At 70.7% G+C, this 57,339-nt stretch carries 49 protein-coding genes and 1 tRNA gene (1 of these 50 only partly in view); 27 read left to right on the plus strand and 23 right to left on the minus strand.

Going from position 1 to position 57,339, the window contains the following annotated elements:
- The first annotated feature begins 368 nt into the window (after window positions 1-368).
- From NQU54_RS36925 to NQU54_RS36945, 5 genes are all read left to right on the plus strand, one after another.
- Window positions 369-749 carry a chorismate mutase gene (locus tag NQU54_RS36925; RefSeq protein ID WP_257634819.1) on the plus strand — a complete coding sequence of 127 codons (381 nt, stop codon included), beginning with the start codon at window positions 369-371 and terminating at the stop codon, window positions 747-749.
- A 100-nt stretch (window positions 750-849) separates the two neighbouring features.
- Entirely contained in the window at window positions 850-3,441 is a 2,592-nt protein-coding gene (gene pepN, locus NQU54_RS36930; RefSeq protein ID WP_257634820.1) for an aminopeptidase N, read from the plus strand.
- A 176-nt stretch (window positions 3,442-3,617) separates the two neighbouring features.
- Window positions 3,618-3,851 (plus strand): hypothetical protein, encoded by a 234-nt coding sequence (locus NQU54_RS36935; RefSeq protein ID WP_257634821.1) that lies wholly within the window; start codon window positions 3,618-3,620, stop codon window positions 3,849-3,851.
- 202 nt (window positions 3,852-4,053) lie between these two features.
- Window positions 4,054-5,619, plus strand: a complete 1,566-nt coding sequence (locus NQU54_RS36940) for a pyridoxal phosphate-dependent decarboxylase family protein (protein ID WP_257634822.1) — start codon at window positions 4,054-4,056, stop codon at window positions 5,617-5,619.
- Window positions 5,616-7,166 carry a lysine N(6)-hydroxylase/L-ornithine N(5)-oxygenase family protein gene (locus NQU54_RS36945; protein ID WP_257634823.1) on the plus strand — a complete coding sequence of 517 codons (1,551 nt, stop codon included), beginning with the start codon at window positions 5,616-5,618 and terminating at the stop codon, window positions 7,164-7,166. The genes NQU54_RS36940 and NQU54_RS36945 overlap by 4 nt, the downstream gene beginning before the upstream one ends.
- Window positions 7,167-7,180: 14 nt before the next feature.
- Here the strand turns inward: NQU54_RS36945 and NQU54_RS36950 are convergent, their stop codons facing one another.
- Window positions 7,181-8,986: a bifunctional metallophosphatase/5'-nucleotidase gene (locus tag NQU54_RS36950; RefSeq protein WP_257634824.1), complete on the minus strand. Its 1,806-nt coding sequence runs from the start codon at window positions 8,984-8,986 to the stop codon at window positions 7,181-7,183.
- 143 nt (window positions 8,987-9,129) lie between these two features.
- On the opposite strand from NQU54_RS36950, the gene NQU54_RS36955 reads away from it, so the two are divergent.
- The 3 genes from NQU54_RS36955 (at window position 9,130) to pyk (ending at window position 12,018) form a co-directional block, all read left to right on the plus strand.
- Complete coding sequence (locus tag NQU54_RS36955; protein WP_257634825.1) at window positions 9,130-9,585, plus strand: NUDIX hydrolase; 456 nt, start codon at window positions 9,130-9,132, stop codon at window positions 9,583-9,585.
- A gap of 84 nt (window positions 9,586-9,669) precedes the next feature.
- A complete protein-coding gene (locus NQU54_RS36960) occupies window positions 9,670-10,428 on the plus strand; it encodes an SIMPL domain-containing protein (protein ID WP_257634826.1) in 759 nt (252 codons plus the stop codon).
- Between the two features lie 159 nt (window positions 10,429-10,587).
- Entirely contained in the window at window positions 10,588-12,018 is a 1,431-nt protein-coding gene (gene pyk / locus NQU54_RS36965; RefSeq protein WP_069870043.1) for a pyruvate kinase, read from the plus strand.
- Window positions 12,019-12,052: 34 nt separating this feature from the next.
- Here pyk and NQU54_RS36970 read toward each other — a convergent pair whose 3' ends face one another.
- Window positions 12,053-12,841 carry a sigma-70 region 4 domain-containing protein gene (locus NQU54_RS36970; RefSeq protein ID WP_257634827.1) on the minus strand — a complete coding sequence of 263 codons (789 nt, stop codon included), beginning with the start codon at window positions 12,839-12,841 and terminating at the stop codon, window positions 12,053-12,055.
- 85 nt (window positions 12,842-12,926) lie between these two features.
- Window positions 12,927-13,009 (minus strand) — tRNA-Leu (locus NQU54_RS36975).
- Window positions 13,010-13,100: 91 nt separating this feature from the next.
- Here NQU54_RS36975 and NQU54_RS36980 point away from each other — a divergent pair.
- Entirely contained in the window at window positions 13,101-13,739 is a 639-nt protein-coding gene (locus tag NQU54_RS36980) for an ANTAR domain-containing response regulator (protein WP_257634828.1), read from the plus strand.
- A gap of 98 nt (window positions 13,740-13,837) precedes the next feature.
- Here the strand turns inward: NQU54_RS36980 and NQU54_RS36985 are convergent, their stop codons facing one another.
- From NQU54_RS36985 to NQU54_RS37020, 8 genes are all read right to left on the minus strand, one after another.
- Window positions 13,838-14,554, minus strand: coding sequence for an ABC transporter ATP-binding protein (locus NQU54_RS36985; RefSeq protein ID WP_257634829.1), 717 nt, complete (start codon window positions 14,552-14,554; stop codon window positions 13,838-13,840).
- Window positions 14,551-15,456 (minus strand): ABC transporter ATP-binding protein, encoded by a 906-nt coding sequence (locus NQU54_RS36990; protein WP_102934287.1) that lies wholly within the window; start codon window positions 15,454-15,456, stop codon window positions 14,551-14,553. Before NQU54_RS36990 ends, NQU54_RS36985 begins: the two co-directional genes overlap by 4 nt.
- On the minus strand, window positions 15,453-17,207 hold the full coding sequence (locus NQU54_RS36995) for a branched-chain amino acid ABC transporter permease (RefSeq protein ID WP_257634830.1): 1,755 nt from the start codon (window positions 17,205-17,207) through the stop codon (window positions 15,453-15,455). The genes NQU54_RS36990 and NQU54_RS36995 overlap by 4 nt, the downstream gene beginning before the upstream one ends.
- Window positions 17,208-17,219: 12 nt before the next feature.
- On the minus strand, window positions 17,220-18,152 hold the full coding sequence (locus NQU54_RS37000; protein ID WP_069870033.1) for a branched-chain amino acid ABC transporter permease: 933 nt from the start codon (window positions 18,150-18,152) through the stop codon (window positions 17,220-17,222).
- 101 nt (window positions 18,153-18,253) lie between these two features.
- Window positions 18,254-19,486: a branched-chain amino acid ABC transporter substrate-binding protein gene (locus NQU54_RS37005; RefSeq protein ID WP_069870031.1), complete on the minus strand. Its 1,233-nt coding sequence runs from the start codon at window positions 19,484-19,486 to the stop codon at window positions 18,254-18,256.
- Between the two features lie 497 nt (window positions 19,487-19,983).
- Complete coding sequence (locus tag NQU54_RS37010; RefSeq protein WP_257634831.1) at window positions 19,984-20,241, minus strand: hypothetical protein; 258 nt, start codon at window positions 20,239-20,241, stop codon at window positions 19,984-19,986.
- 255 nt (window positions 20,242-20,496) lie between these two features.
- Window positions 20,497-21,012: a hotdog fold thioesterase gene (locus tag NQU54_RS37015; protein WP_257634832.1), complete on the minus strand. Its 516-nt coding sequence runs from the start codon at window positions 21,010-21,012 to the stop codon at window positions 20,497-20,499.
- A 63-nt stretch (window positions 21,013-21,075) separates the two neighbouring features.
- The gene (locus tag NQU54_RS37020; protein WP_257634833.1) at window positions 21,076-23,382 is read right to left on the minus strand and encodes an FdhF/YdeP family oxidoreductase; all 2,307 of its coding nucleotides are present in this window, start codon (window positions 23,380-23,382) and stop codon (window positions 21,076-21,078) included.
- 276 nt (window positions 23,383-23,658) lie between these two features.
- Between NQU54_RS37020 and polA the strand changes: the two genes are divergently transcribed.
- The 7 genes from polA (at window position 23,659) to NQU54_RS37055 (ending at window position 30,904) form a co-directional block, all read left to right on the plus strand.
- Window positions 23,659-26,394, plus strand: coding sequence for a DNA polymerase I (gene polA / locus NQU54_RS37025; protein WP_257634834.1), 2,736 nt, complete (start codon window positions 23,659-23,661; stop codon window positions 26,392-26,394).
- Between the two features lie 113 nt (window positions 26,395-26,507).
- Window positions 26,508-28,265: a lytic transglycosylase domain-containing protein gene (locus NQU54_RS37030; RefSeq protein ID WP_257634835.1), complete on the plus strand. Its 1,758-nt coding sequence runs from the start codon at window positions 26,508-26,510 to the stop codon at window positions 28,263-28,265.
- Between the two features lie 175 nt (window positions 28,266-28,440).
- Window positions 28,441-28,575 (plus strand): SPW_0924 family protein, encoded by a 135-nt coding sequence (locus NQU54_RS37035; protein ID WP_107429800.1) that lies wholly within the window; start codon window positions 28,441-28,443, stop codon window positions 28,573-28,575.
- 16 nt (window positions 28,576-28,591) lie between these two features.
- Complete coding sequence (pgfA, locus tag NQU54_RS37040; protein WP_257634836.1) at window positions 28,592-29,593, plus strand: cell envelope lipid trafficking protein PgfA; 1,002 nt, start codon at window positions 28,592-28,594, stop codon at window positions 29,591-29,593.
- Window positions 29,594-29,595: 2 nt separating this feature from the next.
- A complete protein-coding gene (locus NQU54_RS37045) occupies window positions 29,596-30,216 on the plus strand; it encodes a hypothetical protein (RefSeq protein WP_257634837.1) in 621 nt (206 codons plus the stop codon).
- A gap of 95 nt (window positions 30,217-30,311) precedes the next feature.
- A complete protein-coding gene (locus NQU54_RS37050; RefSeq protein ID WP_069870015.1) occupies window positions 30,312-30,530 on the plus strand; it encodes a hypothetical protein in 219 nt (72 codons plus the stop codon).
- The gene (locus NQU54_RS37055; RefSeq protein WP_069870013.1) at window positions 30,527-30,904 is read left to right on the plus strand and encodes a hypothetical protein; all 378 of its coding nucleotides are present in this window, start codon (window positions 30,527-30,529) and stop codon (window positions 30,902-30,904) included. Before NQU54_RS37050 ends, NQU54_RS37055 begins: the two co-directional genes overlap by 4 nt.
- A 768-nt stretch (window positions 30,905-31,672) precedes the next feature.
- Here NQU54_RS37055 and NQU54_RS37060 read toward each other — a convergent pair.
- Window positions 31,673-34,930, minus strand: a complete 3,258-nt coding sequence (locus NQU54_RS37060) for an ATP-dependent helicase C-terminal domain-containing protein (RefSeq protein WP_257634838.1) — start codon at window positions 34,928-34,930, stop codon at window positions 31,673-31,675.
- Window positions 34,931-35,031: 101 nt separating this feature from the next.
- On the minus strand, window positions 35,032-35,955 hold the full coding sequence (locus NQU54_RS37065) for a class I SAM-dependent methyltransferase (protein ID WP_257634839.1): 924 nt from the start codon (window positions 35,953-35,955) through the stop codon (window positions 35,032-35,034).
- A 368-nt stretch (window positions 35,956-36,323) separates the two neighbouring features.
- Between NQU54_RS37065 and rpsA the strand changes: the two genes are divergently transcribed.
- Window positions 36,324-37,826, plus strand: coding sequence for a 30S ribosomal protein S1 (gene rpsA, locus NQU54_RS37070; RefSeq protein ID WP_093702973.1), 1,503 nt, complete (start codon window positions 36,324-36,326; stop codon window positions 37,824-37,826).
- 69 nt (window positions 37,827-37,895) lie between these two features.
- On the opposite strand, the gene NQU54_RS37075 is transcribed toward rpsA, so the two are convergent.
- Window positions 37,896-38,360: a right-handed parallel beta-helix repeat-containing protein gene (locus NQU54_RS37075; RefSeq protein ID WP_257634840.1), complete on the minus strand. Its 465-nt coding sequence runs from the start codon at window positions 38,358-38,360 to the stop codon at window positions 37,896-37,898.
- A gap of 287 nt (window positions 38,361-38,647) precedes the next feature.
- Between NQU54_RS37075 and NQU54_RS37080 the strand changes: the two genes are divergently transcribed.
- From NQU54_RS37080 to NQU54_RS37090, 3 genes are all read left to right on the plus strand, one after another.
- The gene (locus tag NQU54_RS37080) at window positions 38,648-39,592 is read left to right on the plus strand and encodes a PAC2 family protein (protein ID WP_257634841.1); all 945 of its coding nucleotides are present in this window, start codon (window positions 38,648-38,650) and stop codon (window positions 39,590-39,592) included.
- Between the two features lie 38 nt (window positions 39,593-39,630).
- Window positions 39,631-40,239, plus strand: coding sequence for a dephospho-CoA kinase (gene coaE / locus NQU54_RS37085; protein ID WP_257634842.1), 609 nt, complete (start codon window positions 39,631-39,633; stop codon window positions 40,237-40,239).
- A gap of 310 nt (window positions 40,240-40,549) precedes the next feature.
- Complete coding sequence (locus NQU54_RS37090) at window positions 40,550-40,918, plus strand: tetratricopeptide repeat protein (protein WP_069870003.1); 369 nt, start codon at window positions 40,550-40,552, stop codon at window positions 40,916-40,918.
- A 112-nt stretch (window positions 40,919-41,030) separates the two neighbouring features.
- Here the strand turns inward: NQU54_RS37090 and NQU54_RS37095 are convergent, their stop codons facing one another.
- Entirely contained in the window at window positions 41,031-41,336 is a 306-nt protein-coding gene (locus tag NQU54_RS37095) for a DUF6343 family protein (protein WP_257634843.1), read from the minus strand.
- Window positions 41,337-41,479: 143 nt separating this feature from the next.
- Here NQU54_RS37095 and NQU54_RS37100 point away from each other — a divergent pair, with 143 nt between their 5' ends.
- Entirely contained in the window at window positions 41,480-42,694 is a 1,215-nt protein-coding gene (locus tag NQU54_RS37100) for an ADP-ribosylglycohydrolase family protein (RefSeq protein WP_257634844.1), read from the plus strand.
- Window positions 42,695-42,739: 45 nt separating this feature from the next.
- Here NQU54_RS37100 and NQU54_RS37105 read toward each other — a convergent pair whose 3' ends face one another.
- Window positions 42,740-43,963: an FUSC family protein gene (locus NQU54_RS37105; protein ID WP_257634845.1), complete on the minus strand. Its 1,224-nt coding sequence runs from the start codon at window positions 43,961-43,963 to the stop codon at window positions 42,740-42,742.
- 70 nt (window positions 43,964-44,033) lie between these two features.
- Between NQU54_RS37105 and NQU54_RS37110 the strand changes: the two genes are divergently transcribed.
- Window positions 44,034-44,504, plus strand: coding sequence for a type II toxin-antitoxin system PemK/MazF family toxin (locus tag NQU54_RS37110; RefSeq protein WP_257634846.1), 471 nt, complete (start codon window positions 44,034-44,036; stop codon window positions 44,502-44,504).
- Window positions 44,505-44,597: 93 nt separating this feature from the next.
- Here NQU54_RS37110 and NQU54_RS37115 read toward each other — a convergent pair whose 3' ends face one another.
- A complete protein-coding gene (locus NQU54_RS37115) occupies window positions 44,598-45,140 on the minus strand; it encodes a DUF1697 domain-containing protein (protein WP_257634847.1) in 543 nt (180 codons plus the stop codon).
- A 79-nt stretch (window positions 45,141-45,219) separates the two neighbouring features.
- Between NQU54_RS37115 and NQU54_RS37120 the strand changes: the two genes are divergently transcribed.
- The gene (locus NQU54_RS37120) at window positions 45,220-45,867 is read left to right on the plus strand and encodes a nucleoside/nucleotide kinase family protein (RefSeq protein WP_257634848.1); all 648 of its coding nucleotides are present in this window, start codon (window positions 45,220-45,222) and stop codon (window positions 45,865-45,867) included.
- Between the two features lie 71 nt (window positions 45,868-45,938).
- Here the strand turns inward: NQU54_RS37120 and NQU54_RS37125 are convergent, their stop codons facing one another.
- The 4 genes from NQU54_RS37125 to NQU54_RS37140 all read right to left on the minus strand — a co-directional run bounded on the left by NQU54_RS37125 (window position 45,939) and on the right by NQU54_RS37140 (window position 49,290).
- Complete coding sequence (locus NQU54_RS37125; protein WP_069869992.1) at window positions 45,939-46,601, minus strand: DUF4360 domain-containing protein; 663 nt, start codon at window positions 46,599-46,601, stop codon at window positions 45,939-45,941.
- A gap of 38 nt (window positions 46,602-46,639) precedes the next feature.
- Window positions 46,640-47,293: a DUF4360 domain-containing protein gene (locus NQU54_RS37130; protein WP_257634849.1), complete on the minus strand. Its 654-nt coding sequence runs from the start codon at window positions 47,291-47,293 to the stop codon at window positions 46,640-46,642.
- A 325-nt stretch (window positions 47,294-47,618) separates the two neighbouring features.
- Window positions 47,619-48,320 (minus strand): methylated-DNA--[protein]-cysteine S-methyltransferase, encoded by a 702-nt coding sequence (locus NQU54_RS37135; protein WP_257634850.1) that lies wholly within the window; start codon window positions 48,318-48,320, stop codon window positions 47,619-47,621.
- Window positions 48,321-48,399: 79 nt separating this feature from the next.
- Window positions 48,400-49,290: a glycerophosphodiester phosphodiesterase gene (locus NQU54_RS37140; protein WP_257634851.1), complete on the minus strand. Its 891-nt coding sequence runs from the start codon at window positions 49,288-49,290 to the stop codon at window positions 48,400-48,402.
- Between the two features lie 227 nt (window positions 49,291-49,517).
- Here NQU54_RS37140 and uvrB point away from each other — a divergent pair, with 227 nt between their 5' ends.
- The 4 genes from uvrB (at window position 49,518) to NQU54_RS37160 (ending at window position 55,736) form a co-directional block, all read left to right on the plus strand.
- Entirely contained in the window at window positions 49,518-51,656 is a 2,139-nt protein-coding gene (gene uvrB, locus NQU54_RS37145) for an excinuclease ABC subunit UvrB (RefSeq protein ID WP_257634852.1), read from the plus strand.
- Between the two features lie 217 nt (window positions 51,657-51,873).
- On the plus strand, window positions 51,874-52,452 hold the full coding sequence (locus NQU54_RS37150) for a TerD family protein (RefSeq protein ID WP_069869984.1): 579 nt from the start codon (window positions 51,874-51,876) through the stop codon (window positions 52,450-52,452).
- Window positions 52,453-52,571: 119 nt separating this feature from the next.
- On the plus strand, window positions 52,572-54,509 hold the full coding sequence (locus NQU54_RS37155) for a TerD family protein (RefSeq protein WP_257634853.1): 1,938 nt from the start codon (window positions 52,572-52,574) through the stop codon (window positions 54,507-54,509).
- A gap of 222 nt (window positions 54,510-54,731) precedes the next feature.
- Entirely contained in the window at window positions 54,732-55,736 is a 1,005-nt protein-coding gene (locus NQU54_RS37160; RefSeq protein WP_102934261.1) for a TerC family protein, read from the plus strand.
- 87 nt (window positions 55,737-55,823) lie between these two features.
- Here NQU54_RS37160 and NQU54_RS37165 read toward each other — a convergent pair whose 3' ends face one another.
- Entirely contained in the window at window positions 55,824-57,134 is a 1,311-nt protein-coding gene (locus NQU54_RS37165) for an MFS transporter (protein WP_174886028.1), read from the minus strand.
- Between the two features lie 198 nt (window positions 57,135-57,332).
- On the minus strand, window positions 57,333-57,339 hold the end of the coding sequence (locus tag NQU54_RS37170) for an MBL fold metallo-hydrolase (RefSeq protein ID WP_257634854.1). The gene runs 650 nt beyond the window's last position; the window shows 7 of its 657 coding nt (coding positions 651-657); its start codon lies off the right edge, out of view; it ends in the stop codon at window positions 57,333-57,335.

Below are 57,339 nucleotides of genomic sequence, written 5' to 3' on the forward strand. Positions count from 1 at the left end.
CACGCGGCGGAGCCCCGCACGCGGCGGAGCCCCGCACGCGGCGGAGCCCCGCATGCCGCGGAGCCGCATATCGATGCCGTCGGAAGAACCGGGCCGGAAGCCGGAGGCAAAGCCCGGTCTGAAGCCGCGCTGAAGGCCGGGCCGGAAACCCCGAAAAGCCGGACCGGAAGTGGAACCTCCCCCCGCCCAGGCGACTCCTCATCGGTGGAGGCGCCGTACCGGGACAGGCCCTCATGACCGCCCCGCCCCCTTCCGGCCCCTCGAGGGCCGGATCCGAAACCCCCCACAGGGGTCGGGGCGGTCCGGGGCCCGGGGCCGAAGCGCCCCGGAGGGGAGCCGAGCGCCGGGGAAAAGTACTCTCGGGAGACATGACGCACAGCACGAGTGACCACACCGCCGGGCAGCCGGTGACGCCGGGAGAGACCGAGGCCATCGACCCGGCCGTCCTCGACGAGCTGACCCGGTTGCGCGACAGCATCGACAACATCGACGCGGCCGTGGTCCATATGCTTGCCGAGCGCTTCAAATGCACCCAGCAGGTCGGCCACCTCAAGGCCGCCCACCGGCTCCCCCCGGCCGACCCGGCCCGGGAGGCGCGCCAGATCACCCGGCTGCGGCAGCTCGCCGAGAGCGCCAAGCTGGACCCCGGCTTCGCCGAGAAGCTGCTCAACTTCATCATCGCCGAGGTCATCCGGCACCACGAGACCATCGCCCGCTCCGGCAAGGGCTCCGAGGGCGCACTCCGGTAGTGCGCCCGACGACTCCGGTAGTGCGCCCGGGCGGCCGTCCGCGCCGGGGAACCACTTCCCACGCGTGTGCGGCCCACCGCACGTAGGGCAGCATGTCCCCATGTCCGTACTGACGCGCGAGGAAGCGCAGATCCGAGCCCGCCTGATCGAGGTCCACCGCTACACCATCGACCTCGACCTCACCCGCGGGGAGGAGCTCTTCGGCTCCACCACGACCATCCGCTTCAGCGCGCGCCAGGCGGGCGCGGACACCTTCGCCGAGCTCATGCCGGCCGCACTCCACCGCGCCGTACTCGACGGCCGTGAGCTCGACCTCACCGGCGAGACCGCCGAGGCGCTCGCGGGCGGCCGGCTGCCGCTCACCGGCCTCGACGAGGGCGAGCACGAGCTGCGCGTCGAGACGGACATGCGCTACTCCCACACCGGTGAGGGCATGCACCGCTTCACCGACCCCGCCGACGGCGAGACGTACCTCTACACCATGTGCTGCATGTCGGACGCGAACGACGTCTTCGCCGCGTTCGACCAGCCCGACCTCAAGGCCGTCTTCGACGTCCGCGTCACCGCCCCGCCCGAGTGGACCGTCCTCGGCAACGGCGTCGCCACCCGCGTCGGCGCCCCCGCCGAGGGCCGCTGGCAGCTCGCGCCCACCCCGCCCATCAGCACCTATCTGATGGCCCTGGCCGCCGGCCCGTACCACTCGGTGCGCACCGAGCACGCCGGACTCCCCTTCGGGCTGCATGTCCGCCGCTCGCTCGCGCCCCACCTGGAGGCCGACGCCGACGAGCTCTTCGAGATCACCCGGCGCTGTTTCGACCGCTACCACGAGATCTTCGAGGAGCCCTACCCCTTCGACTCCTACGACCAGGCGTTCGTCCCCGAGTTCAACTCGGGTGCCATGGAGAACCCGGGCCTGGTCACCTTCCGTGATGAATTCGTCTTCCGCTCCGCCGTCACCGACGCCGAGCGCCAGACCCGCGCCATGGTCATCGCGCATGAGATGGCCCATATGTGGTTCGGCGACCTCGTCACCATGAAGTGGTGGGACGACATCTGGCTGAACGAGTCCTTCGCCGAGTACATGGGCTACCAGATCCTCACCGAGACCACCCGCTACACCGACACCTGGGCCGACTTCGGCGTCCGCCGCAAGAACTGGGGCTACGACGCCGACCAGCGCCCCTCCACCCACCCGGTCGCCCCCGCGCCCGAGCTGGTCCCCGACACCGCCGCCGCCCGCCTCAACTTCGACGGCATCTCCTACGCCAAGGGCGCCTCCGCGCTGCGCCAGCTCGTCACCTGGCTCGGTGAGAAGACCTTCCTCGACGGCATCAACGACCACTTCACCCGGCACCGCTTCGGCAACGCCACCCTCGCCGACTTCATCGACTCCCTCGCCCGCTCCTCCGGCCGCGACGTCCACGCCTGGGCCGACCGCTGGCTGCGCACCACCGGCGTCGACACCCTCGCCCCCGTCGTCACCGCCAACGGCGACCGCTGGAGCGTCGAGATCCGCCACCAGGGCGGCGGCCCGGACGGGGACGCTCCCACCCGGCGCCCGCACCGCATCGCCATCGGCCTCTACGACCACGCGCCCGCCGCCCCGCACCAGCTGGTCCTGCGCGAACGCGTCGAGGCCGAGCTCGACGGCGCCGAACCCGGCCTCAGCCTCTCCTTCACCGGGCCCCGCCCCGATCTGCTGCTGCTCAACGACGGCGACCTCACCTACACCAAGATCCGGCTCGACCCCGGCTCCTGGAAGGCCGTCCACCGCGCCCTGTCCGGCCTCCCCGACGCCGTCGGCCGCGCCGTGGTCTGGAACGCCGCCCGCGACATGGTGCGCGACGGCGACCTCCCGCCCACCGACTACCTCGACGCCGCCCGCGCCCATCTGCCGCACGAGACCGACATAGCGATCGTCCAGGGCGTCCTCGCCTTCGCCCGCACCCAGATCGCCGACCACTACCTCCCCGCGGAGCGCCGCCCCGCCGCCCTGGCCACCATCAGCGCCACCTGCCGCGATCTGCTGCGCCGCACCGAGGACGGCTCCGGGGACGGGCTGCGGCTCGCCGCCGTACGCACCTTCATCGGCAGCGCCACCGCGCCCGCCGAGCTCAGCGACTGGCTCGACGGCGACACCGTCCCCGGCGGCCCCGCCCTCGACCCCGAACTGCGCTGGCAGATCCTCGGCCGCCTCGCCGTCCTCGGCGCCGTCGGCCCCGCCGACATCGACGCCGAACTCGCCCGCGACTCCAGCGCCACCGGCCAGGAGGGCGCCGCCCGCTGCCGGGCCGCCCTGCCGGACGCCGCCGCCAAGGAGGCCGCCTGGCGGACCCTCTTCGAGGCCGAGGAGGACGGCCGGGAGGGCGAGGAGCAGCCGGGCGAGCTCTCCAACTACCTGGTCACCGCGACCGTCGCCGGGTTCTGGCAGCCCGAGCACCACGACGTCCTCGCCGACTATGTGCCGCGCTACTTCCCGGCCGCCGTCGCGCTGGGCGCCCGTCGAGGCCCCGCCATCGCCGACACCGTCGCCCGCTTCGGCTTCCCGAGCACCGTGGACGCCGAAACCCTGCGCCTGGGCGAGGAGTGCCTCGCCTCCCCCGACGCCGTACCCTCCCTCCGCCGCCGACTCGCCGACCAGATCGACGACCTGCGGCGCGCCCTGCGCGTACGGGAGAAGCAGGGGGAGTAGCCACCCCGGGCGTGGGGTGGCGGGGCGCCTGCTCGCCCCGCCACCCCGCCGTCGTCCGGGCCGCCCACCGACGCGACCCGGACGACACCGGGGCAACGGCGGCCCGGGTCGGGTCGGCAGGCTACGTCACGGAATGGCCAGGACGAGTGGTCGGCTCGTGCCGCAGACTGATGGGCATGGAACGAGGAACGCGCCGGTGGACACTGACGGTTGACGGGGAGGGGTTCGACGTCCATGAGCGCCCCGGCGAACCCGGGACGTACGACTTCACCTGGCTCACCGGGCCCGATCCCGGATACGGCTTCACCACCGGTGTGCACGGAGCCGACTCCTTGAGCACGCGGGAACTGGAGGCGGCCGCACGGGACTTCCTCGGCCAGGTGGACCCCGAGACGGGGCACATCGAGTAACCGATCGGGCCGGACGAGGCGGCGAGCGAGGGGCGGCCCGACCCCGCGGATCAATCCGCGCGGCCGGGCTGTACCACGTATGGGTGCACTTCCCGCCGACCCCGGATCCGACGGTTGGCGCGCGAAGTAATTTAGGCAGCCCTGACCGCCGCCCGACCGCTTCCACCTGCCCGACTCCCAGACACCCCCTAGGGGCACACCCATGCCCGTGCCCGCATCCGGAACCGCCCGCCTCCTCGCCGGGGGCCATGGCGGACCGGGGGCGCTCCGCCCGATGGTCGACACCGTCCTCGACGCCCTCGCTCACGGCGCCGCCGACCGCGGTGGGCCGCTCCCGTCCGGGGGGCCGGCCGCGGTGGCCCGGCGGATACGCGATGCGGCCCGGCCGCTCATCCCCGACGAGGGGGAGGGGCCCGACCACGCGCTGCGCACCCTCGTCCGTGCCCTCGCCTACGGCGCCGCCGACCCCGCCGACCCCCGCTGCACCGCCCATCTGCACTGTCCGCCGCTCGCCGTCGCCACCGCCGCCGACCTCGCGGTCTCCGCCCTCAACCCCTCACTCGACTCCTGGGACCAGGCCCCGGCCGCCTGTGCGCTGGAGGCGCTCACCTGCCGCGCCCTGGCCGAGCTCGTCCACCCCCACGGCCCCGCCCCCGACGCCCTCGTCACCACCGGCGGCACCGAATCGAACCATCTCGCCCTGCTCTTCGCCCGGGAACAGGCCCGCGCCCGCGATACCGCCCGCCCTCACGACACGGCCCGCCCTCACGACACCGCCCCCACCCACGACACCGTCCCCGCCCGTGAAACGGCCCATGCTCCGGACGCCGCCCCGGCCGCCCGTGGGACGGCCCCCGGCGTACGCGGGGCCGGGCCGCGGCGTATGGGCGGGCCGGGGCCGCTGCGCGTGGTGTGTGGCGGCAACGCCCACCACAGCATCCACCGCGCCGCCTGGCTCCTCGGGCTCCCCGCGCCGCACACCCTCCCCACCCCCACCGGCGTCCTCGACCCGGCCGCGCTCCACACCGCCCTCGACCGGCTGCCGGACGCCCCCACCCTCGTCGTCGCCACCGCCGGTACCACCGACACCGGAGCCATCGACCCGCTCCCCGAGATTGCCGATGTATGCGACCACCACGCCGCCACCCTCCACATCGACGCCGCCTACGGCGCGCCTCTGCTCTTCAGCGACACCCTCCACAAGCGGCTCCACGGACTCGACCGCGCCCATACCGTCGCCCTCGATCTGCACAAGCTCGGCTGGCAGCCGGTCGCCGCGGGCCTCCTCGCCGTCCCCGACGGCGCCGCGCTCGCCCCTCTGGCCCACCGGGCCGACTACCTCAACGCCGACGACGACACCGAAGCGGGCCTGCCCGATCTGCTCGGCCGCTCCCTGCGCACCTCCCGTCGCCCCGACATCTTCAAGATCGCCGTGACCCTGCGGGCGCTCGGCCGACGCGGCCTCGGCGACCTCGTCGACCATGTCTGCGCGGCCGCCCAGCACCTCGCCGATCTCATCGAGACCCGCCCCGGGCTCCAGCTCTACGCCCGCCCCACCCTCAGCACCGTCCTCTTCCGCCCCACCGGGGCAGGGCCCGCCGCCGTGGCCGCGCTGCGCCGCCGCCTGCTCCACCACGGCGCGGCCGTCCTCGGCCGTGCCACCACCCCCGAGGGGCTGTGGCTGAAGGCCACCGTTCTCAACCCGCATATCCAGCCCGGCGATCTGCGCGGGCTGCTCGAACTCGTGGAAGGCAACACCACCCCATGAGCACCGCACAACCCCCCAGCCCCGCCGCCGATCCCGCTCTCGACGCGGGGTCCGCCCCCGACGCGGAGCCCACCGCCGCCGGGCCCGCCACCGCCGCCGACCGGCCCGCGGACCTGGCCGGTATCGGCGTCGGCCCGTTCAACCTCTCCCTCGCCGCCCTCGCCCACGGCGTCCCCGCCCTGCGCACCGCCTTCTACGAACAGCGACCCGCCTTCCACTGGCACCCCGGCCTCCTCATCGACGGCGCGACCGTCCAAGTCCCCTTCCTCGCCGATCTGGTGACCCTCGCCGACCCCGGCAGCCCCTGGACCTTCCTCCAGTACCTCAAGGCCCATGAGCGGCTCTTCCCCTTCTACGTCGCCGAGCGCTTCCATATCGAGCGCGCCGAGTACGACGCCTACTGCCGCTGGGTCAGCCAGCAGCTCCCCGGGCTCCACTTCGACCACCGCGTCGACGCCGTGCGCTGGGACCACGAATACGAGCTGTTCGAAATCGACTTCACCCGGCTCGGCCCGGCCGGGGCCGCCGATGCCCACCCCCACGCGCCCGCCACCGCCGGGACCGACGAGGAGGGCCGGACCCTCGGCCGCGCCTACGCCCGCAACCTCGTCCTCGGCGTCGGCACCGAACCGTATGTCCCCGAGCCTCTGCGCCCCTTGGCCGACGCCCCCAACGTCCCCGTCCTCCACTCCTCCGACTATCTCGAACACCGCGAGCGGCTCCTGGCCACCGGCCATGTCACCGTCATCGGCTCCGGCCAGTCCGGCGCCGAGGTCTTCCTGGACCTGCTGCGCAATCGCCCCCTCGGCGCCGAAGGGCTCCACTGGCTGGCCCGCACCCCCGCCTTCGCGCCCATGGAGTACGGCAAGCTGGGCCTGGAGCAGTTCAGCCCCGACTACACCCGCTACTTCCACACCCTGTCCGAGCCCGTCCGCGATCAGCTGCTGCCCCGCCAGTGGCAGCTCTACAAGGGCATCGCCCACGAGACCCTCGACGCCATCCACCACGAGCTCTACCGCCGCGCCCTCCACTCCGACGGCTGGCCCGGCGCCGTTCTCACCCCCGGTGTCAGCGTCCGGACCGCCGGCCGTATCGCCGCCGCCCGCCTCGAACTCCACCTGGAACACATCGAGCAGGGCACCCGGGCCCGGCACACCACCGAGGCCGTCGTCCTCGCCACCGGCTACCGCGAGCGCCGTGTCGACACCCTCCTCGCCGCCCTCGACCCCTACATCCGCCGGGACGCCTCCGAGCGCCCCCGCGTCGACGCCGACCACCGCCTGGTCCTCGACCCCATGATCAAGGGCGCGGTGTACGTCCAGAACGCCGAGCGCCACACCCATGGCGTCGGCGCCCCCGACCTCGGCCTCGCCGCCTGGCGCTCCGCCACCATCCTCAACTCGCTGCTCGCGGAGCCCGCTTACCCGCTGCCGTCCCGCACCGCGTTCACCGCCTTCGGCCTCCAGCCGTCGGGGCGGTGCGGGAGCGTCATCGGCAGCCCGCACCTCCCCGACCAGCGCACCCCCCTCAACGCCGGAAGGAACTAGAATAACTGGAATAATTAGGACAACTGGAACACCGGAGCGCCGTCGCGGGTCAGCTTCCAGTCCACCGTCCCGAACCGCGACACATCGATCGTCCCCTTCGCCTGCACCCAGGCGATGATCGTGTTCCGGATCTCCTCCGAATTGGCCCACACCTGCTTCGCGGTGGCCACATGCGGGAAGTTGCCGCCCCCGCTCGCCCGGTAGTTGTTGACCGCCAGCACGAACTGCGCCTTCTCGTCGATCGGCTTGCCGTCGAAGCTCAGCCCCACGATCCGCGACCCCGGCGCCTTCGCGATGTCGATCTCGTAGGTGAGGCCGCCGACCGCGTCGTAGTTGTAGTCCGGGGTGCCCGAGGCGTTCGTCAGCTTGGCCGGGTCCACATCGCCGCCCGCCGGGGTCTGGACGTAGTAGCGGGCCGAGAACTCCAGATAGTCCTTGAGCTGGGCGCCGGTCAGCACCCGCGCCTCCAGGGTGTTCTCGAACGGATACAACCCCGCCACCTGCCGGATCGTGACCTCCCCGGCCGGGATCGCCGCCGTACGGGAGAAGCAGGACGCCTGCGAGAGCACCGGCAGCGCCGCGTACTCCGTCCCCGCCAGCGCCGCCTTCACCGTCTCCGACTGCACATGGTTGATGAAGTCGACGATCGGCGCGTCCTTGTAGGGCGCCTCGGTCGCCGCCATCGCCTCCGAGCAGGTGCCGATCACCTGGTTCACATAGCCGACGACCTTCTCGTGCTCATCGCCGAGCAGCCGCACGATCCGCGGGTCCTCCTCGGCCGTGCTGGAGTTCAGCACCTTCGCCGACACCGACGCCACCTGCCAGCGGCCCCGCTCCCACTCCAGCTCGAAGTCGAAGAGGGTGAGCCGCTGACCCCACTTGAGCGGCTCGGACAGCACGACCTCGCGTCCGGTCTCCTTGTTGACCACCCGCGACTCGGGTATCTCCAGATGCGCGTGGCCCACCAGGATCGCGTCGATCCCCGCCACCTGCTCGGCCACCAGCGCCGCCGCGTTCTCCACATGGGGCACCTGGTCGCCGTAGCTGGAGGTGCCGCTGGTCCCCGAATGCGCCGAGACGATCACCACGTCCGCGCCCATCGACCGCAGCCGCGGCACCCACTTCGCGGCCTGCTCCTCCAGGCCCGGGAAGGTCATCTTCCCCTGCACATTGACCTTGTCCCAGATCGCGATGCCCGGATTGGTCAGCCCCAGCACCGCCACCTTCACATCCCGTCCGAACGGGGTGCGCAGCCGGGTCATCCAGTACGGCGGGAAGGCGGGCCGCAGCGTCCTGGCGTCCAGCGCGTTCGCCCCCAGCAGCGGGAATTCGCACTGCTCCTCGAACTTCCGCAGCACCGGGATGCCGTAGTTGAACTCGTGGTTGCCCAGCGCCGCAGCGTCATAGCCGATCGCGTTCATGGCCTGCGCCATCGGGTGCACCGGGCCGTTCGCCCCGGTGATCGGGTCCACCCTGGCGTAGTAGTACGACAGCTGGGTGCCCTGGATGGTGTCACCCGCGTCGATCAGCAGCGTATTGCGGCGCCCCTTCTCCTTCCGGACCTGGTCGACCAGTGTGGAGATCTTCGCCAGGCCCACATCGTTGTGCGCCGAGTCGTCGAACTCGGCGTCGGTGAAGTAGTCCCAGTTGAAGACGTTGCCGTGCAGATCGGTGGTGCCCATCACGGTGAAGGCGTACCGCCGCGGGGGGCGCTCATGGCCCCTCGCCTCGGCCGGGACGGTGGCCGCGGCGGCGGCGAGGGCGGCCCCCGCGCTGGTCGCCGCGGTGCGGCCGAGGAACTTCCGACGGTTGAGCGGCATGGCTGATCTCCCCTGAGATACCTGCGAAATGGGCACAACGCGCGTAGATTCTGGCCCAGCCGTACCGCTCCGCACCACCCCCGGCAGGTTGCGATCGGGTTGCCGGCCGGCTCCACCCGCCGCCTGCCCGGCATCCTTGAGGGATGGTCAAACGACATCTGCGCGTTGGCGCGTACGCCGTCTGCGTCGAGGACGGAAAGATCCTCCTCGCCCGCTGGGCCGGGGGCGAGGGCAAGCAGTGGACGCTGCCCGGCGGCGGCCTCCAGCACGGCGAGGACCCGTACGACGCGGCGGTGCGCGAGGTCGAGGAGGAGACCGGCTACACCGTCGAGATCGAACAGCTGCTCGGCATCGACACCCTCCACCAGCGCCACCCGCGATGGCTGACCCACGACGCGGACTTCCACGGGGTGCGGATCGTCTACGCCGCCCGGGTCACCGGCGGCGAACTGCGACATGAGGTGAACGGCTCCACCGACCTGGCCGCCTGGATCGAGCTGGACCGGATGGCCGACCTCGACCGCTCACGGCTCGTGGACACCGCGCTCGCCCTCGACGCCGAGCGCCCGCCCCACGGCCGGGTCATCCCACCCCGCTGAGGGCCGGGTCATCCCACCCCGCCGAGGGGCCGGGCGCCGTACGCTCCGAACACCACCCCTCGTACATCCGGACCAGGAGCCGCCATGGACCAGCCCGCCGAGTCCGCCCAGCCCGCCGAGTCCGCCCAGCCCGGCCCGCCGCCGTGGCCCGGCGCCGCCTCCGTGCCCTACGGCACCCCCGACACCCCGCGCGTCGCCGTCCGGGGCGAGGCGGTCCTGGAGGTCGACCCCGAGATCGCCCGGCTCACCATCACCGTCAGCGCCCGCGGCGTCGACCGGCGCGCCGCGCTCGACGACCTCACCCGCCGTAACAACCAGGTCCTCGCGCTGGTGAAGCCCTACGGCGAAGCGGTCGAGAAGCTGGAGACCGGCGCCTTCTCGGTCACCCCCGAGATCAGCCCCAAGGGCCGCCACGAGCGCGTACGGGCCTACCACGGCCGGGTGCACCTCACCGCGACCCTCGGCGACTTCACCGCCCTGGGCGAGCTCACCAGCTGCCTGGCCGACCTCGACCTCACCCGTGTCGACGGCCCCTGGTGGGGGCTGCGCCCCGACTCGCCCGCCTACGGCAGGGCCCGGCAGCAGGCGGTGCGCGAGGCGGTGCAGCGGGCCCGGGAGTACGCCGGGGCGCTCGGCGCCCGGCTGGTGGCGCTCACCGAGCTCGCCGATCTCGAGGCCGAGCAGGGCCCGCTCCAGCCCGTGGCCGTCGCCGCCCCGCGCACCCGGTCCGGTTACGGCGGTCCCGCCGAACGGGAGCCCGCCGCGCTCGACCTCGAACCGCAGCGCCAGACGGTGTACGCGCATGTCAACGCGCGCTTCACCATGACCCCTCCCGAGCTCTGAAAACGCCCTCCGTTCGAGCCCTGAAGCCACCCTCCGGAACGCTCATCGGAGCACCCCTGCGCACGTTTCATTAGTTGTCAATAACTTGCCATCCAAAGGCCATGGAGGAGTGTGAAGTTCTCGGTTCTTTACTCACCGGTAAGTCATAGGCTCGACACCATGCGCCGAGCAAAAATCGTCTGTACTTTGGGACCCGCCACCGACTCGTACGAGCAGATCAAGGCACTCATCGAGGCCGGAATGGATGTGGCCCGCTTCAACCTCAGCCACGGCACCTATGCCGAGCACGAGGAGCGTTATCGGCGAGTGCGCAAAGCCTCGCTGGAAACCGGCCGCAGCGTCGGCATCCTCGCCGACCTTCAAGGCCCGAAGATTCGGCTCGGCCGTTTCCGTGAAGGTCCCGTGCTCCTTGAACGCGGGGACGAGTTCATCATCACCGTCGAGCCCATCGAGGGCGACCGGTTCCGCTGTGGCACCACCTACGAGGGGCTGGCCGGCGACGTCAGCAAGGGTGAGCGGATCCTCGTCGACGACGGCCGGGTCACCCTCGAGGTCGTCGACATCGACGGTCCCCGGGTGCACACCATCGCCATCGAGGGCGGGATGATCTCCGACCACAAGGGGCTCAACCTCCCCGGTGTGGCCGTCTCCGTCCCCGCGATGTCCAAGAAGGACATCGAGGACCTGCGCTGGGCGCTGCGCATCGGCGCCGATGTCATCGCCCTCTCCTTCGTCCGCAACGGCAACGACATCGTGGATGTCCACCGGGTGATGGACGAGGAGGACCGCCGGCTCCCCGTCATCGCCAAGATCGAGAAGCCGCAGGCGGTGGAGAACCTCGAAGGGATCGTCGACGCCTTCGACGGCATCATGGTCGCCCGCGGCGACCTCGGCGTGGAGATGCCGCTGGAGCAGGTGCCGATCGTCCAGAAGCGCGCGATCAAGCTGGCCAAGCGGAACGCCAAGCCGGTGATCGTCGCGACCCAGATGCTCGACTCGATGATCGAGAACTCCCGCCCCACCCGGGCGGAGGCGTCCGACGTCGCCAACGCGGTCATCGACGGCACGGACGCGGTGATGCTCTCGGGCGAGACCAGTGTCGGCAAGTACCCGATCGTGACGGTCAAGACGATGGGCCGCATCGTCGCCGCCGCCGAGGAGGACATCCTCGCCAAGGGCCTGCCCCCGCTGACCGAGCGCAGCAAGCCCCGCACCCAGGGCGGCGCGGTGGCCCGCGCGGCGGCCGAGATGGGCGACTTCCTCGGCGCGAAGTTCCTCGTCGCCTTCACCCAGTCCGGCGACACCGTGCGCCGCCTCTCCCGCTACCGCTCCCCGATCCCGCTCCTGGCCTTCACCCCGGAGCCGGGCACCCGCTCCCAGCTCAATCTGACCTGGGGCGTGGAGACCTTCCTCGGCCCGATGGTCGACTCCACGGACGAGATGGTGGCCCAGGTGGACGAGGAACTGCTGCGCCTCGGCCGCTGCCGCAAGGGTGACCTGGTCATCATCACCGCGGGCTCCCCGCCCGGTGTCTCCGGCTCCACCAACCTGGTCCGCGTCCACCACATCGGCGCGGACGATCTGAGGTAGCCGAGCCTCGCTCCTCGGGGCCGAAGTACTGGGCTCAGTACTTCGGCCCGACGTGCTTGTCCATGAGGGCGACGGAGGCGCGGCGGGCGACCGAGATGTTGAACGGATCGCTGCCTCGGGCGAGGGTCGTCCACTCGACGCCGACCTTGGTGAGGGTGTCGGAGCAGAGCTTGCGGATGTCGTCGGACTTGTTGGTGAAGAAGTACCTGGGGTACTCGTAGCGCTTGCGCTCACCCGCGACGAGGCGGGTGGTCCAGTTGGTGATGCGGCAGCCGTCAGAGTGGAAGAGCCCACGGATGAACTTCCACGGGTGTGCGTCCACGATCGACTGTTGCCAGGGCTCCAGCGCTATGAGGCGGTCATGCTTTTTGCCCGGTCCATGCTGCGGGAACACGCACCACAGGTGTTTGGAGTAGACCTTCACACTGCGGCAGCCTGGTCTGCGTGCCTGGCAGACTGAGTTGTCAGGGAAGACCCTACGCATCGCTGCTTTGCACTCATCTATGAGCCCTGGCCATGATTCGCTACACGCGATCATGAGGCTTGGTGCGCGATGCTGGGAGTACTGGATGATGTGGCCATCCCCGAGATATAAGCCGAGTAGATACGCGTAGGCCGCGTGATCGAGTTCCCGGCCGTCGCAGCGCGGACATGGCCGGTGGGTTTTGCCGGGGAGCGTGCCGTGTCGCGCACGATTGAGATGGAGCCAGTGGCCGATCGTCCCTACTGGTACGCCGAGTTCTCGGGCAACGTCCGCGTTCCTGACCCCCGACCGCAGTAGCATGATTGCCTTCTGCTGGACTTCAGTGCCATGCGTATGCATGGCATAACTCTGTGCTACAGCATCCGGTCAGGGAGTCGAATGCCCAAGGTCCACGCGAAGATGGAAGTCCGCTTAGTGTGATTTGTGCCGGGTGCGGGATTCGAACCCGCATGTCCTTTCGGACAGATGTGTTTGAGACATCCGCGTAAGCCATTCCGCCAACCCGGCGAGGTTGCTGATCAGCAGTGTACCGGGTGACCGCCGGGCGTTGCAGCTAGGTAGGCTCAGTGTGCAGCACCTGCCAGGAACGAGGAGCCCCGTGAGCGCCACCGAGCCCGTCGACGAGCAGTCGCACATTCCGCCGCACACCACTCGCGTCGTCATCGCCGAGGACGAGGCGCTCATCCGCCTCGACCTGAAGGAGATGCTCGAAGAGGAGGGGTACTCCGTCGTCGGCGAGGCGGGCGATGGTGAGACGGCTGTCGCGCTCGCCCAGGAGCACCGCCCCGACCTCGTCATCCTCGATGTGAAGATGCCGGTTCTCGACGGCATCTCCGCCGCCGAGCGGATCGCGGCCGACCGTATCGCCCCCGTTCTGATGCTGACCGCCTTCTCCCAGCGTGAGCTGGTCGAGCGGGCCCGGGACGCCGGGGCGATGGCGTATCTGGTGAAGCCGTTCAGCAAGAGCGATGTGGTCCCGGCCATCGAGATGGCCGTCTCCCGCTTCACCGAGCTGAAAACCCTGGAGCTGGAGGTCGCCGACCTCTCCCAGCGGCTGGAGACCCGCAAGCTGGTCGACCGGGCCAAGAGCATTCTCCAGACGCAGTACGGGCTGACCGAGCCCGCCGCGTTCCGCTGGATCCAGAAGACCTCGATGGACCGCCGGCTGTCGATGCAGCAGGTGGCCGAGGCCGTCATCGAGGACGCGACGGAGAAGAAGGCCGCCAAGGAGCAGTAGGAAGAGGTAACGGAACGAAGGGGCCCGTACCGCCGAGACGGCGGTACGGGCCCCTTCCGTTCGCGTAAGCCATTGGCCAAGCCGTCGGTTCCCGGCCCTCAGTCCTCGCCGAGGTACGCCTTCCGCACCGACTCGTCGTGCAGCAGCGCCTCGCCCGTCCCGGACAGCACGATATTGCCGATCTCCATCACATGGCCCTGGTCGGCCAGCGACAGGGCCGCCTGGGCGTTCTGCTCGACCAGCAGGATCGTCGTGCCTTCGGCCTTGAGCTCGGCGATGGTGTGCATGATCTTCTGCATCATGATCGGCGAGAGGCCCATCGAGGGCTCGTCGAGCATCAGCAGCTTGGGACGGGACATCAGCGCCCGCCCCATCGCGAGCATCTGCTGCTCACCGCCGGAGAGGGTGCCGGCCGCCTGGTTGCGGCGTTCGCCGAGGATGGGGAAGAGGTCGTACGCCTTGCGGATATCGGCGGCTATGCCGTCCGCGTCCTTTCGGAGAAACGCTCCGAGCTGGAGGTTCTCGGCGATCGACAGCCGCGGGAAGATATGCCGCCCCTCGGGCGAGTGGGCCAGGCCCAGGGCGACGATCTTGTGCGCGGGGACGCCCGTCAGCGGTTTGCCGTCGAAGCGGATCTCCCCGCCGAGCGGCTGGAGCAGACCGGACAGGGTGCGCAGTGTGGTGGTCTTGCCCGCGCCGTTGGTACCGATGAGGGTGACTACCTGGCCGGCCTCGACGCTGAACGAGATTCCCTTGACGGCCTCGATCTTGCCGTAGGCGACCCGGAGGTCCTCGACCTCGAGCAGTGCGGTCACTGTCCGTCCTCCGTACGTGCTGTGGTGCCCCGCTGGGCTTCGTCCGGCGTCGCCCCCGTCGTGGCCCCGGCCTCCGCGGCCTCGACCTCGGCGGCCTCCTCCGCGCCCGGCGCGCCCTCGAAGGGGGTGCCGAGGTAGGCGGCGACGACGCGTTCATCGCTCTGGACGACGTCCGAGGTGCCCTCGATGAGCTTCTCGCCCTGGACGAGCACGGCGACCCGGTCGCAGAGGTTGAAGATGAAGCGCATGTCGTGCTCGATGACGAGCACGGCGGTGCCCAGGTCCCGGATGGCGAAGACCAGTTCCTCGGTGGCGCGGGTCTCCTGGGGGTTCATTCCGGCGGTGGGCTCGTCGAGCAGCAGCAGCCCGGGGTCGCTGGCGAGGGCGCGTGCGATCTCCAGCTTGCGCTGTTCGCCGTAGGGGAGGTTGCGGGAGAGGTGGTCGGCCTTGTCGGCGAGGCCGATGAACTCCAGGAGCTCCATGGCGCGGGTCTTGGAGGCGGCCTCGGCGCGCTTGAAGCCGGGACCGCGCAGGAGGGCCGACCACAGGCCCTCCTTGGTGCGGGTGTGGCGGCCGACGAGGACGTTCTCCAGGACCGTCATATTGGCGAAGAGCCGGATGTTCTGGAAGGTGCGGGCGATGCCGGCCTGGGTGACGAGGTGGGGCTTGGGCGGCAGCACGGTGCCCCGGTAGGCGACGCTGCCCTCGGTGGGCACGTAGAGACCGGTGAGGCAGTTGAAGAAGGTGGTCTTGCCCGCGCCGTTGGGCCCGATGAGGCCGACGATCTCGCCGGGGTGGACTTCGAGATTGACGGAGCGTACGGCCGTGAGACCGCCGAAGCGCATGGTGACGCCGGTGGCGGTGAGCACGGGGGAGGTCGTGGTGGTGGTCATCTCTGTCATGCCTCCGCCTTGGTGACGCCGACGGCACCGTCCTTGAGTCCGGTCGCGCCGGGGACGTCGAGCTGACCGGTCTCGTGGTACTCGAGCTGCTGCCGCCGGTTGGGGACGATTCCCTCGGGGCGGAAGCGCATCAGCAGGATGAGCGCGATACCGAAGGCGAGGAGCTGGTAGTCCTGGAGGAATTCCAGTTTCTTGGGGATCAGGTAGAGCAGGGTGGCGCCGAGCAGCGGGCCGCCGATGGTGCCCATGCCGCCGAGGATGACGGCGGCGACCAGGAAGGTGGAGTTGGGCGGTACGGGGCCGGCGAAGACGTACTGCTCGGGCACGACGGTGGACTGGAAGTGGGCCCATACGGCGCCGGCGACTCCGGCGAGGGTGGCGCCGAGCGCGAAGGCGATGAGCTTGACCCGGAATCCGTTGATGCCCATGGCGGTGGCGGCGGTCTCGTCCTCGCGGATGGCGACCCAGGCGCGGCCGATACGGGAGTTGCCCGCACGGCTGAAGATCAGCACGACGAGGATGGTGACCAGCAGCATCAGCAGGTAGTAGTTGCCGTTGGAGTCGAGGCTGAGCCCGGCGAAGCTGTGGTCGTCGTTGAAGTTGAACCCGAAGATCTCCAGCGGGGGGATGTTCGGGATGCCGTCGGGGCCGTTGGTGACCGACGGACCGGAGGTGCCGTCGAGGTTCAGCATGGCGAGGCGGAAGATCTCCCCGAACCCGAGGGTGACGATGGCGAGATAGTCGCCGCGCAGCCGCAGGGTGGGGGCGCCGATGACCACGCCGAAGATCAGGGAGACCACACCGCCGGTGATCACGGCGGCCCAGAAGGGGAACCTGACGTCGAGGGTCGAGGCGGTGGAACCGGAGACCAGGGCGGCGGTGTAGGCGCCGACGCCGAGGAAGGCGACATAACCGAGGTCGAGCAGGCCCGCGAGGCCGACAACGATGTTCAGGCCGAGGGCGACGGTCGCGAAGATCGCGATGTTGACGCCGAGTTCGGTGAAGCTGGACTTGTCCTGGAAGAACGGGAAGACGATCGCGGTGATCAGCGCCGCGACCAGGGTGGTGGAGCGGTAGGCGCTGGTGAGCTCGCTGATCCGGCTGACCAGCCCGGCCTTGACGAGCGCCACGGCGGCGAACCCGACGGCGATGAGATAGCCGATGAACGGCTCGGGGTGGTCGGCGTCGGTCTGGATGCCGTAGTTGACCACGTAGAGGCCGAGGGCGAAGACCGCCGCGATGATCAGGATCTCGGCCCAGGAGGGCAGCTCCTTGGGACGGCGCAGCTGTCGGCTGTCGTCCGGGAGCAGAAAGGTGGTGGCCACCGGGACGGCGGTCACCACGGCGGCGATCCAGCCGCCGGGTTCGAGGTTCACCAGGCCGTCCAGGTCCACGGCGATGGAGATGACGGTGAACCAGGTGACGGCGAAGGTGCCGAGGGCCAGCATCCGCAGGGCCTGGGTGGAGCCGCTGGGGGTCAGCCAGCGCAGGCCCTTCAGGTCCAGGGCGGCCAGCGCGAAGACGCCGGTGGCGATTCCGAGGACGAGGGTGAGGAGCTGGAGTCCGCCGGGGTAGCCGTAGACGGTCAGATCGCCGGGGAATTCCGCGGTCCAGGTCCAGGCGAGGAAGGTGGAGGCGACCGCGGCGGCGCCGCCGGCCGCGGTGAGGACGCGGAGCAGAGTGGTGCGCGGGGCGGTGGCGCCGCCCTGGGCCTCGCTCACGGCGGTGGGCTGGGTCTTGTCGGTGGTCATCGGTTCACTCCCTCAGGCCCGGTCCGCTACGCGTTCGCCGAGCAGACCCTGTGGCCTGACCAGCAGGACGACGATGAGCAGGGTAAAGGCCCATACGTCCTTCCAGGCGCCGCCGCCGAGCTGGTCCATCCCGGGGATGTCCTGGATGTACTTGATGGCCAGGGCCTCGACGATGCCGAGGACGACGCCGCCGAGCATGGCGCCGTAGATGTTGCCGATACCGCCGAGCACGGCGGCGGTGAACGCCTTCAGACCGGCGATGAAGCCCATCTCGAAGTTGATCTGGCCGTACTTGAGCCCGTGGGAGAGGGCGGCGACGGCGGCGAACGCACCGCCGATGGCGAAGGCCATCACGATGATGCGGTCGGTGTTGATGCCCATGAGCTTGGCGGTGTCGGGGTCCTGGGCGGTGGCCTGCATGGCACGGCCGGCACGGCTCTTGGAGACGAACAGCCCGAGGGCGAGCATGCACAGCGGGGCGGCTATGAGCAGGAAGGCATCGCCGCGCTGGATCTGGAGATTGCTGAAGATCTCGAACGAGGAGCCTTCGAACTGCGGGAAGCTGCGGGGCTTCTTGGCGTCGGGGTAGAAGGCCCAGACCGCCTGCTGGAGCGCGATGGACAGACCGATCGCGGTGATCAGGGGCGCCAGCCGGGGGCCGCCGCGCAGGGGCCGGTAGGCGAAGCGTTCCGCCGCGGTGGCGATGGCGACCGAGGCGATCACGCCGCCGATGAGCATCAGGGGCAGTGCGAGGGAGAGCGCGGTGCCGCTTGGCAGCCAGATGTAGATGGTGAGGGCCCCGAAGCCCCCGATCATGAAGATCTCGCCATGGGCGAAGTTGATGAGCTGGACGATGCCGTAGACCATGGTGTACCCGATGGCGATCAAGCCGTAGAGGGCGCCAAGGGTCAGGCCGTTGACCAGCGTTTGCGGCAGTTCGTGCACCGCAGGGCCTCCGATGAGCGTGTCGGATATGACGCCGCGCGAGGGCGATGGTGTACGCCCTCGCGCGGATTCGTTTCGTGGGTATGGATCGCTGCCGGGGGTCAGTCCTTGAAGGTTTCGCTCTTCACGGACTTCCAGGCGCCCTTGGTGACCTTGTAGACGGTCAGCTGCTTGTTGGTGGTGTCGCCGTACTGGTCGAAGGAGACCTTGCCGGTGACGCCGTCGAAGGAGACCTTGCCGAGCGCCTCGGTGACCTTGGCGCGGGCGTCGTCCGGGAGCTTGCCGTCGTTGTCCTCGACGACGGCCTTGACGGCCTGGATGATGGCCCAGCCGGCGTCGTAGGAGTAGCCGCCGTAGGCCGCGTACGGGTCCTTGTAGTGCTGGTCACCGTAGTTCTTCACGAACGTCTTGGCGGAGTCGAGCTGCTCCACCGGGTAGCCGACGGAGGTGGCGAGGTCGCCGTCGTTGCTGGTGCCCGACGCCTTGATGAAGGCGGGGTCGTAGATGCCGTCGCCGCCCATGATCGGGACCTGTGCGCCGGCCTGCTTGACCTGGTCGGAGAGCAGCCCGCCCTCGGGGTACTGACCGCCGAAGTAGACCGAGTCGGCGCCGGAGGACTTGACCTTGTTGGAGATGCCGGAGAAGTCGGTCTCCTTGACGGTCAGGTGGTCCCGGCCGACGACCTTGCCGCCCAGGCGCTTGAACTCCTGGGCGAAGATGGTGGCGAGGCCGTTGCCGTACGCCTGCTTGTCGTCGATGACGAAGACCTTCCGCTTCTTCGCGTCTTTGTAGTAGTACTGCGCGGCGAAGCGGCCCTGGATGATGTCCGTGGTCGCGGTGCGGAAGTAGGTCTTGAAGGGGCGCGACTTCTTGCCCGAGGCCCAGTCGTCGCCCTGGCTGAGGGCCGGGTTGGTATTGGCGGGGGAGACCTGGGCGAGGTCGGCTCTGTCGAAGACGCCCTGCATGGACTGGGCGACGCCCGAGTTCAGCGGCCCGACCGCCCCGAGGATCTCCTCGTCGTCGACCATCGAGGTCGCGTTCTGCTTGCCGGAGGAGGGCACCGCCTGGTCGTCGAAGGACTTGACCTTGAAGGTGACCCCGTCGACCTCGTTGTTCTTGTTGGCTATCTTCGCCGCGAGGTCGACGGAGTTCTTGATGCCCTGGCCGAGAGCGGACAGCGAGCCGGTGAGCGGAGCGTCGACACCGATGACCACGGTCGTCTTGCTGTCCTTGCCGCCACTGTCGTCTTTGTTGTCCCTCGACCCGCAGGCGCTGAGGGTGAGGGCTCCCGCAGTGATCGCGGTCGTCATGATGAGCAAGGAACGGTGTCGCACGAGGAATCCTTTCGCTGGCCCGGCACCCGGCGTTGAAGGGGTGCCGTGTCCTCGCCGGATGAACCTGGATTGCCGTGCGGGTGCGGCGTACACCCCACGGGGCCGTGACTGGCTGTGACTATAAGCGCGGGGTGCGACCGGGGGCAGAGGTCTAGACGATGATGTGACTGTCTTGTTATGACGCGCGTCACCCCGGCATGTCCGTGTAGCGGAATGTAAGGGACGAATAGGGTGGATACGGGCCAATCGTTAAGTCCGGATCCTGAGAAGGTGCAGTTCCGCTAAGGAGTGCGGGGGAGCGGTGAAAGATGCGCGGGGTGCCCTGCGTGGATGAGCACGGAGGGATCAAATTCGGGGATGCCGCAGGTGCCGAAAACGCAATCTCATATTGCGTCAGTGTTACGGAGTGTTACAGCCGCCCATGCCCGTTCGGGCATCGGCCCGGGCCCTGGGCGGGCGTCACGGGCGGGGTTACGCCCGGTGCGGCTCGGGTCGGCTCAGGTCGGCGGGCGCCAGTTCTCGGAGCTGTGCGTGGCGCCGTTCGCGGCCGCGCAGCGGCGCTCGGTCAGGCGCTTGATCAGCGCTTTGGCGGCGGGGGTGCCATGCCGCCTCCGCTCGGCGCGCGCGGCCTGGACGATCTCGTCGTAGATCTCGTACTGCTCGTTGGAGAGCCCCTTCTGCTCCCAGTCGAGCCCGGCCCAGTGGCTGCCCGCGAGGTCCTGTTCGGCCCAGTAGGAGATGAGGTCGGCACACATCCGCACGGGTGAAGGCGTTCGTGGCGCAGGGCTGTTGGGGCGGCGGTGGGGCGCGGAGCCGTCGCTGGAACGGCCGGGCCCGCCGGAGTCATGGGGTCCGCCGGAACCGGAGCCGCCGCATCCGGTCAGTGTCACGGCGAGTACGAGAGCGCATCCATAGGCGGCGGGCCATGAACCCGCCCGGGTCGTTGCCCCCATGGGCGGTCACGGTAGACCCGGCCCACCGGGGGGACAACGGCTCGGTGGCGCCGTGAGTCAGCCCTCGTGGCGCTCCTTGGCCTCGGTGACCTCGGCGACCGTCTTGGCCCGGCCGTCGCCGTCGATCTCGCGCAGCAGGCAGGTGAGGCGGGCGGTGCACACTCGCCGGTCCTGCTCATCGCTGATGACGATCTCGTAGGTGGCGGTGGAGCGGCCCCGGTGGACGGGGGTGGCGACGCCGGTGACCGCACCCGAGCGGACGCCCCGGTGGTGGGTGCAGTTGAGGTCGACGCCGACCGCGATCCGTCCGCTGCCGCCGTGGAGCATCGAGCCCACCGAACCCAGGGTCTCGGCCAGCACGGCGGAGGCTCCGCCGTGCAGCAGCCCGTACGGCTGGGTGTTGCCCTCCACGGGCATGGTGCCCACGACGCGCTCGGCAGAGGCTTCGAGGATCCGCACGCCCATACGGGTGCCGAGGTGCCCGGCGGAGAACAGCGCGGGAAGATCCACGCCGAGCGCCGCGTACTCGTCGAGTACCTCTTGCGGGAACTTCACGCTGGTCTGCTCGCCCATCGGGACCGGCTCCGTTCAGTTGCTTGTGGTGGCCACCTTCTTAGCAGGCAACTGAACAAACGCTTAGGCGGGGGGTGTCTGTTCCAGGCGGACCACCACGGACTTGCTCGCCGGGGTGTTGCTGGTGTCGGCGGTGGCGTCCAGCGGGACCAGGACGTTGGTCTCCGGGTAGTACGAGGCGGCGCAGCCGCGCGCGGTCGGGTAGTGGATCACGCGGAAGCCGGTGGCGCGCCGCTCGGTGCCGTCCGTCCACTCGCTGACCAGGTCGGTGTAGCTCCCGTCGGCCAGCCCGAGCTCCTGGGCGTCCTCGGGGTGCACCAGCACCACCCGGCGGCCGTTCTTGATGCCGCGGTAGCGGTCGTCCAGGCCGTAGATGGTGGTGTTGTACTGGTCGTGGGAGCGGAGGGTCTGAAGCAGCAGCCGCCCCTCGGGCACCTTTGGGTACCCGACCGGGGCCGCGGTGAAGTTGGCCTTACCGGTGGCGGTGGGGAAGCTGCGGCTGTCGCGCGGGGCGTGCGGCAGGGCGAAACCGGCCGGGTCGCTCACCCGGTCGTTGAAGTCCTCGAAGCCGGGGATGACGGCCGCGATGCGGTCGCGGATCCGCGCGTAGTCCTTCTCGAACTCCTCCCAGGGGGTGCGGCTCTCGGGCCCCAGCACCCGGCGGGCCAGCCGGCAGACGATGGCCGGTTCGGACAGCAGATGGGAGCTCGCGGGCTCCAGGCGCCCGCGGGAGGCGTGCACCATGCCCATGGAGTCCTCGACGGTGACGAACTGCGGGCCGTCGCCCTGGAGATCGCGCTCGGTGCGGCCGAGGGTGGGCAGGATCAGCGCCCGGGTGCCGGTGACCGCGTGGGAGCGGTTGAGCTTGGTGGAGACATGGACGGTCAGCCGCGCGGCGCGCATCGCGGCCTCGGTGACCTCGGTGTCGGGCGAGGCCGCTACGAAGTTGCCGCCCATGGCGAAGAAGACCTTGGCCCGGCCGTCGCGCAGGGCACGGATGGCCCGGACGACGTCGAAGCCGTGCTCACGGGGCGGGGCGAAGCCGAACTCGCGCTCCAGGGCGTCGAGGAAGGCCGGCGCGGGGCGCTCGAAGATGCCCATGGTGCGGTCGCCCTGGACATTGCTGTGGCCGCGCACCGGGCAGACCCCGGCGCCGGGGCGGCCGATGTTGCCGCGCAGCAGCAGGAAGTTGACGACCTCACGGATGGTGGGCACCGAGTGCTTGTGCTGGGTCAGGCCCATCGCCCAGCACACGATGGTGCGCTTCGAGGCGAGGACCATGGCCAGCGCGCGGTCGATGTCGGCGCGGTCGAGACCGGTGGCGCGCAGCGTCTCGTCCCAGTCGGCGGCGCGGGCCGCGGCGGCGAACTCCTCGAAGCCGTGGGTGTGCTCCCGGATGAACTCCTCGTCGATGGCGCCTTCCCCCGCGCCGGAGGCGCTGTCGGACGCTTCCAGGACGAGCTTGTTGAGGAGGCGGAAGAGGGCCTGGTCGCCGCCGAGCCGGATGTGCAGGAAGAGATCGGTGAGCGAGGTGCCGCCGCCGGCGATGCCGCGTGCGTTCTGCGGGTTCTTGAACCGCTCCAGCCCGGCCTCGGGCAGCGGGTTGACGGAGATGATCTTCGCGCCGCCGGCCTTGGCCTTCTCCAGGGCGGAGAGCATGCGCGGGTGGTTGGTGCCCGGGTTCTGCCCGGCCACGATGATCAGGTCGGCCTTGTAGAGGTCCTCCAGCAGCACGCTGCCCTTGCCGACGCCGAGGGTCTCGGTGAGCGCCGAGCCGGAGGACTCATGGCACATGTTGGAGCAGTCGGGCAGGTTGTTGGTGCCGAATTCGCGGACGAAGAGCTGGTAGAGGAAGGCCGCCTCGTTGCTGGTGCGGCCCGAGGTGTAGAAGACCGCCTCGTCGGGGGAGTCGAGCGCGGTCAGCTCGTCGGCGACGATGTCGAAGGCCCGGTCCCAGGACACCGGCTCGTACCGCTCGGCACCCTCGGCCAGATACATGGGCTGGGTCAGCCGGCCCTGCTGACCGAGCCAGTAGCCACTGCGGGTGGCGAGGTCGGCCACCGGGTGGGCGGCGAAGAAGTCGGGGGTGACCCGGCGGAGGGTGGCCTCCTCGGCGACGGCCTTCGCGCCGTTCTCACAGAACTCGGCCGTGTGGCGCTTGTCCGGCTCGGGCCAGGCGCAGCCGGGGCAGTCGAAGCCGTCCTTCTGATTGACGCGCAGCAGGGTGAGCGCGGTGCGGCGCACACCCATCTGCTGGTGGGCGATGCGCAGCGAATGCCCCACGGCCGGCAGCCCGGCGGCGGCACGTTGTGGGGGTGTGACCTCGGGGGCGTCCTGGATCGGATCGCCTGCGGGCGGCTTGGCTGCCATGTCGCTCCCCTTGGGCTCGAACGGTGCGGGACCTGTGATGGACCTCTGGGGCCGATCCTGTCACGGGCCACCGACACCCTGAGCGGCGGCCCGGTCCGCCGCCGGTGGCCGGGGCCGGTGTACGGCCTGTCCGATCTTGTGCCCGACGCGGTGCCCGATGCCGTGCCCGATCTTGTGCTCGGCTTGTGTCCGGCCCGGCCCGGCTCGGCCCCGTCCTGTCCGGTCCGATGGCCGGGGCGGGCGGCATTGTCGGTGGGGCGTGGCAGGATCGGGGGCGTGGCAGAGAAAGCATCGAAGAAGACCGCAGCGCCCGCGCCCGACCGCACGGGGGAGGACCGTCCCCGCCTGCTCCTGCTGGACGGGCATTCCCTGGCATACCGGGCATTCTTCGCGCTGCCGGCGGAGAACTTCAGCACGACCACCGGTCAGACCACCAACGCGATCTACGGCTTCACCTCGATGCTGGCGAACACGCTCCGTGATGAGCGGCCCACGCACCTCGCCGTGGCGTTCGACGTCTCGCGCAAGACCTGGCGCTCCGAGCAGTTCACGGAGTACAAGGCGAATCGCTCCAAGGCCCCCGATGAGTTCAAGGGGCAGGTCGAGCTGATCGGTGAGCTGCTCGACGCCATGAAGATCACGCGCTTCGCGATCGACGGCTTCGAGGCCGACGACGTGATCGCCACCCTCGCCACCCAGGCCGAGGGGCAGGGCTTCGAGGTGCTGATCGTCACCGGCGACCGGGATTCCTTCCAGCTGATCACCGAGCATGTCACGGTGCTCTACCCCACCAAGGGCGTCTCCGAGCTGACCCGGTTCACCCCCGAGAAGGTGCAGGAGAAGTACGGCCTCACCCCGAGCCAGTACCCCGACTTCGCGGCCCTGCGCGGCGATCCGTCGGACAACCTCCCCGGTATCCCGGGCGTCGGCGAGAAGACCGCGGCGAAGTGGATCAATCAGTTCGGCTCCTTCAAGGAGCTGGTGGAGCGGGTCGACGAGGTCAAGGGGAAGGTCGGCGAGAAGCTCCGCGACCACCTGGAGGCCGTCAAGCTCAACCGCCAGCTGACCGAGCTGGTGCGAGACGTGGAGCTCACCGCGGGCCCCGAGGGGCTCGAGCGCGCGCCGTACGACCGCGAGGCGCTCTCGGTGATCCTGGACGCGCTGGAGTTCCGCCACCAGAACTTCCGTGACCGGATCATGGCCGTCGACCCGGGCGCGGCGGCGGACGAGCCCGCGGCCGCGGAGCCGGGAGTTGCCGTCGAGGCAGTGGCACTGGGCGCGGGCGAGCTCGCCCCCTGGCTGGAGAGCCACCGGGACACCCCGCTCGGCCTGGCCACCGTCGACACCTGGGCGCTGGGCAGTGGCAGCGTCAGCGAGATCGCGCTGGCCACCGGCTCCGGCCCGGCCGTGTGCTTCGACCCCGCGCAGCTGGACGAGGCCGACGAGCGGGCGTTCGCCGAGTGGATCGCGGGCCCGGACCGCCCCAAGGTGCTGCACAACGCCAAGGGGACCATGCGGGTCTTCGCCGAGCACGGCTGGTCCGTCGCGGGCGTCACCATGGACACCGCCCTCGCCGCCTATCTGGTCAAGCCCGGCCGCCGCTCCTTCGAGCTGGACGCCCTGTCGGTGGAGTACCTGGGCCGTGAGCTCTCCCCGGCGGCGGCCGCGGACGGGCAGCTGGCCTTCGGCGTCGATGAGGAGGCCGAGCGGGACGCCCTGATGATCAAGGCACGGACCATCCTCGACCTGGGCGAGGCGTTCGGCGGCCGGCTGAAGGACGTGGGCGCGGCCGGGCTGCTGCACGACATGGAGTTGCCCGTCTCCGAGCTGCTGGCCCGGATGGAGCGGTCGGGCATCGCCGCCGACCGCGGCTGGCTGGAGCGCATGGAGCAGCAGTTCGCGGCCGCCGTGCAGCACGCGGTGAAGGAGGCCCACGCCGCGGTGGGCCATGAGTTCAACCTCGGCTCCCCCAAGCAGCTCCAGGAGGTGCTCTTCGGCGAGCTGGGCCTGCCCAAGACCAAGAAGACCAAGACCGGGTACACCACGGACGCCGACGCGCTGGCCTGGCTGGCCGCACAGACCGACCACGAACTCCCGGTGATCATGCTGCGCCACCGTGAGCAGGCGCGGCTGCGCTCCACCGTCGAGGGTCTGATCAAGACCGTCGCCCCCGGCGGCCGCATCCACACCACCTTCAACCAGACCGTGGCGGCCACCGGCCGGCTCTCCTCCACCGACCCCAACCTCCAGAACATCCCGGTGCGCACGGACGAGGGCCGGGCGATCCGGCGCGGCTTCGTCGTCGGCGAGGGCTTCGAGTCGCTGATGACCGCCGACTACAGCCAGATCGAGCTGCGCGTCATGGCCCATCTCTCCGAGGACGAGGGCCTGATCGAGGCGTTCACCTCCGGTGAGGACCTGCACACCACGGTCGCCTCCCAGGTTTTCGCCGTCGACAAGTCGGCCGTCGACCCGGAGATGCGCCGCAAGATCAAGGCCATGTCCTACGGGCTGGCGTACGGCCTGTCGGCGTTCGGCCTCTCCCAGCAGCTGGGCATCAACCCCGATGAGGCCCGCAAGCTGATGGAGAACTTCTTCGAGCGGTTCGGCGGGGTGCGCGACTATCTCCAGCGGGTCGTCGAGGAGGCGCGCGCCACCGGCTATACGGAGACCATGCTCGGCCGCCGCCGCTATCTGCCGGACCTCACCAGCGACAACCGCCAGCGCCGTGAGATGGCCGAGCGGATGGCGCTCAACGCCCCGATCCAGGGCACCGCCGCCGACATCGTGAAGATCGCGATGCTCAAGGTGGACGCGGCGTTGACGAGGGAGAAACTCTCGTCGCGGATGCTGTTGCAGGTCCACGACGAAATCGTGCTGGAGATCGCGCCCGGTGAGCGGGAGCGGGTCGAGGAGCTGGTGCGCCGGGAGATGACGGGGGCCTTCCAACTCAGCGCTCCGCTGGACGTATCGGTAGGATCCGGTGCCGACTGGGAGTCCGCGGCTCACTGAGGGATCACCCGATGCGGTGTTTGCACCGGTAGCTCCGGGCCATAAGTTGTCGTAGTGTCACCAGAGTTGACGCGCCGGGGGAGCGCGCCGTGTTCGACGGGAGGGACACACGGATGGCACCGCTTATCGGCCGACGACTGCGCAAGGGGGCGGCCACGACGGCGGTGGCGGCGGCCGCGATGGCCGCCCTCACCGCGTCCCAGGCGCCCGGGTTCGCCAAAACCGACCATGGCGACCGGAACCGGGAGCAGCGGGCGGAGGAGGCACCGGCGCCGGAGGACACCCCCATAGACGGTGGCTCGTCGTATCACACCGATCTGCCGCCCCTGGTCACCCCCGACAAGCCGGGCTCCTCGATCGATCTGCCCGGGCTCCCCGGGGGGAGCAACACCAAGCCCGAGGCGGGCCTACCCGCGAGCGTCCTCGCCGCCTACAAGAAGGCGGAAGCGGCCCTCAAGGATTCCAACCCCGGCTGCAATCTGCCCTGGGAGCTGCTCGCCGCGATCGGCAAGGTCGAGTCCGGCCAGGCCGGCGGCGGCAATGTGGACGCCGACGGCACGACCGTCTCGCCCATCCTCGGCCCGGTCCTCAACGGCGACGGCTTCGCCCTGATCAAGGACACCGACGGCGGTGCCTACGACGGCGACAGCACGCACGACCGGGCGGTCGGCCCCATGCAGTTCATCCCGTCCACCTGGGCCAGCTGGGGGCGGGACGGCAATGGTGACGGCGAGAGGGACCCCAACAACATCTATGACGCCGCCCTCGCCGCGGGCAGCTACCTCTGCGCGGACGGCCGCGATCTGTCGGTCAAGGCCGATCTGGACCGCGCGATCCTCGGCTACAACCACTCGCAGGAGTATCTGAACACCGTCCTGTCGTGGTTCGAGTACTACAAGCGCGGCATCCATGAGGTCCCCGACGGCACCGGTGTGCTGCCCTCGGGAGACGGCTCGGGCGGCTCGGGCTCGCGCGACAAGGGCAAGGACTCGGGGAAGAACCCGGGGAAGGGCGGCGGCAAGGACACCGGGAGGGGCGAGGAGCAGGACGCCCACACCCTGCCCAAGCCCAACCCCGAGCCGGACAACTCCACCCCGACCCCGCCGGCCGGGGACGAGAGCCCAGGCTCCCCGACCCCGAAGCCCCCCACCACTCCGCCGTCCACCCCGAGCGGCACCAGCAAGCTCACCACCGTCGGCGCGAAGGAGCTGTCCACCACCGCGGGCACCGGCTTCGCCCAGTCGCCGCGCGTCAAGGCCGTGGACACCGCGGGCAAGCCGGTGGCCGGTGCGCGGGTGCGGTACGAGATCCTCGGCGAGACCGACACGCGCTTCCTCGGCCTCGTCAAGTCCGCCACCGTGCTGACCGGCCTGGACGGCACCGCCACCGCGCCGAAGCTGCTCGCGGGCGAGAAGACCGGCGCCTTCACCGTGCGAGCCACCGCCGTGGGGCGGGAGGCGGCCCCGGTCGAGTTCACCGCGACCGTCAAGGCCCGTCCCGTGCCGAAGGCCGACGCGCTGGCCCGGCTCGACGACAAGAAGCTCACGGCCGAGACCGGTGGCTCCTTCGCCGATCCGCTCACCGTCACGGCCACCAACAAGGGCAAGGCCACCGAGGGTGTGCCGATGACCGCCACCATGATCACCACGGCGAAGGACCCCGAGCTCAATGACAAGGGGCCCTACTTCCTGGACGACGAGGGCAAGCCGGTGCGCACCCTGACCGCCCTGAAGACCAACGCCCTCGGGCAGTTCACGCTGCCGAAGATCCTCACCGATGACTACGCGGGCACCTTCCTGCTCCGCCTCACCGCCGAGGGCGGCGCCGTCCTGGACATCGAGCTGACCGTCACCCAGCCGGCCGCCTCGTAACCGAACACCGCCGCGGATCACGCCGTTCGCCGCACCGCCCCTGAGCCCACCGGGTTCAGGGGCGGTGCGGCGCTTTCACGCCTTCGTGTTCTCATCTGCGGCCCCCGTTGCTACGGTGCCCCATCTCTGACGAAGCGTCAGACAGCGCCTCGTACCGGACCACGAGGAGGCCCGTATGCGCGCCCTCGCCGCCGCCGCGATCGGACTCGCCGCCGCCCTCGCCATCGTCCTCACGGCGACGGCCATCGGCGCCCCCGCCGGTGAGACCTCCCCGGAACCCCTGCTCACCACCGTCCCCAAGCACCCCTGAGGGAGGGACATCCGCCATGCGCCGCAGAGCAAGCCTGGTGCTGCTGGCCTTCGCCGTCTTCTTCGCCGCCCTCGCGCCGCTGCTGCGCTGGTACGCCTATCCCCGGCTGGCCAAGATCCCGCCCAGCGAGTACCAGACGGCGGTCCTGGAGGCCAGTCCGGCCACCCTGATCGACTACGGCACCATGAAGCCCCGCACCGTCCCCAAGGTCAGCATCGTGCAGACCCTGCGCGGCAATGTGCCCGCCGCCGAGAAGGTCGGGAAGGAGACCGGGCGCGATGTCGTTGTCTGGGACGCCCTGTCCTATGTGGCCGGGCCCGACGGCAAGATGGTCTCCAAGATCCCCGAGCGCTATGTCTTCGACGCGCACTCACAGGACCCGGTGCACGCGGGCGGGGAACATGTCGACGGGGACGCGGTGCGCCGCGACGGCATCGAGTACAAATGGCCGTTCCTCACCGAGAAGCGCGACTACCGCTACTTCGACGCCCAGACCCGCACCTCCGCCCCCATCCACTACAAGGGCACTCAGAACTTCCGCGGCCTGGAGGTCTACTACTTCGAGCAGACGATCCCCTGGACGAAGGTGAAGCTGCCGAAGACCATGCCGGTCGAGGGCATCACCCCCGAGACCGTCCGCAAGGCCGGCACCACCCGCTGGTACAGCACCAAGCGGATGTTCTGGGTCGAGCCCACCACGGGCGCCCCGGTCAACGGGCAGGAGATCCACAAGGAGGAGCTGCGCGGCGGCACGCTGCTGGGCGACCGCGACCGGGTGACGGTCTTCGCCGGCCATGTGAAGATGCGCGAGGACTACATCCGGCACACGGTGGACCTGGTGAAGTCGCAGCGTCAGCTGGTCCTGCTGCTCACCGCCTATCTGCCGTGGGCGTTCCTGATCCTCGGGATGGGCCTGCTCGCCCTCGCGCTGCTGCTGGAGGCCCGCGGCCGCGCGGCGCGCCCGCCGTCGGCCCCCGCGGTGCCGACCGCGTTGTCAGTGGCGGGCCGTAGCGTATGACCATGCCAGTGAACAGCTGCGTCCCCGGTCCCGAACTCGTCGGCCACATCGTCGAATTGGCGCGCCTGGAATGGACCTCGGGCGCCACGGCGGCCGCCGCCGAGCGCTTCGGCTGGGTGCCCGACGGCTCCCGCACGTCCTCGTACGCCACCACCACCGGGCACCACGTCCTCCCGGAGTGGTTCGGCGGGCCCGGCGACGCGGACACCGAATGCATGATCCCGTTCTGCTACTACTACGAACCGGACGACTTCGACGCGGAGTTGCAGGCCGACGGGCTCAGCGGCAATGTCGACTGGCTCGCCGGGTACTACTCCGGCGAGCCCGGCTGGGTCTTCGACCGCGAGGCCGGTCGCTCCGCCTTCGACGGCCGGTGGCGCGCCGCGGTGGACGCCTTCGGCGAGCGCCTGGGCGAGCCGGAGACCGTGGTGCGGGACGAGAAGGGCGACCACCCGTGGAACTACGCGGCGTGGCGCTGCGGCGGCAATGCGGTGGTGGTCGGCCAGTGCGTCGACAACGGCTCGTATATGACCTTTGAGCAGGCGCTCATATGGGTCGGACCGCAGCCGTCGGACGAGCCGTTCCCGACGGGGGAGCAGTTCGCCCTGAGGCTGGAGTGCTGAGCGGCACCGCCGTCGCGTCAACCTCCGTCCCACGATTCGCTCGTGGTGGTCAAGCCGGTAGTGATCAGCGTGAGGGCGTGGCTACCATTCCGCCCATGCCTGGCATCACGATTGAGTTCACCGAGCAGGAGCTGGCCGAGCTGCGTGCCGAGGCGAGGGAGAAGGGCGTCGCGATCAAGCGGCTGGCGCACGACATACTGACCGAGGACGTGGTGCGGCGGCGTCAGAAGCAGCGCTTCGTCGAGGGCGCTGTGAAGTTCGCCCTGGAGTACAAGGCTGAGTTCGAGCGGGAGTTCCCGCACGGCATGCGGTGATCCTGTACGTCGATGCCGGCTGGGTGCTGAACGTCCAGGTCGAGGTCTCCCCGGTGAACACCCCGGTCCGCGACTGGGGTGCCCTGCACTGCATGACCGAACGCCACCGCTATGAGCGATTCGCGGGCGAGCCCTATTACGAGGAGGCCGCCGCCCGCGCCGCGACCTTTCTGCACACCTCACTGATTCTCGAGCCGTTCTCCGACTACAACGCCACGATTGGCGCGGCCTGCGCGCAGATGTACATAGAGGAGTCCGGAGAGCCGATCACGCCCCCGCCGGGCGGCATGGTCAAACTGATCCGCGACATACGCGAGATCACCGGCTTCCGCCTAGGCGAGACCGCCCGCCGACTACGCGCCTGGGCCGATTGACCCACGGCAGAGCCGATTGCCGCCATGCGACGGATTGCCGCCATGCGACGGATTGCCGCCATGCGGCCGACCGAACGGTGTGGCCTGCTGCGGTACGCGTTCCGATGTGCGTCGCGGCCGACTGGGTGGTGTGGCTGGCTGGCTGGGTGGGTGGCATGGCCCGCTGGGCGGTGTTGGCTGGCTGGGTGGCGTGGCTCACCGTGCGGTGTGCCCAATGGGCGTCGCGCCCGAGTGAGCAGCTGGCTGACTGAGCGGTGTTGGCTGGCTGGGTGGCGTGGTTCACCGCGCGGTGTGGCCAATGGGCGTCGCGCCCGACTGAGCGTCGTGGCTGACTGGGCGTCGTGGTTCACCGCGCGTCGTGGCCGACCGAATGGCGCGTCTCACTGCGTCACGCATCCCGATGAGCGTCGTGGCCGACTGAGCGGCGTGGCTCTCTGAGCGTCCCGGTCCACTGAGCGGTGTGGGCGACTACGCGTCGCGGCTTGCTGAGCGGCCCGAGCCACTGCGTCACGCGTCCCACTGCACGGCGTGCCCGACTGAGCGACGAGTTTCACTGCTGGGGCGTCCCACTGCGCGGCGTGGCCCATTGCGCGGTGCGGCCCGCCGAGCGGCCCGAGCGGTTTGCGGAAGTCGCCGCGGTTTCGAAAGGTGAGGCGTCCCGAGGGGGCGCGGAGCTGCGTCGACGTGCGCCTCCGTCGCGTGGGCGCAACCGGTCACGACGGTGCCGCAGATGATCGACGGCAGGTCGGGGCACCTCCAGCGGAGCGCTTAGCGGCCGCGGCGGGTGTTGGTCCGCCGGGTCGGCTCGGCCGTCGTCGGGTCCTCCGGCCATGGATGCTTGGGATAGCGGCCGCGCAGTTCGGCCCGCACCGAGCGGTAGCCGTCCTTCCAGAACGACGCCAGATCGGCGGTGACCGCGGCCGGACGGCCCGCCGGGGACAGCAGATGCACCAGCAGCGGCACCCGCCCGCCCGCGATCCGGGGCGCCTCCTGCCAGCCGAACAGCTCCTGGAGCTTCACCGCCAGCACGGGCCGGTCCGCGCCGTAGTCCAGCCGCACCCGCGAACCGCTCGGCACCTCGATCCGCTCCGGCGCCAGCTCCTCGAACCGCGCGGCTTCGCCCGTGGCCCACGGCAGCAGCCGGGCCAGTGCCTGCCCGGCGTCCACCCGCCCCAGATCGGCCCGCCCGCGGGCCCGCGCCAGCTCCGACCCGAGCCACTCGTCCGCGCGGTCCAGCAGCGCCGCGTCCGAGACGTCCGGCCAGGCCCCGCCCAGCTCCCGGTGGAGAAACGCCATCCGCTGCCGGACCGCCGTGGCCTGCGCCGACCAGCGCAGCAGCCCCGTCCCCTCGCGGCGCAGCCCCTCCAGCAACGCCCGCCGCACCTGCTCCGGATCGGGGTCGGTCAGCGGCCGGGAGACCAGCTCGATCGCGCCGAGCCGGGCCACTTGGTGCGCCAAGACGTCCCCGTCGGCCCAACGCACCTCCTCACCTTCCGAGGCCAGTGCCGCGGCCGCCGCCCGGGCGGTGCCCTCGTCGGTCACCGCCGCGAGCCGCACCCGCGCCGACGCGGCGGCCACCGGCCGGTCCGCGACGGCCACCGCGAGCCATGGCGCCCCGCCCAGCCGCGAGCCGTCGGCCAACTCCGCGCCGGTCCCGGCGGCCATGAGATACGCCCGCTCGCCGCGCCGCCGGGCCACCCGTTCCGGAAACGCCAACGCGGCCATCAGCCCGGCCACGGCATCGTCGCCGTGCGGACCGCCACTGCCGCGTGCCGGAAGGCTGTCGCCGCCGTGCGGACCGCCGCCGCGTGCCGGACCGTTGTCGCCGTCGTGTGGGCCGTCTCCGCCGCGCGCCGGACCATCGCCGCCGCGTAGATCGCTGCCTCGTGTCGGAAGGTTGTCGCCGCCGCGAGGGCCGTCTCCGCGGCGTGCCGGACCACCGCCGCCGCGTGGATCTCCGCCGCGCCCCGGGCCGTCACCACCGCGTGACGGGCCGCCACTGCCATGTGCCGGGCCGTCTCCGCGTAGATCGCTGCCGCGCCCTGGACCGTCTCCGCGGCGCGCCGGACCGCCACCGCTGTGTGCCGGATCATCGCCTCCGCGTCCCGGACCGTCTCCGCCGCGCGCCGGGCCGTCTTCGCCGCGCCTCGGACCGTCTCCGCGGCGCGCCGGACCGTCTCCGCCGCGTAGGTCGCCGCTGCGTCCCGGACCGCCACCGCCGCGCGCCGGACCGTTTTCGCCGCGCCCCAGGCAGTCTTCGCCGCGCGCCGGACCGTCTCCGCCGCGTAGGTCGCCTCCGCGCCCCAGGCCGTCTCCGCCGCGCCCCGGGCCGTCTCCACCGCGTAGGTCGCCTCCGCGTCCCGGACCGCCACCGCCGCGCGCCGAGCCGTCCTCGCCCCGTCCCGGGCCGTCGCCGCCCCGGGCGCTGTCCGGCCGGGCGCTTGCCTCGGGGGTCAGGGCGCGTTCGAGTCGGCGGGCCTCTTGGCGCCAGCGGGTGGCGTAGGGGTCTCCGCCGTGGCGGGCGGTGCGCCAGGCGGCGGTCAGGTCGTCGCCGTACTCTCTCGGGGGCTCCTCGCTCAGCAGGGCCACCACCTCGGCCGCCCGGCGTGCGCCGACCTCCTTCGCGCCGTCGACGAGCGCCCGCGCGAGGCGGGGGTGGAGGCCGAGGCGGGCCATCCGGGTGCCGCGTTCGGTGGCCCTTCCGGCGGTGTCCACGGCGCCGATCGCGGTCAGCGTCTCGCGTGCGGCCGTCATCGCCCCGGCGGGCGGCGGATCGAGCAGGGCCAGCCCCGAGGCGTCCGGATCGCCCCAGCACGCCGTCTGGAGCGCGAAGGCCGTAAGGTCCGCACCGGCGATCTCCGGGGACGGGAAACGCGGCAGCCGGGCGTCCTCCGCCTCCGGCCAGCAGCGGTAGACCACCCCGGGTGCCTCGCGCCCCGCACGGCCCGCGCGCTGCCGGGCGGCGGCCCGCGACGCCCTTACGGTCGTCAGCGCGCTCAGCCCGCGTGCGTGGTCCATCCGGGGCTCACGGGCCAGCCCGCAGTCCACGACGATCCGCACGCCCGGCACGGTCAGGCTCGACTCGGCGACCGAGGTGGCCAGCACCACCCGCCGCCGTCCGCCGTCCGCGCCCGAGAGCACCGCCTCCTGGACGGCGGCGGGCGCCCGCCCGTGCACCTGTAGGACCTCCGTCCCGTCGAGCCCGCCCAGCTTCCCGGCCACCCGGGCGATCTCCCCGACGCCCGGCAGGAAGCACAGCACATCGCCCTCCCGCTCGCGCAGCGCCCGCCGTACGACGGCTGCGACATGGTCGAGGAGGGCCGGGTCCACCCGCATCCCGTGCGGCGGCCTTACGGGGCGCTCGGGCGGCGCCCACACCACCTCCACCGGATGGGACACACCCGGCGCCGAGACGACCGGCGCGGGCTTCCCGGGGCGGCCGTCCCCGCACTCGGAACCGCTGCCGTCCGTCCCGCCGTCGCCGAGCAGCCGTGCCCAGCCTTCCGCGTCCGTGGTCGCCGAGGTGGCGATGAGCCACAGATCGGGGCGCAGGGCGGCACGGACGTCCAGCAGGAAGGCGGCGGCCGTGTCCGCGTCCAGATGGCGCTCATGGCATTCGTCGAGAACGACCACATCGACGCCGGCCAGTTCCTGATCGCGTTGCAGCCGCTGCAACAGCACTCCGGTGGTGACCACCTCGACCACGGTCCCGCGGCCGGCCTGGCGCTCCCCGCGCACGGTGAAGCCGACCTTTCCGCCCGGCCGCTCGCCCAGCAGCCATGCCATCCGGCGCGCGGCGGCCCGTGCCGCGATCCGCCGCGGCTCGGCGACCAGCACCCGCCGCACCGGGCCGCCGCCCACCAGCCCGGCCAGCACCAGCGGCACCAGCGTCGTCTTACCGGTCCCCGGGGGCGCGCACAGCACGGCCACCCCGCGGTCGTCGAGCGCGCGCAGCAACTCCGGCACGGCTTCGCGTACCGGAAGGCGGTCGAGGGCCTCGGCGCGCGGGTCCGTGGAAATGGTCAACGCCTCCGTCTCGGTTCCGTTCAGTCCGGCAGTCCCGCGGTCCGGCAGTCCCGCAGTGCCGCTGTCCGCGGTTCGGCAGTGCCGCTGGCCCGCTCGTCCGTTCAGTCCCGTTCGCATACGAAGATCGCCGTGCCCGGGATGAGGTTCCCCCGCACGGGGGACCAGCCGCCCCACTCCTGGTGGTTCCACGCGGGCCATTCCGGTTCGACCAGGTCGACCAGTCGGAAGCCCCCGGCCACCACGTCCCGCACCCGGTCGCCCAGCGTCCGGTGGTGCTCCACATAGACGGCCCGGCCCGACTCGTCCTGCTCCACATAGGGCGTGCGGTCGAAGTAGGAGGCGGAGATGGACAGCCCCTCGGGCCCGGGTTCGTCGGGGAAGGCCCAGCGGATCGGATGCGTCACCGAGAAGACCCATCGCCCGCCCGGCCGCAGCACCCGGCGCACCTCACGCATCACCCGCACGGGCTCGGCCACGAACGGCACCGCCCCGTACGCCGAGCACGCGAGGTCGAACGAGCCGTCCCGGAAGGGCAGGGCCGTGGCGTCGGCCTGCACCAGCGCGACCCCGGCCGCGTCGCCGCCCCCCGAAGCCCGGAGGCCGGCCACGTCAGCAGCCCCCGAGGCCCCCGAGGCCCCGGACGCGGCGGCCGCGGCCGCCGCCGCGTCGATCCGCCGCGCGTGCCGCAACTGCCGGTGTGAGAGGTCCAGCGCCACCGGCCGCGCCCCCTGGGCGGCCAGCCAGCGGGCGCACTGCGCGGCGCCCGCGCCCACCTCCAGCACATCGCGCCCCTTGAGCGCCTCCACCGGGCCCAGCAGCCCGGCCTCCGCCTCGTCCAGCCCTTCCGGGCCCCATATGAACCGGTCGTCGCCCAGGAAGGCGCCGTGCTCCTCCTGGTACTCGTCCGCGTTGCGGTCCCACCATCCCCGGCTGGCCCGGCTGCTCTCCGCCTCGTCGGCTGTCCGGCGGGTGGCCGTCGGCTCGGTGTCCTCCCCGGGGGTGCCGGGCTCGTGTTCTTGGACCATCGCGCGCGTCGTCGTACTCTCTGTATCGACCTGTGGCTGCGGGGCGCGGTGAGAGCCGCGTCGCAGTACGGACCATGCAATTTGCCGGGTTCGGGGAGTTAATCCCCGCGTGTGCTCTTCGTGCATTGACCATGCCCGGCTGCCCCCGTATGCTACAAGTTGCGCTGCGGGCCTGTGCGCCTCGGACGGAGCAGGCCGCACTCGCATCTGTTGTATGTCCCCTCGGTTGTCGAGGTGCTTGGGCTTTTCGATCCCTCGAAATCGGAAAGTTTCGGTGCCTCCAAGGCTGTCCGGCTTCGGCAGTGCGATAAGGGCTCCCGGCGTAGCAGTACCTACGACTTCATGTCCGTACCGGAGCCCTTTTCCACATGACGAGCAGCACCGAGGCAACCCGCACCACCCCGCAGGTGGCGGTCAACGACATCGGTTCCGAGGAAGCCTTCCTCGCCGCGATCGACGAGACGATCAAGTACTTCAACGACGGCGACATCGTCGACGGCGTCATCGTGAAGGTCGACCGGGACGAGGTCCTGCTCGACATTGGTTACAAGACCGAAGGCGTCATCCCCTCACGGGAACTGTCGATCAAGCACGACGTCGACCCGAATGAGGTCGTGGCGGTCGGCGACGAGATCGAGGCCCTCGTTCTCCAGAAGGAGGATAAAGAAGGCCGACTGATCCTCTCGAAGAAGCGCGCCCAGTACGAGCGCGCTTGGGGCACCATCGAGAAGATCAAGGAAGAGGACGGGATCGTCACCGGTACCGTCATCGAGGTCGTCAAGGGTGGTCTCATCCTCGACATCGGCCTCCGTGGCTTCCTTCCGGCTTCCCTGGTCGAGATGCGCCGCGTCCGCGACCTCCAGCCCTACGTGGGCAAGGAGCTCGAGGCGAAGATCATCGAGCTCGACAAGAACCGCAACAACGTGGTCCTGTCCCGCCGCGCCTGGCTGGAGCAGACCCAGAGCGAGGTCCGCCAGACCTTCCTCACCACCCTCCAGAAGGGCCAGGTGCGCTCCGGCGTCGTCTCCTCGATCGTCAACTTCGGTGCGTTCGTGGACCTGGGCGGCGTCGACGGTCTCGTCCACGTCTCGGAGCTGTCCTGGAAGCACATCGACCACCCGTCCGAGGTTGTCGAGGTCGGCCAGGAGGTCACGGTCGAGGTCCTGGACGTCGACATGGACCGCGAGCGCGTCTCCCTGTCGCTCAAGGCGACCCAGGAGGACCCGTGGCAGCAGTTCGCCCGGACCCACCAGATCGGTCAGGTCGTCCCGGGTAAGGTCACCAAGCTCGTTCCGTTCGGTGCGTTCGTCCGCGTGGACGAGGGCATCGAGGGTCTGGTCCACATCTCCGAGCTGGCCGAGCGCCACGTGGAGATCCCGGAGCAGGTCGTCCAGGTCAACGACGAGATCTTCGTCAAGGTCATCGACATCGACCTCGAGCGCCGCCGCATCAGCCTCTCGCTGAAGCAGGCCAACGAGTCCTTCGGTGCCGACCCGTCCGCGGTCGAGTTCGACCCGACCCTGTACGGCATGGCCGCGTCCTACGACGACCAGGGCAACTACATCTACCCCGAGGGTTTCGACCCCGAGGCCAACGACTGGCTCGAGGGCTACGAGAAGCAGCGCGAGGAGTGGGAGCGCCAGTACGCCGAGGCGCAGCAGCGCTTCGAGCAGCACCAGGCGCAGGTCATCAAGTCCCGCGAGGCCGACGAGCAGGCCGCTGCCGAGGCTGGCAGCGCCGCTCCGGCGCCCGGCGGGCAGGCGGCCGGTGGCGGTTCGTACTCCTCGGAGTCGGCCGACAACTCCGGCGCCCTGGCCTCGGACGAGGCGCTGGCCGCGCTTCGCGAGAAGCTGGCCGGTGGCCAGAGCTGACCAGCTGACCACCCGCCGCTAGCGGGCATCGGCTGAGCCGGTAAGGCCCGCTCCCCTGGGGAGCGGGCCTTACGCATGCCCGGGCCGTCGCACGCTGACCGAAACGGAGTCCACGATCACGTTCCGGGCACCGTCGATCCTGATGCCCTCCTTGCCGCCGCGGACCGTGATCCCCCTGACGGTCCAGTACGAGGCGCCGTTCAGACGCAGCCCATAGCCGCCGCTCGCGGTGAGGATCGCCCTCGACGAGCCGGTGAGGGTGATCCGCGAGCCGGAGGTGCCGGAGGCGCTGATCTCGAAGCTGCCCCGGTACTCGCCATCGGCGAGCCGGATCGTATCGCCGGGCCGGGCCCCGGCGAGTGCCTTCCTGAGCCCGTCCGCGTCGTGCACGGGGATCGGGGCGGGGGTGGCGGTGGCGGGGGCGTCCCGTCCGGTCGTGCCCGCCGCGATCAGGCCACCGGCGGCGATCAGCCCGGCGGCGGTGGCGGTGACGAGGATCCGTAATCGGGTGGGGGTGCGGCCGGGGGAGTGCATAGGGGGCTGCCTTCCTGTGCCGTGGCCAGAGGTGAAACGCTGGATTCTGGTCAGTGAACGCCGGATGACATGATGAACCGCTGACGGCTCGCGAAGATAGGCGCGCCCCATATGCGCGTCAACCCCGCGAAGTGCGCCGACGTCGAGATCGGGCCGTGTGCCGTTCGCCCAAGTGGGCCCCTCCGGAACGCGTTTCACGGCCACGGAGCCGGCCAGGATCCCGCTCGGGGAATGACCCCGCCTCCATTCGGTGTTATTCGGTGCGAACACAAGGAGGAGCGGTCACAGTGCATGATCCGCAGGAGTTGTACGCATGGGAACCGAGCGGGCTGGCGGAGGTCGACGCGATAGCCTCGCGGGACTCGGCCGGGCTGGTGCTGCTGTACCACTTCGACGGCTATATCGACGCCGGCGAGACCGGGGACCAGATCGTCGAGCGGCTGCTCGACGGCCTGCCACGCAAGGTCGTCGCGCGCTTCGACCATGACCGGCTGGTCGACTACCGGGCCCGCCGCCCCCTGCTCACCTTCCAGCGCGACCGGTGGACGGCGTACGAGACCCCGAAGATCGAGCTGTATCTGGTGCGCGACGCGACCGCGGCCCCGTTCCTGCTGCTCGCCGGCCCGGAGCCGGATGTGGAGTGGGAGCGGTTCGCGGCGGCCGTGAGCCAGATCGTCGAGCGGCTGGGCGTACGGCTCGCGGTGAACTTCCACGGCATCCCGATGGGCGTGCCGCACACCCGGCCGGTCGGCATCACCCCGCACGGCAACCGCACCGACCTGACGCCGGGTCACCGCGGCTACTTCGACGAGGCCCAAGTGCCCGGCAGCGCGGAGTCCCTGATCGAGTACCGGCTCGCCGAGGCGGGCCGCGATGTGCTCGGCATCGCCACGCATGTGCCGCACTATCTGGCCCGGTCGGCCTATCCGGACGCGGCGCTCACCGCGCTGGAGGCCATCACCGCGGCCACCGGTCTGGTCCTGCCGGGGCCGACACACGTCCTGCGCAACGAGGCCCTCAGGACGCAGGAGGAGATCGAGCGGCAGATCTCGGAGGGCGACGAGGAGCTGGTCGCGCTCGTGCGGGGCCTTGAGCACCAGTACGACGCGGTGGCCGGGGCCGAGAGCCGCGGCAATCTCGTGGCGGAGCCGACCGAGCTGCCCTCGGCGGATGAACTGGGGGCGGAGTTCGAAAGGTTCCTCGCCGAGCGGGAGGGCGAGGGCGGAGCCTGAGCGATGACCCCGCCGACACGCCGTATAGCGTGGGCCCCATGCTGAACCTGGGGCTCACTGGCGGAATCGGCGCGGGCAAGAGCGAGGTCTCACGGATCCTGACCTCCCTGGGAGCGGTGCTGATCGATTCCGATCGGATCGCTCGCGAGGTGGTCGAACCGGGCACGCCGGGGCTGGCCGCCGTCGTCGCCGAGTTCGGCCCCGAGGTGCTGACCGGCGAGGGCCGGCTGGACCGGCCGAGGCTCGGCGCGATCGTCTTCAACGACCCGGAGCGGCTGAGCGCGCTGAACGCGATCGTCCACCCCCTGGTCCGGGACCGCTCCGCCGAGCTCCAGTCGGCGGCCGCCCCCGACGCCGTCGTCGTCCATGACGTCCCGCTCCTGGCCGAGAACAACCTGGCCCCGCTCTATGACCTGGTCATGGTCGTGGACGCCACCCCCGAGACCCAGCTCGACCGGCTGGTACGGCTGCGCGGCATGGCCGAGGACGAGGCGCGGGCCCGTATGGCGGCGCAGGCCACCCGCGCGGAGCGGCTGGCCATCGCCGATGTCGTGATCGACAACAATGGCCCGATCGAGGCGCTGGAGCCCCAGGTCGGAAAGGTCTGGACGGATCTGGTGCGACGGGCGGCCGACGCGGAGGGCTGAGCTTTCCGGGACCGGCCGGGGACGCGACATGGAGCCTTCCCGGAGCGTACGGGCGCGCCGTGGATCTTTCCCGGACCGTACGGGTGCGGCACGGAGCCTGGTGGAGCTGACCGGCGCGCGTTGCGCGTAAAGCGTGGCGGGGCCGAGCCGGGGCGCCGCGCGGAGCGTGCGGGGGCCCGCGGCGGGGAATGCGGCGTGCGGGGCGATTGTTGTGCCCCGGTAGCGAACGATCATCCGTGACGGTTCATCCCATCCCCTCACCCGATCCACCGCCTCATCACCGAGCACGTACCCGGGGAAGGAAACGGCTGTGCCCGAGCCCACGCCCGAGACTCATGTCATCGACTACCGCGCCGCGGAGCAGCTGCTCGCCGCCCGAGACCCGCGGGGCGCCGTGAAGCTGCTCGACTCGGTCATCAGCGCCCATCCGGAGAACACGGCGGCCCGGCTGCTCCGTGCCCGCGCGTTCTTCCTCGCGGCGCAGTTGCGCGCGGCGGAGCTGGAGTTCCAGCTCGTCCTGGAGCGGGAGCCGGACAACGCCTTCGCCCACTTCGCCCTGGCCCGCACCCTGGAGCGGGCCAACCGCCCGGCCGAGGCCACCCGCCACTTCCGTCTGGCCGCGGCGCTCGACCCGCGCCCGGACTTCGTCGAGGCGGCCCGGTTCGGCGACAAGGGCTGAAGGGACGGACGGGCGAGGCGCGGACGCCGCGATGCGTCCGCGCCTTACGGGCGTCCGGACCCCACAGGGTGTCCGCGCCCTATGGTGCCCGCGTCCTCTGGTGTCCGCGCCCTTATGATGTTCGGCGCCGCCCGCGGTTCCGTCCGCGCTCGGCGACGGGTGCGTACGGTGGCACATCCCGGCCGGGTTGGTAGTGCGGTCCCTGCCGGATGTGCCGGATGACCAGGACCAGGTCGATCAGCGTGACGACGGCGAGCGCTCCACACGCGGCCGCCCATCCCGGCCGTCCCACGACCGCGAAGGCCACCGCGCCGCCGAGCGTCCAGAGCAGTCCCCACGTGGCCAGCCCCAGCCGCATCCGCAGTGGGCTGCGCGCGTGCAGGGGTTCATCACCCGTTCGGATCAGCCGCGTCGGCATAACAGTGCATCTCCCGTTTTCGACCGCTTTCTCCCGTTTCCGCCCCCTCGAATCTACCGCCGAGGGGCGCTCCCCGACACCTGAGATCATGTCGTGAGCATCCACACGGGACGGCGCGGGACCAGGACGATGAGGAGCTGCCAGTGATCCGCCAGTCATGGGACGAAACGGCCGCCAAGCGGGCCCGGATCCGCGGCTGCCTGCTGGGCGGGGCGATCGGCGACGCCCTCGGCAATCCGATCGAGTTCCTCTCCCTGGGGGCGATCCGCGAGACCCATGGCGGCGAGGGCGTCACCACCCTCGTCCCGGACGGCAGCGGGGTCGCGGGCCTGGTCACCGATGACACCCAGATGACGCTCTTCACGGCGGAGGGGCTGATACGGGCGCACGCCAGATCCTCGTCCGAGGGCGTCGAAGGGTCCGAGACCGCCGCCGTCCGCCATGCCTATCTGCGCTGGCTGGACACCCAGAACCACCCCGCCCCGCCGCCCGCCCAGGGCACCGGGGACCTTGACCTGGTCCGCACCGGCTGGCTGCGCACCCAGCCCTGGCTGTACGCCCGCCGCGCGCCCGGCAACGCCTGTCTCTCCGGCCTCACCGAGGAGCATGTCCCCGCCCCGCGGGACCCTCTCGACGGCACTCCCGGCCCGGTGAACCCCGGCTCCAAGGGCTGCGGCACCGTGATGCGCTCGGCGCCGTTCGGCCTCACCGGGCTGGACCCGCGCGACTGCTTCGAACTCGCCGCCCGCTGCGCCCAGATCACCCATGGCCATCCGACGGGCTACTACGCGGCCGGTGCCCTGGCCGCCATGGTCGCGTGCCTGCTCGACGGCGAGTCCCTCGAAGGGGCGACCCTGCGCGCCTTGGAGCTGCTGGCCCGCTACCCCCGCCACGAGGAGACCACCGCCGCCCTCCGTAAGGCGGTCGATCTGGCGGCCGAGGGCGATCCGACCCCCGAGAAGGCCGAGTGGCTCGGCGGCGGCTGGGTCGCCGAGGAGGCGCTGGCCATCGCGGTCTACAGCGCCCTGGCCCACACCCCCGCCCAGCGGGTCCACTACTGCCCCGGCGGCGAGATCAGCTATGAGCCGGCGCCTCCGCGCACCCCCGTCCAGGCGGCCCTGCTGCTCTCCGTCAACCACTCGGGCGACAGCGACTCGACGGGCTCGATCTGCGGCAATCTCCTCGGCGCCCACCACGGCGACCTCCGCCTCCCGCCGTCCTGGCTGGCCCGGATCGAGGGCCGCGGCACGATCGCCGAACTCGCCGACGACTTCGCCTCCGAGTTCCACCGCTCCGTGGAGCCGTACGAGCCCTACGACGACGTGGTCTTCCCCCGCGACCGTTACCCGCTCGGCTGACCGCGCCCCCGGGGACGGCGTGTGTGGTCCGCGGCGGCGCCCCGCTCAGAAGGGCGTGGAGCTCTCCTTGCGGCCACGCCGGAGCCGGCGCTGGATCTTGTGGAGGTAGGGGAAGCGCTCGTGCTTCTCGCGGGTGCTGCGGTCGAGCTCTTCCATGAGGCGCTTGGAGCGCTGCTCCATGTCGAGTTCGTCGAGGATGCGGTCGATCTCCGCGAGCAGGGCACCGTGCAGCTGCCACTGACGAGGGTGCTCCTGGACGCGGCGCAGCAGGCGGTCGGCGGCGCGGTCGCGGCTGACGTGGGCCTTGACGAGTTCGCTGGAGAGGCGCGATTCGGCCTCTTCGGCGTTGGCGCTGACCTGCGTGGTGACCAGGATCGCGAAGTTCTCGACGGCGGCGGAGAGATGGGTGAAGAGGTCCTTGAGGGCATCCGCCACGTCCTCGGGGAAGAGGGGCTCGTCCGTCCGCGCCTTGGCGAGGTCGGTCAGGGTGCGGGTCATGACGCGCAGGATGACGGTGCAGATCTCCAGCGTGTCCAGACCGGTGCGGAGCACCACGCGGTAGAGGAGGCCCTCCTTGACGCGGGGGTTGAGCCGCACACTGTCCTCCGCCTGGCGGAGGGCGGCGTCGACCTGGGCGACGTCGTGGTCCAGGCGGCGGGCCTCGTAGAGCCGGGCGGCGGCGCGGTCGACGGCGATATGGCTGCCGAGCTCCTCGCCGATGTGCAGCATCAGCTGACGCATCCGGCGGGCCAGGTCCTCGATGGACTTGCCCGCCGTCTCGACCCACACCGGAGGGGCGAGGAAGAAGTTGAAGGCCATCCCGACCCCGGCCCCGATCAGGGTCTCCAGCACCCGGTCCCAGGCGTAGGTGGTCACCTGCGCCACGCCGAGGACCAGCATGGCGCTGATCGCCACCTCCTGGACCCAGTCGCCCACCCGCGTCAGATATCCGGCGGTCTGGGCGGCGAGGATGATCATGCACAGGCTCCACCAGGTCAGCCCCACCAGCACGCTGAAGGCGATGGCGATCAGGACGCCCACGATCACGGCCTCGACCCTGCGGACGCTCGCGGTGAGGGTCGCGTAGAGGGTGACCTGGACGACGAGGAGGGCGGTGAGCGGGGCGGTGAGCGGGGCCGGTTCCTTGCTGAGCCTGAGGGCGACGACGTACGCGATGGTCGCGGCTGCCGTGGAGCGCACTGTCTGGACGACGACCGGGTCATGGCGCCGTTTGACCAGCTCCGCCAGTGGGTCGAGAACATCGGGCACGTACTTGCCTCTTCCACGCCGAGGGGGCCGCCATGTCATCGTCCCTCGCGGACGGGTTAACGTGTCGCGCGTGATCAGGCCATTCAACGGAACGCAGGGGACGGAGGACGGCGCCGCGCTTCCCGGAAGCAGCGGTCCCGCCGCCACCGTCGAGGCTCATCCGCGCCAGGTCGGGCGGGTACGGACGGAGTACGCACCCGATCCGGACGGGGACCCGGACCCCGGGGAGATCGTCTGGACATGGGTGCCGTACGAGGAGAACGACGGCCGCGGCAAGGACCGGCCGGTGCTGGTGGTCGCGCGCGAGCGGGGCGGGACACTGCTCGCCGTGCAGCTGTCGAGCAAGCGCCATGACGCCGACCGCGAATGGGTGGCGATCGGCTCCGGGCCGTGGGACCGGGCCGGCCGGGCGTCTTGGATAGATCTGGACCGGGTGCTGCGGGTGCATCCGGACGGGATGCGGCGCGAGGCGTGCGCGCTCGACCGGCCGCGCTTCGACCTGGTCGTGATGCGGCTGCGGCAGCGGTACGGCTGGAGCTGAGCAGTCCGAGCGGGCGCGCCCGGAGACAGCGGCCTCTCGCCGCGGAGACGCGCCTCGGGGAAGGTGTTTCTCGCTTCGCGTTGAGGAAACGTCTCAGCCGTCGGCCAGCGCCAGCAGCTTGGTGACCGTGTTCCAGTTGCGGGCGGTGGCCGGCACGCCGAGCCGGGCGTTGGCGACCTTCGCCGCCAGCTTGGAGCGGCCGATTCCGTCCGGGCAGCGCAGGAAGATCTCGCGGCCGATGAGGCGGAACTCGTCCGGGGCGTAGGCGGCCGGGTCCAGCGCGTCCAGCGCGACCGTGTCCGCGGGCACGGCCGCTAGGAAGACCACATGCAGGGTCCTGGGCTCGGCCGCGGCCTCCGGATAGGGGTTGGCCCCGACCGCCGCCGCCAGCTCATCGCGGGTACGGACCATGATGTCCACGGGAAAGCCGAGGTCGGCGGCGAAGCGGTCCTCGAGGGTGCGGGCCGTGTGCTCGGGCGGGGTGCCGGGGTCGGCGAAGACGATATTGCCGGTCTGGAGGTGGACGGTGACGTCCTCGAAGCCCAGCTCGGCCATCAGCTCACGCTGCCGCGCCATGGGGAACTTCCTGTTCCCGCCCACATTGATGCCGCGGAGCAGCGCTATCTGAGATGCCATGGCCGGAGAGTACCTCCCGCCGGACCGTGGGCCCGGGGCCCGAGGCCGGGGCCGGGAGGCCCACGGCATGATGGGGGGCGTGCGGCTCGAAGCGATCACCTGGGAACGGCTGACCGACGCGACCGCCGACCGCATCGCCGGGCTGACGTCGGCGGATGGCAGCCCCTGGCTGAGGGTGGCGGTCGACGGGGCTCCGGCGGCGCCCACCGCCGAACTGGCCCGGGATCTGTCGGAGGCGCTGCGGATCCGGGGGCGCCCGGTGCTGGCGGTCGCGTCGTCGGGTTTCTGGCGGCCCGCCTCACTGCGCTACGAATACGGGAAGCGGGACCCCGACGCGTACTACGACCGCTGGCTGGACACCGGCGCCCTGTGGCGCGAGGTGTTCGGGCCGCTGGAAGCGGGGCCGGGCGGCACCGGACGGGTCCTCCCCGACCTGTGGGATCCGGTGGTCGACCGGGCCACACGCAGCCCGTACGCCGAACTTCCGCGGGGCGGGGTGCTGTTGCTGCACGGCCCGCTGCTGCTGGGACACTGGTTCCCGTTCGATCTGTCGGTGCATCTGCGGCTCTCCCCGGCCGCCCTCGCCCGCCGCACCGGGGAGGACGACCGCTGGACCCTGCCGGCCTTCGCACGCTACGAGGACGAGGTGGGGCCCGGTGAGGCGGCCGATGTGGTGGTGCGGATGGACAATCCCCGGCATCCGGCATGGCACCGCCGGGAGGGGTAGCCGAGGTACGCTTCCGGGCGGTGCGCTCCGGGCGGTGCGCGGAAGGCCATCTCCGGAGAAGTGCCAGGAGGTCACTTCTCGGCCGGCGGGCATTCCTTCCAGGCGAAGTGATAGGTGGTGCTTACATCGCCGTCCGTCGAGTCCATGGCGATGAAGCTGGTCGTTTCCTTGGTGTCGGACGTTCCGGCGTTGGCCCGCAACTCGGTGTTGATGTTGAAGTTGCGGAGTTCACCGCAGGGCGACCACACCACGGTCGCGATATCGGATGTGTCGGTGGCCTGCCAGTTGTCGTCGTAGGCGCCCGTGAACTCATGCGTGTTGGACGATGTCTGCGACTGCCCCTGGAAGTAGTACGAGGCTTTCTGGGTGGCCGACGCGCCCTTTTCCAGATGGGCGAAACCACGGTAGTCGACACTGGCGATGGCATAGGAGAAGCCCTGTGGCACATGCATGACCAGACTCAGCTGACAGTTCTTTCTGAAGTCCGTCGGCTTGGCTCCCTTGCCCACCTGGGCGAGATACTCGCTGTAGGTCACGGTGAAGGCCGTGTTGTCGGGGGAGACGGCGATCGCCGCGGTGCCCGCCGGACAGCCCGAACCATTCACGGTCGCGACCGTGATCACGATCTTGTCGGGCGGCACGGTGTCGAACGGGGGTTGTGCATATGCCTGGGAAGTGAGCGTCGAGGCGAATAACGCCGCGACCACGCCGCCTGCGTACAGAACACCGGGCATGATTCTCCATTCGATGGTGGATTTACCGCACTCTCGGACTACCGGACGGCGGAAGGACATTCCTTCCAGGCGAGGTGGTAAATCGTGTTGACCCCGCCGTCCGTCGAGTCCATGGCCATGAAGCTGGTGGTGCCCGCGGGCGAGGTGCCGGCGCTGACCCGCAGCTCGGTGTTGACGTTGAAGTTGCGGTCCTGGCCGCAGGGGGCCCACACCAGGGCGCTGTAGTCGGTGCTGTCGGTGGTCTGCCAGTTGTTGTTGTATGGACCACTGAATTCATGGGTCCGCGACGCGGTGTCCGCCGACCCCTGGAAGTAGTAACTCGCCTTCTCGGTGCCCTTGGCGCCCTTTTCGAGATGGCCATAGCCCCGGTAGTCGACCTGGGCGATGGCGTACGTGAACCCCTGCGGTACATGCACGCCCAGGCTGAGCTGGCAGTTCTTACGGATGTCGATTGGATCCGCGTCGGGGCCGACCCGGGCGAGATAGTCGCTGTAGGTCACGGTGAACGCCGAGTTGTCGGCGGCGACGGCCACGGCGGTGGTGCCCTTGGGGCAGCCCGAACCGTTCACCGTCTTCACGCTGATCTGGATCTTTTCCGGCGGCCCATCAGGGGCCGAGGAAACACCCTGGGTGGAAAGGGCCGAGGCGAATAACGCCGCGGCCGCGCCGCCCGCGAGCAGAACACCGGACATGGCTCTCCAATTCGATCACTTGTGGGGACGTAGTTGAGCGATGAATTTCCGATGAGCGGGAAGAGCGGAGAAGGGCAGGGAAGAGCGGAGAAGGACGGGAAGGGCAGGCGGAACCGAAGATCGGCGGAACGGGAAGAGCTGAAGAGCGGAAGAGCGTTATCGCGCGGTACGGTGCGTACGGCAGAACGCAATGAGAGCCCCATGCCCGGCTGGTGACGGAAAGGCAGGGCGATGGGCGCTCCTAAGATAAGGGTGATAGGCAGGCGCCACAAGACGGCCGAGGAATTCAGGAACAAGATATTTCCGTCCCGGCCGGGAAAACGATTCAGAAGAGCGGCTGCGGAAGAACGCCCTCCAGGGCCAGCAGGGTGCGCTTGGTCTCCAGCCCGCCGCCGAAGCCGCCGATGCCCCCTCCGCTCTCGACCACGCGGTGGCACGCCACCACGATCGGCAGCGGATTGCTCCCCATGGCCACGCCGACGGCACGGGCCGCGCCCGGCTCGCCCACCCGGTCGGCGAGGTCCTGATAGCCGACGACCGTGCCGAAGGGGACATGGGCGGCCAGCTCGCGCAGCACCCTGCGGTTGAAGCCGGCGGTCAGGGACCAGTCCAGGGAGAGGGTGAACGCCTTGGTGTCCCCGGCGAAATAGCTCTCCACCTGCCGGATCGCCTCGGCGAGATGCTCGGCGCAGCGAGGAGCCGGTGCGGAGTCCGCGGAGTCTGCGGAGTTCGCGGACTCCGCGGTGGTCGCGGTGCCGGAGTCGGCGGACGACACGGAGCTGGGCACGGCGCTGGACACGGCGATGGGCTCGGCGCCGAGGCGGCGTGTGAGCCTGGCGACGGCCTCGGCCGCCGTCTTCTCCTCCGCGTGGAAGACCACTTGGGCCAGCCCCTCGTCCGTGGCCGCGAGCAGCAGCGGGCCGATGGGCGTGGCCCGGACCGCCCAGGCCCAGGCGCGCGCGTCCCGCCGCTCCGGCTGCTCCGGCCGCTGCCGAGGGTCCCGCTGTGTCTGCCGCTCCGCGCTCATCACGCCTTCAGCGTAGAACCCACCACCGACAGCGCCCCGCCGGCCGGCCGGCGGGGCGCCTCGTCCGGGGAGCCGCGGATCACGAGGCGTCGTCGAGGGCGTCCCTGATCACATCGGGCTTGTTGGTGATGATGCCGTCGACGCCCATGCCGGCGACCGAGACCGCCGCCGGGCCGTCGTTCACGGTCCAGGTGTAGACCTCCAGGGGCTTGCCGTGCGCCCCGTCCACCGCCCGCACCGCGGCCACATAGCCTGCGTCGATGGTCTTGTAGCTGGGGTTGATCTGGTCGGAGAACTCGGCGTAGTCCGGCAGGTCGGCGACGGCCGGGGTGCCCAGGAAGCCGGTCTTGATGTCCGGCCGCAGCCGGTGGACCGACCGCACGGAGTCGGCGCTGAAGCTCTGGATGATCAGCCGGCGCTTGTGCCGGTGGTCCAGCCAGCCCTCTCTTCGCAGCTCCCGCAGCGTCTGGCGTTCGATCCCGGGATAGAGCTCGGGGGCCTTGAGCTCCAGCAGGAGCTTTTGGTGGTTGTCCGAAACCCGGTCCATGTACTCCTCCAGGGTCGGCACCGTCTCGCCCTGGAACTCCGGGCCGAACCAGCTTCCGGCGTCCAGCTTCTCGATCTCGTCGAGGGTGAAGTCGGAGATGTTCCAGGGCGCGCGGTCCGGGAAGACCTGCTCGACATCGGTGGTCCGGCTCAGCGTGGTGTCGTGCATCACGATCAGCTCGCCGTCCTTGGTGCGCTGGACGTCGTTCTCCACCCAGTCGATCCCCAGGTCGTCGGCGGCGTCGACGGCGGCCAGGGTGTTCTCGGGGGCGTACGCCGAGGCCCCTCGATGGGCCACGGTGACGGTGTGATGGTGGGTCTGGGCGGTGGCCTGGGCCGTGGCAGTGGCTGTGGCCGTGGGGAGGAAGAGCGCGGACACCCCGATGAGCGCGCCGGATAACGCGGCGGCCGGGCGGATCTGCATACGGACTCCTCGCATCGTCTGACTCTCGTCTGACTCATGGACGGGCAGAGGGTCCCAGATGTGTGCCAGCCGGGGATAGATATCGGATGGACGGAAAATTCATGCCTCGGGCGACATCGTGCGCATGATCGTCCGAATCCGGCCGGAGATGGCGGAGAGCGGGCGTGGAGCGGCTGGCGAGCCGGAGTGCCCCGCCGTTGTCGGTGGCGAGTCGTACCGTTGGTTTCATGCGGCCCGTAACTCAGCTCGAACGCAAGGTGGCGCCCTTCGAGGTCGTCAGTCCCTATCAGCCCAGCGGTGACCAGCCCACCGCCATCGCCGACCTCGACCGGCGCGTCCGCGCAGGTGAGACGGATGTCGTGCTGCTCGGCGCGACCGGCACCGGTAAGTCCGCGACCACCGCGTGGATGATCGAGAAGCTCCAGCGGCCCACGCTGGTCATGGCTCCGAACAAGACGCTGGCCGCCCAGCTGGCCAATGAGTTCCGCGAGCTGCTGCCGAACAACGCGGTCGAGTACTTCGTCTCGTACTACGACTACTACCAGCCGGAGGCGTACGTCCCGCAGTCGGACACGTACATCGAGAAGGACTCCTCGATCAACGAGGAGGTGGAGCGGCTGCGTCACTCGGCGACGAATTCGCTGCTCACCCGGCGTGACGTGGTCGTGGTGGCATCCGTCTCCTGTATCTACGGCCTCGGCACGCCGCAGGAGTACGTGGACCGCATGGTGCCGCTCAAGATCGGCGACGAGATCGACCGCGATCAGCTGCTGCGCCGCTTTGTCGATATTCAGTACACCCGTAACGACATGGCGTTCACCCGGGGCACCTTCCGGGTCCGCGGCGACACCATCGAGATCTTCCCGGTCTACGAGGAGCTCGCGGTCCGCATCGAGATGTTCGGCGACGAGATCGAGGCGCTCTCCACGCTCCACCCGCTCACGGGCGAGGTGATCAGTGACGACCAGGAGCTCTATGTCTTCCCGGCCAGCCACTATGTGGCCGGGCCGGAGCGCATGGAGCGGGCCATCGCCGGGATCGAGGCCGAGCTCGCGGAGACCCTGGACCGGCTGGAGAAGCAGGGCAAGCTGCTGGAGGCCCAGCGGCTGCGGATGCGCACCACCTACGACATCGAGATGATGCGGCAGATCGGCACCTGCTCCGGCATCGAGAACTACTCGCTGCATATCGACGGCCGTGAGCCCGGCTCCCCGCCGCACACCCTGCTGGACTACTTCCCGGAGGACTTCCTCCTGGTCATCGACGAGTCCCATGTCACGGTGCCGCAGATCGGCGCGATGTACGAGGGTGACGCCTCCCGGAAGCGCACCCTGATCGAGCACGGCTTCCGGCTGCCCTCCGCCCTGGACAACCGCCCGCTGAAGTGGGAGGAGTTCTTGAAGCGCGTCGATCAGACCGTCTATCTCTCCGCGACCCCGGGGCCGTACGAGCGCTCCCGGGGCGATGGCTTCGTGGAGCAGATCATCCGCCCGACCGGCCTGGTCGACCCGGAGGTCGTCGTCAAGCCGACCGAGGGTCAGATCGACGATCTCATCCATGAGGTCCGCACGCGCACCGAGAAGGACGAGCGCGTCCTGGTCACCACCCTCACCAAGAAGATGGCCGAGGACCTCACCGACTACATGCTCGAGCTGGGCATCCAGGTGCGCTATCTGCACAGCGATGTGGACACCCTGCGCCGGGTCGAGCTGCTGCGCGAGCTGCGCGCCGGTGAGTACGACGTGCTGGTGGGCATCAACCTGCTGCGGGAGGGCCTCGACCTCCCGGAGGTCTCGCTGGTCGCCATCCTCGACGCCGACAAGGAGGGCTTCCTGCGCTCGGGCACCTCGCTGATCCAGACCATCGGCCGTGCCGCCCGTAACGTATCGGGCCAGGTGCATATGTATGCCGACAAGGTCACCCCGGCGATGGAGAAGGCCATCGACGAGACCAACCGCCGCCGCGAGAAGCAGATCGCGTTCAACAAGGCCAACAACATCGATCCGCAGCCGCTGCGGAAGAAGATCAACGACATCGTGGCCCAGATCGCCCGCGAGGACGTCGACACCGAGCAGCTGCTGGGCACCGGCTACCGCAAGACGAAGGACGGCAAGCCCGCGAAGGCGGCCGAGCCGGCGGCCGGCGGCAAGGCGGCCAAGGGCGGCAAGGGGGCCAAGGGCAAGGCCAAGGAGGCGGTGCTGACCGACCGGCCCGCGGCCCAGCTCGCCGAGCAGATCGAGGAGATGACCGACCGTATGCGGGCCGCGGCGGCGGAGCTCCAGTTCGAGGTGGCGGCACGGCTGCGCGACGAGGTGGCGGAGTTGAAGAAGGAGCTGCGGCAGATGAGGGAGGCCGGAGTTTCCTGACGTCCGGGCGCCCCGGCTCTCCACCGGGGCGCCCGCGCCTTCACCGGGCGGGGCCGGCACCCCCACTGTGTTGCAAGACCGACACAAAGCCCGCTCGTCCGGCCGGAGCCCTGGCGGCAGTGCATAGGGTTTTCGGAAGGGCCGTGCACACGGCGCGGCCACGGCCGCACACCCGCGGCGGCCACGGGGAATCGAGAGACGAGAGTAGGGACAGCGCGTGACGGTCAACATGTCCAAGGGACAGGCCATCAGCCTGCAAAAGGCCGACGGGGGCACCCTGACCGCGGTGCGGATGGGGCTGGGCTGGCAGGCAGCGCCCCGCCGCGGGCTGTTCGGGTCCCGTACGCGGGAGATCGACCTCGACGCGTCGGCCGTTCTCTTCGCGGACAAGCAGCCGACCGATGTCGTCTTCTTCCGCCACCTGGTGAGCGACGACGGCTCGGTCCGCCACACCGGTGACAACCTCGTGGGCGGCGCCGGGCAGGGCGGCGACGACGAGGCGATCCTGGTCGACCTCCAGCGGGTGCCCGTCCATATCGACAAGATCGTCTTCACCGTGAACTCCTTCACCGGCCAGACCTTCGCCGAGGTGCAGAACGCGTTCTGCCGGCTGGTGGACGAGACCAACGGCCAGGAGCTCGCCCGCTACACCCTCACCGGTGGCGGGCAGTACACCGCCCAGATCATGGCCACGGTCCAGCGCGCGGGCAACTCCTGGCAGATGAAGGCGGTCGGTGAGCCGGCCAACGGCCGCACCTTCCAGGACCTGATGCCGCATATCCTGCCGCATCTGTAAAGACGTACCGCCCAGATGAGCGCGTCGGCCCGGTTGAGCAGAGCTCGCCGGGCCGACGCGCTCACCGCACCACCACACACATACGGCACACAGCGGAAACACAACGAGGGGACGCAGCCATGGCGGCCGAGCTGGTCCGAGGGCAGAACCACCCCCTGCCCCAGACCCGTTTGGAGATCCGGATCTCTGCGGGCAATCCGATCGTGGCCGGGGCGACACTCGGCGATGAGCGGGGCACGGTGCACGGCGCCGAATGGGTCGCGCATCCCGCCTCGCCCCAACTGGCCGGGATCGAGGTGCCCAAACAGGCGGCGGCCGCCCACCGGCTCGCCATCGACCTCGACGCGATGCCCGAGCACATCCACCGGGTGACCGTGCTGCTCGCGCTGCCGACCGGCGTCGGCGGCCCGGCCCGGTTCGGCGCCATGGCCGCGCCGTTCGTCGCCGTCACCGGCCTCGACGGCACCGAGATCGCCAGCTACACCGTCACCGATCTGGACACGGAGTCCGCGGTGGCCGCCCTGGAGCTCTACCGCAGACAGGGCGCCTGGAAGGTGCGCGCCGTCGGCCAGGGGTACGCGGGCGGGCTGGCCGCCATGCTGCACGACCAGGGGCTGGAACAGGGCACCGACCTCGCGGCACGGATCGAGGAGGCGGTGGCGCGGGGCATGGCCCGTTCGGTCGCCCAGCCCCCGCCCCGCCCCGAGGGGGACGGCCGGGTGCGCACGGCCGCCGCGGGCGGCGGCACCGACCCGGCCCCCGCCAAGCCGCCGGCCACGCCACCGACCCCGCCGCAGCAGTCGCAGGACACGCCCCCCGCCGGAGGGCCCATCGACTACCAGCACCCGGGCCGCCGTACGGCCGCACCGCCCACGCCCCCGCCCGCCGTACCGCCCGCCGCGCCCGGGCAGCCCGCCCAGCCGGTCGCGGGCGACGCCTCCGGCTGGACCATGGACGAGCGGCTCTACAACCAGGTCTGGGGGATGTTCGAGGACCTGGCCCGGACCACCGCGGCCTACCGCAGCGCGGTGGACTTCGCGGAGTCCCGGATGGAGCAGGAGCTGGACCGGGTGCTTTCCGATCCGCGCACCCGGGTGGGGCCGGCCGCCGACTCCGCCCGCGCCGAGGCGCGGGACAAGTACACCGACCTCGTCGAGCAGGCCCGCGAGGCTCTGGAGCGCGATCTGCGGCAGCTCACCGCCGAGGCCGAGGTGGTGGAGCCCGCGCTGCCGCCCGCCTACGCCCGCTGGGACAGCCCGGTCTGGCAGGCGTACCAGGTGCCGATGGAGATCCCGATGGCCGTGCGCCTGGGCGATCTGCACCTCCCGGAGCGCCCCGATCTGCGCATCCCCATGCTGGTGCGGCTGCCGCTGGAGCGGGGGCTGTGGATCGACGCGGGCCGTGCGGGCGCGTACGACGAGGGGGCGGTCGACTCCGGTGAGCTGCGCAGACTGGCCGCGGACGCGGCGGTCGCGATCGCCGCACGGCTGCTGGCCGTCTATCCGGCGGGGGAGTTCTCGGTGCATGTGATCGACCCGGCGGGTTCGGCCGCGGGCTCGTTCGCCCCGCTGGTGGAGTCGGGCGCGCTGGCCGAGCCCCCGGCGGCCGGGGCCCAGGGGGTCTCCTCGGTGCTCGCCGCGCTGACCCAGCGCGTCGACCTGGTGCAGATGGCGGTGCGCAGCGGTGCCACGGACGCGCTGCCGCCCGACCTGGACACCGCCGAGCAGCTGCTGATCGTCCATGACTTCCCGCACGGCTTCGACGACCGGGCCGTCACCCAGCTGCGCTATCTGGCGGACGAGGGGCCCTCGGTGGGCGTGCATCTGATGATGGTCGCCGACCGCGAGGACGCACGGGCCTACGGCCCGGTGCTGGACCCGCTGTGGCGGTCGCTGCTGCGGCTCACCCCGGTGGCCGACGACCACCTCGCCGACCCCTGGGTGGGCCATGCGTGGATGTACGAGCCGTCGCTGGTGCCGTCGGGCAGCCGGGTGCTGGGCCAGGTGCTGGGGGAGGTGGGGAGGGCCGCGAGGGCCCGCCAGTCGTATGGCAGTTGACCAGGGCTTTTGCCCATCTCTTTACTCTCCCATGGGAATTCCTGTACTCTCTTGTACGCGGAGGGGAGTACTCCTGTAGCGGTGTTCCCGTCACCACGGATTCCGTCCGGCACCAGGAGGCCGGACGGAATCCCGGGGCACCGGTCCATGGCACGGTCCATGGGCGGAAGAGACCTCCGGCAGCGACGACGCTGAGATTGCCGTACGAATGCCGGAGGAACAGTGGACGTTTCCGTGACCATGTGGGGGCTGACGATCGTCGGCCTCTGCGCCCTCATCGCCGTCGACTTCTTCATAGGCGGCCGAAAACCGCATGAGGTCTCCATCAAGGAGGCCGCGATCTGGACCGGTGTCTGGGTCGCCCTCGCCACGCTCTTCGGGCTCGGGCTGCTGGTCTTCGCGGGCGGCAAGCCCTCCGGCGAGTTCTTCGCGGGCTTCATCACCGAGAAGTCGCTGAGCGTCGACAACCTCTTCGTCTTCGTCCTGATCATGGCGAAGTTCGCCGTGCCCACGATCTACCAGCAGCGCGTCCTGATGGTGGGCGTGCTCATCGCCCTGGTGCTGCGCGCGGTCTTCATCGCCGCCGGCGCCGCGATCGTCTCGACCTTCGCCTGGGTCTTCTACATCTTCGGCGCGTTCCTCATCTGGACGGCCTGGAAGCTCATCCAGGAGGCGCGGGCCGATGAGGAGGAAGAGGAGTTCGAGGAGAACCGGCTGCTCAAGGCGGTCGAGAAGCGGTTCCCGTCCACCGACCGGTACCACGACACCAAGCTGCTCATCGTGGAGAACGGCAAGCGGCTGATGACCCCGATGCTGATCGTCATGCTGGCGATCGGCACCACCGACGTCCTCTTCGCGCTGGACTCGATACCCGCGATCTTCGGCCTCACCCAGGACCCGTACATCGTCTTCACCGCAAACGCCTTCGCGCTGATGGGCCTGCGCCAGCTGTACTTCCTGATCGGCGGCCTGCTCAGGAAGCTGGTCCACCTCTCCTACGGGCTGTCGATCATCCTCGGCTTCATCGGCGTCAAGCTGGTGCTGCACGCACTGCACGAGTCCGGGGTGCATGTCCCGGAGATCAGCATCCCGGTCTCGCTCGGCGTCATCTGCGCGGTGCTCGCCGTCACGACGGCCACCAGTCTGTACGCCTCGAGGAAACAGGCCCTGGCGGAGGCGGGGAGCGGGGAGGGCCGGGCCCGGGACAAGGACAGCGTCGACGTCTGACGGCGCCCGCGGCGTCACCGCCCTGACGCGCCCGGCAGCGTCGGAAGGCGCGCGGCGACATCCGAGTCCCGGACCCGGGAGACGGGCTCACACAGCCGCCTCCCCGGCCTCCAGAGGCCGTACGGCCGACCGTCCACCATCCGGGCGGTCGGCCGTCGGCCGTGTCTCCGGCAGCAGCGCGAAGCAGCCCAGGCTCAGCAGCGCGACGGCGGTCAGATACGCGGCGACGCCCCAGGGCGGGCCGTCGCCGTGGGACATCGCCGTCGCGACGATCGGCGTGAGCGCCCCGCCGAGGACGCCCGCGAGGTTGTAGCCGAGCGCCGCCCCCGTACAGCGCACCCGTGCCTCGAACAGCTCCGGCAGATAGGCCGAGGTCACGGCGAACATGGCGATGAAGGCGAGCAGCGCGCCCAGAAAGCCGAGGAACATCAGCGGCGGCTCACCGGTGCGCAACAGCGCGATCAGCGGAAACATCCACACCACGATGGCCACACACCCCGCCAGGCACAGCGGCCGCCGCCCGAAGCGGTCGCCGAGGTGGGCCGCCAGGGGCGTCACGGCGCCGGTGACCGCCACGGCCGCCATGACGCAGCCCAGCAGGGTGGTGCGCCCCACGCCGAGCCGCTCGGTGCCGTACGCCAGGGACCAGGTCGTGACCGCGTAGAAGACGGCATAGCCCACCGCGAGCCCGCCCGCGGTCAGCAGGACCAGCCGCCAGTGGCCGCGCACCACCTCGGCCAGCGGCGCGGCGGCCCGGTCGCCGCGCTCGGCCAGCTCCCGGAACCGCGGGCTCTCGGTCAGCCGGGCCCGCAGCAGCAGCCCGGCGCCCGCCAGCAGCCCCGCGCCCCAGAACGGCACCCGCCACCCCCAGGACCGGAACTCGCCCTCGCTCAGCGTGGCCGACAGGGCCAGCATCGTGCCGTTGGCCAGCAGAAAGCCGATGGACGGGCCGACCTGCGGAAAGCCCGACCACAGCCCGCGCTTCGCCGCGGGCGCGTGCTCGGCGGTCAGCAGCACCGCGCCGCCCCATTCGCCGCCGAGCCCCAGCCCCTGGAGGAAGCGCAGCACGAGCAGCAGGACGGGGGCGGCGACGCCGATCGAGTCGTAGGTCGGGACGAAGCCCACGGCCACGGTCGCGAGGCCGGTGAGCAGCAGTGAGGCGATGAGCACCGGCCGGCGTCCATGGCGGTCGCCGATGGGCCCGAAGAGCATCGAGCCCAGCGGCCGGGAGACGAAGCCGGCGGCGAAGGTGCCGAAGGCGGCGAGGGTGCCGACCAGCGGCGAGAAGGTGGGGAAGAACAGCGGGCCGAGGACGAGGGCCGCGGCCGTGCCGTAGACGAAGAAGTCGTAGAACTCGATCGCGGTGCCGGCCAGGGACGCGGCGGCGAGGCGGGCCATGGACGGAGAGCGGTCATGCTGCATGACGCGACAACCGCCCTGGCCCGTCAGGGGTCACGGGGCGTACGGAGACGCGCGTCGCTCCGGGGCGTACGCGCGTCGCTGTCAGCCGCGCACACCACGGGGGCCGCTGTCGCCGCGCGCAACGCTGGGGCCACTATCGGCCGCGCGCACCACCGGGGGGGGTGCTACGCGCCGCTACCAG

It is taken from the genome of Streptomyces malaysiensis subsp. samsunensis (assembly GCF_024519315.1).
In the GTDB taxonomy this organism is placed as follows: Bacteria; Actinomycetota; Actinomycetes; order Streptomycetales; family Streptomycetaceae; genus Streptomyces; species Streptomyces malaysiensis.

What these genes read in the sequence shown, in the direction of transcription:
- NQU54_RS37020 (WP_257634833.1), bottom strand. Translation starts at nt 23,382, where the DNA reads ATGGCAGCCAAGCCGCCCGCAGGCGATCCGATCCAGGACGCCCCCGAG.
- NQU54_RS37030 (WP_257634835.1), top strand. Translation starts at nt 26,508, where the DNA reads ATGGCACCGCTTATCGGCCGACGACTGCGCAAGGGGGCGGCCACGACG.
- NQU54_RS36950 (WP_257634824.1), bottom strand. Translation starts at nt 8,986, where the DNA reads ATGCCGCTCAACCGTCGGAAGTTCCTCGGCCGCACCGCGGCGACCAGC.
- NQU54_RS37140 (WP_257634851.1), bottom strand. Translation starts at nt 49,290, where the DNA reads ATGCAGATCCGCCCGGCCGCCGCGTTATCCGGCGCGCTCATCGGGGTG.
- NQU54_RS36935 (WP_257634821.1), top strand. Translation starts at nt 3,618, where the DNA reads ATGGAACGAGGAACGCGCCGGTGGACACTGACGGTTGACGGGGAGGGG.
- NQU54_RS36990 (WP_102934287.1), bottom strand. Translation starts at nt 15,456, where the DNA reads ATGACAGAGATGACCACCACCACGACCTCCCCCGTGCTCACCGCCACC.
- NQU54_RS37045 (WP_257634837.1), top strand. Translation starts at nt 29,596, where the DNA reads ATGCCAGTGAACAGCTGCGTCCCCGGTCCCGAACTCGTCGGCCACATC.
- NQU54_RS36945 (WP_257634823.1), top strand. Translation starts at nt 5,616, where the DNA reads ATGAGCACCGCACAACCCCCCAGCCCCGCCGCCGATCCCGCTCTCGAC.
- NQU54_RS37095 (WP_257634843.1), bottom strand. Translation starts at nt 41,336, where the DNA reads ATGCCGACGCGGCTGATCCGAACGGGTGATGAACCCCTGCACGCGCGC.
- NQU54_RS37075 (WP_257634840.1), bottom strand. Translation starts at nt 38,360, where the DNA reads ATGCACTCCCCCGGCCGCACCCCCACCCGATTACGGATCCTCGTCACC.
- NQU54_RS36970 (WP_257634827.1), bottom strand. Translation starts at nt 12,841, where the DNA reads ATGCATACGCATGGCACTGAAGTCCAGCAGAAGGCAATCATGCTACTG.
- NQU54_RS37130 (WP_257634849.1), bottom strand. Translation starts at nt 47,293, where the DNA reads ATGTCCGGTGTTCTGCTCGCGGGCGGCGCGGCCGCGGCGTTATTCGCC.
- NQU54_RS36960 (WP_257634826.1), top strand. Translation starts at nt 9,670, where the DNA reads ATGGACCAGCCCGCCGAGTCCGCCCAGCCCGCCGAGTCCGCCCAGCCC.
- NQU54_RS36940 (WP_257634822.1), top strand. Translation starts at nt 4,054, where the DNA reads ATGCCCGTGCCCGCATCCGGAACCGCCCGCCTCCTCGCCGGGGGCCAT.
- NQU54_RS37010 (WP_257634831.1), bottom strand. Translation starts at nt 20,241, where the DNA reads ATGTGTGCCGACCTCATCTCCTACTGGGCCGAACAGGACCTCGCGGGC.
- NQU54_RS37015 (WP_257634832.1), bottom strand. Translation starts at nt 21,012, where the DNA reads ATGGGCGAGCAGACCAGCGTGAAGTTCCCGCAAGAGGTACTCGACGAG.
- NQU54_RS36995 (WP_257634830.1), bottom strand. Translation starts at nt 17,207, where the DNA reads ATGACCACCGACAAGACCCAGCCCACCGCCGTGAGCGAGGCCCAGGGC.
- NQU54_RS37155 (WP_257634853.1), top strand. Translation starts at nt 52,572, where the DNA reads ATGGCGGCCGAGCTGGTCCGAGGGCAGAACCACCCCCTGCCCCAGACC.
- NQU54_RS36955 (WP_257634825.1), top strand. Translation starts at nt 9,130, where the DNA reads ATGGTCAAACGACATCTGCGCGTTGGCGCGTACGCCGTCTGCGTCGAG.
- NQU54_RS37050 (WP_069870015.1), top strand. Translation starts at nt 30,312, where the DNA reads ATGCCTGGCATCACGATTGAGTTCACCGAGCAGGAGCTGGCCGAGCTG.
- NQU54_RS37115 (WP_257634847.1), bottom strand. Translation starts at nt 45,140, where the DNA reads ATGGCATCTCAGATAGCGCTGCTCCGCGGCATCAATGTGGGCGGGAAC.
- NQU54_RS36925 (WP_257634819.1), top strand. Translation starts at nt 369, where the DNA reads ATGACGCACAGCACGAGTGACCACACCGCCGGGCAGCCGGTGACGCCG.
- uvrB (WP_257634852.1), top strand. Translation starts at nt 49,518, where the DNA reads ATGCGGCCCGTAACTCAGCTCGAACGCAAGGTGGCGCCCTTCGAGGTC.
- NQU54_RS37165 (WP_174886028.1), bottom strand. Translation starts at nt 57,134, where the DNA reads ATGGCCCGCCTCGCCGCCGCGTCCCTGGCCGGCACCGCGATCGAGTTC.
- pgfA (WP_257634836.1), top strand. Translation starts at nt 28,592, where the DNA reads ATGCGCCGCAGAGCAAGCCTGGTGCTGCTGGCCTTCGCCGTCTTCTTC.
- pyk (WP_069870043.1), top strand. Translation starts at nt 10,588, where the DNA reads ATGCGCCGAGCAAAAATCGTCTGTACTTTGGGACCCGCCACCGACTCG.
- NQU54_RS37065 (WP_257634839.1), bottom strand. Translation starts at nt 35,955, where the DNA reads ATGGTCCAAGAACACGAGCCCGGCACCCCCGGGGAGGACACCGAGCCG.
- NQU54_RS37125 (WP_069869992.1), bottom strand. Translation starts at nt 46,601, where the DNA reads ATGCCCGGTGTTCTGTACGCAGGCGGCGTGGTCGCGGCGTTATTCGCC.
- rpsA (WP_093702973.1), top strand. Translation starts at nt 36,324, where the DNA reads ATGACGAGCAGCACCGAGGCAACCCGCACCACCCCGCAGGTGGCGGTC.
- NQU54_RS37035 (WP_107429800.1), top strand. Translation starts at nt 28,441, where the DNA reads ATGCGCGCCCTCGCCGCCGCCGCGATCGGACTCGCCGCCGCCCTCGCC.
- pepN (WP_257634820.1), top strand. Translation starts at nt 850, where the DNA reads ATGTCCGTACTGACGCGCGAGGAAGCGCAGATCCGAGCCCGCCTGATC.
- NQU54_RS37135 (WP_257634850.1), bottom strand. Translation starts at nt 48,320, where the DNA reads ATGAGCGCGGAGCGGCAGACACAGCGGGACCCTCGGCAGCGGCCGGAG.
- coaE (WP_257634842.1), top strand. Translation starts at nt 39,631, where the DNA reads ATGCTGAACCTGGGGCTCACTGGCGGAATCGGCGCGGGCAAGAGCGAG.